52 protein-coding genes, 2 tRNA genes, 1 pseudogene and 1 riboswitch (2 of these 56 only partly in view) are annotated in these 55,734 nt (G+C 71.7%); of the genes and pseudogenes, 29 read left to right on the top strand and 26 right to left on the bottom strand.

From position 1 onward, the window contains the following. A protein-coding gene (locus ACFYMU_RS06085; protein WP_388368496.1) for a PDZ domain-containing protein crosses the window boundary here: on the top strand, positions 1–84 show its end. Its footprint begins 1,014 nt before the window's first position; 84 of the gene's 1,098 nt are visible here — the last part of the coding sequence; its start codon lies off the left edge, out of view; its stop codon occupies positions 82–84. A 113-nt stretch (positions 85–197) separates the two neighbouring features. On the opposite strand, the gene ACFYMU_RS06080 is transcribed toward ACFYMU_RS06085, so the two are convergent. Further along, positions 198–740, bottom strand: coding sequence for a PPA1309 family protein (locus ACFYMU_RS06080; RefSeq protein WP_388368493.1), 543 nt, complete (start codon positions 738–740; stop codon positions 198–200). A gap of 164 nt (positions 741–904) precedes the next feature. On the opposite strand from ACFYMU_RS06080, the gene ACFYMU_RS06075 reads away from it, so the two are divergent. From ACFYMU_RS06075 to ACFYMU_RS06060, 4 genes are all read left to right on the top strand, one after another. Continuing rightward, the gene (locus ACFYMU_RS06075) at positions 905–3,889 is read left to right on the top strand and encodes a UPF0182 family protein (RefSeq protein WP_388369153.1); all 2,985 of its coding nucleotides are present in this window, start codon (positions 905–907) and stop codon (positions 3,887–3,889) included. 42 nt (positions 3,890–3,931) lie between these two features. Next, positions 3,932–4,005: transfer RNA gene (locus ACFYMU_RS06070), tRNA-Met, on the top strand. A 227-nt stretch (positions 4,006–4,232) separates the two neighbouring features. Then, entirely contained in the window at positions 4,233–6,050 is a 1,818-nt protein-coding gene (locus ACFYMU_RS06065) for a tetratricopeptide repeat protein (protein WP_388368490.1), read from the top strand. Between the two features lie 90 nt (positions 6,051–6,140). Next, positions 6,141–6,214: transfer RNA gene (locus ACFYMU_RS06060), tRNA-Met, on the top strand. Between the two features lie 48 nt (positions 6,215–6,262). On the opposite strand, the gene ACFYMU_RS06055 is transcribed toward ACFYMU_RS06060, so the two are convergent. From ACFYMU_RS06055 to hisN, 6 genes are all read right to left on the bottom strand, one after another. Next, the gene (locus ACFYMU_RS06055; protein WP_388368487.1) at positions 6,263–7,393 is read right to left on the bottom strand and encodes an ABC transporter substrate-binding protein; all 1,131 of its coding nucleotides are present in this window, start codon (positions 7,391–7,393) and stop codon (positions 6,263–6,265) included. Then, positions 7,390–8,256 carry an ABC transporter permease gene (locus tag ACFYMU_RS06050; RefSeq protein WP_388368485.1) on the bottom strand — a complete coding sequence of 289 codons (867 nt, stop codon included), beginning with the start codon at positions 8,254–8,256 and terminating at the stop codon, positions 7,390–7,392. Before ACFYMU_RS06050 ends, ACFYMU_RS06055 begins: the two co-directional genes overlap by 4 nt. After that, positions 8,253–9,020, bottom strand: coding sequence for an ABC transporter ATP-binding protein (locus tag ACFYMU_RS06045; protein WP_388368482.1), 768 nt, complete (start codon positions 9,018–9,020; stop codon positions 8,253–8,255). Before ACFYMU_RS06045 ends, ACFYMU_RS06050 begins: the two co-directional genes overlap by 4 nt. A gap of 205 nt (positions 9,021–9,225) precedes the next feature. Then, positions 9,226–9,642: a Fur family transcriptional regulator gene (locus ACFYMU_RS06040; RefSeq protein ID WP_388368479.1), complete on the bottom strand. Its 417-nt coding sequence runs from the start codon at positions 9,640–9,642 to the stop codon at positions 9,226–9,228. Positions 9,643–9,864: 222 nt separating this feature from the next. After that, entirely contained in the window at positions 9,865–10,266 is a 402-nt protein-coding gene (locus ACFYMU_RS06035) for a cyclic nucleotide-binding/CBS domain-containing protein (protein ID WP_388368476.1), read from the bottom strand. Between the two features lie 293 nt (positions 10,267–10,559). Further along, a complete protein-coding gene (hisN, locus tag ACFYMU_RS06030; protein WP_388368473.1) occupies positions 10,560–11,360 on the bottom strand; it encodes a histidinol-phosphatase in 801 nt (266 codons plus the stop codon). 204 nt (positions 11,361–11,564) lie between these two features. Between hisN and ACFYMU_RS06025 the strand changes: the two genes are divergently transcribed. Further along, entirely contained in the window at positions 11,565–12,173 is a 609-nt protein-coding gene (locus tag ACFYMU_RS06025) for a TetR/AcrR family transcriptional regulator (RefSeq protein WP_388368470.1), read from the top strand. Positions 12,174–12,300: 127 nt separating this feature from the next. Here ACFYMU_RS06025 and ACFYMU_RS06020 read toward each other — a convergent pair whose 3' ends face one another. The 4 genes from ACFYMU_RS06020 to ACFYMU_RS06005 form a co-directional block, all read right to left on the bottom strand. Next, positions 12,301–12,624 carry a DMT family transporter gene (locus ACFYMU_RS06020; protein WP_388368467.1) on the bottom strand — a complete coding sequence of 108 codons (324 nt, stop codon included), beginning with the start codon at positions 12,622–12,624 and terminating at the stop codon, positions 12,301–12,303. Positions 12,625–12,727: 103 nt separating this feature from the next. Continuing rightward, positions 12,728–13,738 carry a ribosome small subunit-dependent GTPase A gene (rsgA, locus tag ACFYMU_RS06015; protein WP_388368464.1) on the bottom strand — a complete coding sequence of 337 codons (1,011 nt, stop codon included), beginning with the start codon at positions 13,736–13,738 and terminating at the stop codon, positions 12,728–12,730. 16 nt (positions 13,739–13,754) lie between these two features. After that, positions 13,755–15,071, bottom strand: a complete 1,317-nt coding sequence (gene aroA, locus ACFYMU_RS06010) for a 3-phosphoshikimate 1-carboxyvinyltransferase (protein ID WP_388368461.1) — start codon at positions 15,069–15,071, stop codon at positions 13,755–13,757. 208 nt (positions 15,072–15,279) lie between these two features. Then, entirely contained in the window at positions 15,280–16,011 is a 732-nt protein-coding gene (locus tag ACFYMU_RS06005; RefSeq protein ID WP_388368458.1) for a M50 family metallopeptidase, read from the bottom strand. Between the two features lie 46 nt (positions 16,012–16,057). Between ACFYMU_RS06005 and ACFYMU_RS06000 the strand changes: the two genes are divergently transcribed. From ACFYMU_RS06000 to ACFYMU_RS05955, 10 genes are all read left to right on the top strand, one after another. Further along, positions 16,058–16,873 carry an SOS response-associated peptidase gene (locus tag ACFYMU_RS06000; RefSeq protein ID WP_388368455.1) on the top strand — a complete coding sequence of 272 codons (816 nt, stop codon included), beginning with the start codon at positions 16,058–16,060 and terminating at the stop codon, positions 16,871–16,873. Between the two features lie 58 nt (positions 16,874–16,931). Continuing rightward, positions 16,932–17,528 (top strand): alpha/beta family hydrolase, encoded by a 597-nt coding sequence (locus ACFYMU_RS05995; RefSeq protein WP_388369150.1) that lies wholly within the window; start codon positions 16,932–16,934, stop codon positions 17,526–17,528. 255 nt (positions 17,529–17,783) lie between these two features. Further along, on the top strand, positions 17,784–18,467 hold the full coding sequence (gene sigR / locus ACFYMU_RS05990) for an RNA polymerase sigma factor SigR (protein ID WP_388369148.1): 684 nt from the start codon (positions 17,784–17,786) through the stop codon (positions 18,465–18,467). Next, complete coding sequence (rsrA, locus tag ACFYMU_RS05985; protein ID WP_388368452.1) at positions 18,464–18,766, top strand: mycothiol system anti-sigma-R factor; 303 nt, start codon at positions 18,464–18,466, stop codon at positions 18,764–18,766. Before sigR ends, rsrA begins: the two co-directional genes overlap by 4 nt. A gap of 196 nt (positions 18,767–18,962) precedes the next feature. Beyond that, positions 18,963–20,513: an HD-GYP domain-containing protein gene (locus ACFYMU_RS05980; RefSeq protein WP_388368449.1), complete on the top strand. Its 1,551-nt coding sequence runs from the start codon at positions 18,963–18,965 to the stop codon at positions 20,511–20,513. Beyond that, on the top strand, positions 20,510–21,790 hold the full coding sequence (locus ACFYMU_RS05975; RefSeq protein WP_388368446.1) for an HD-GYP domain-containing protein: 1,281 nt from the start codon (positions 20,510–20,512) through the stop codon (positions 21,788–21,790). Before ACFYMU_RS05980 ends, ACFYMU_RS05975 begins: the two co-directional genes overlap by 4 nt. 174 nt (positions 21,791–21,964) lie before the next feature. Further along, positions 21,965–22,945, top strand: a complete 981-nt coding sequence (locus ACFYMU_RS05970; protein ID WP_388369146.1) for a tetratricopeptide repeat protein — start codon at positions 21,965–21,967, stop codon at positions 22,943–22,945. A gap of 98 nt (positions 22,946–23,043) precedes the next feature. After that, complete coding sequence (def, locus tag ACFYMU_RS05965; RefSeq protein ID WP_388368443.1) at positions 23,044–23,694, top strand: peptide deformylase; 651 nt, start codon at positions 23,044–23,046, stop codon at positions 23,692–23,694. Between the two features lie 322 nt (positions 23,695–24,016). Further along, positions 24,017–25,072: an epi-isozizaene synthase gene (gene cyc1, locus ACFYMU_RS05960; RefSeq protein ID WP_388368440.1), complete on the top strand. Its 1,056-nt coding sequence runs from the start codon at positions 24,017–24,019 to the stop codon at positions 25,070–25,072. Further along, on the top strand, positions 25,069–26,472 hold the full coding sequence (locus ACFYMU_RS05955) for a cytochrome P450 (RefSeq protein ID WP_388368437.1): 1,404 nt from the start codon (positions 25,069–25,071) through the stop codon (positions 26,470–26,472). The genes cyc1 and ACFYMU_RS05955 overlap by 4 nt, the downstream gene beginning before the upstream one ends. 15 nt (positions 26,473–26,487) lie before the next feature. Here the strand turns inward: ACFYMU_RS05955 and ACFYMU_RS05950 are convergent, their stop codons facing one another. Further along, the gene (locus ACFYMU_RS05950; RefSeq protein ID WP_388368434.1) at positions 26,488–27,450 is read right to left on the bottom strand and encodes a GlxA family transcriptional regulator; all 963 of its coding nucleotides are present in this window, start codon (positions 27,448–27,450) and stop codon (positions 26,488–26,490) included. Between the two features lie 93 nt (positions 27,451–27,543). On the opposite strand from ACFYMU_RS05950, the gene ACFYMU_RS05945 reads away from it, so the two are divergent. Then, on the top strand, positions 27,544–27,786 hold the full coding sequence (locus ACFYMU_RS05945; protein WP_388368431.1) for a hypothetical protein: 243 nt from the start codon (positions 27,544–27,546) through the stop codon (positions 27,784–27,786). On the opposite strand, the gene ACFYMU_RS05940 is transcribed toward ACFYMU_RS05945, so the two are convergent. From ACFYMU_RS05940 to ACFYMU_RS05915, 6 genes are all read right to left on the bottom strand, one after another. After that, positions 27,699–28,724, bottom strand: a complete 1,026-nt coding sequence (locus tag ACFYMU_RS05940; RefSeq protein ID WP_388368428.1) for a ribonucleotide-diphosphate reductase subunit beta — start codon at positions 28,722–28,724, stop codon at positions 27,699–27,701. The two genes, ACFYMU_RS05945 and ACFYMU_RS05940, sit on opposite strands and share 88 nt — an antisense overlap. Next, positions 28,724–31,123, bottom strand: coding sequence for a ribonucleoside-diphosphate reductase subunit alpha (locus tag ACFYMU_RS05935; RefSeq protein WP_388368425.1), 2,400 nt, complete (start codon positions 31,121–31,123; stop codon positions 28,724–28,726). Before ACFYMU_RS05935 ends, ACFYMU_RS05940 begins: the two co-directional genes overlap by 1 nt. Before the next feature lie 117 nt (positions 31,124–31,240). Continuing rightward, positions 31,241–31,396: riboswitch (cobalamin riboswitch) on the bottom strand. A 47-nt stretch (positions 31,397–31,443) separates the two neighbouring features. Beyond that, a complete protein-coding gene (locus ACFYMU_RS05930) occupies positions 31,444–31,971 on the bottom strand; it encodes a GNAT family N-acetyltransferase (protein ID WP_388368422.1) in 528 nt (175 codons plus the stop codon). Positions 31,972–32,044: 73 nt separating this feature from the next. Further along, positions 32,045–33,673 (bottom strand): monocarboxylate uptake permease MctP, encoded by a 1,629-nt coding sequence (gene mctP, locus ACFYMU_RS05925; RefSeq protein WP_388368419.1) that lies wholly within the window; start codon positions 33,671–33,673, stop codon positions 32,045–32,047. Further along, positions 33,670–33,903 carry a DUF3311 domain-containing protein gene (locus ACFYMU_RS05920; protein WP_388368416.1) on the bottom strand — a complete coding sequence of 78 codons (234 nt, stop codon included), beginning with the start codon at positions 33,901–33,903 and terminating at the stop codon, positions 33,670–33,672. Before ACFYMU_RS05920 ends, mctP begins: the two co-directional genes overlap by 4 nt. A gap of 341 nt (positions 33,904–34,244) precedes the next feature. Continuing rightward, positions 34,245–35,009 carry a GntR family transcriptional regulator gene (locus ACFYMU_RS05915; RefSeq protein WP_388368413.1) on the bottom strand — a complete coding sequence of 255 codons (765 nt, stop codon included), beginning with the start codon at positions 35,007–35,009 and terminating at the stop codon, positions 34,245–34,247. Positions 35,010–35,711: 702 nt separating this feature from the next. Between ACFYMU_RS05915 and ACFYMU_RS05910 the strand changes: the two genes are divergently transcribed. The 4 genes from ACFYMU_RS05910 (at position 35,712) to ACFYMU_RS05895 (ending at position 40,542) form a co-directional block, all read left to right on the top strand. Then, positions 35,712–36,998, top strand: a complete 1,287-nt coding sequence (locus ACFYMU_RS05910) for an extracellular solute-binding protein (RefSeq protein WP_388368410.1) — start codon at positions 35,712–35,714, stop codon at positions 36,996–36,998. 167 nt (positions 36,999–37,165) lie between these two features. Then, complete coding sequence (locus ACFYMU_RS05905) at positions 37,166–38,152, top strand: carbohydrate ABC transporter permease (protein WP_388368407.1); 987 nt, start codon at positions 37,166–37,168, stop codon at positions 38,150–38,152. Next, positions 38,149–39,009, top strand: a complete 861-nt coding sequence (locus ACFYMU_RS05900) for a carbohydrate ABC transporter permease (RefSeq protein WP_388368404.1) — start codon at positions 38,149–38,151, stop codon at positions 39,007–39,009. The genes ACFYMU_RS05905 and ACFYMU_RS05900 overlap by 4 nt, the downstream gene beginning before the upstream one ends. Positions 39,010–39,018: 9 nt before the next feature. Next, positions 39,019–40,542: a glycoside hydrolase family 3 protein gene (locus ACFYMU_RS05895; RefSeq protein WP_388368401.1), complete on the top strand. Its 1,524-nt coding sequence runs from the start codon at positions 39,019–39,021 to the stop codon at positions 40,540–40,542. Between the two features lie 144 nt (positions 40,543–40,686). Here the strand turns inward: ACFYMU_RS05895 and nagB are convergent, their stop codons facing one another. Continuing rightward, the gene (nagB, locus tag ACFYMU_RS05890; RefSeq protein WP_388368398.1) at positions 40,687–41,472 is read right to left on the bottom strand and encodes a glucosamine-6-phosphate deaminase; all 786 of its coding nucleotides are present in this window, start codon (positions 41,470–41,472) and stop codon (positions 40,687–40,689) included. A 196-nt stretch (positions 41,473–41,668) separates the two neighbouring features. Here nagB and ACFYMU_RS05885 point away from each other — a divergent pair. Both ACFYMU_RS05885 and ACFYMU_RS05880 read left to right on the top strand, forming a co-directional pair. After that, positions 41,669–42,277, top strand: a pseudogene (locus ACFYMU_RS05885) (TetR/AcrR family transcriptional regulator); the annotation flags it as partial. 494 nt (positions 42,278–42,771) lie between these two features. After that, complete coding sequence (locus tag ACFYMU_RS05880) at positions 42,772–44,247, top strand: sensor histidine kinase (RefSeq protein WP_388368396.1); 1,476 nt, start codon at positions 42,772–42,774, stop codon at positions 44,245–44,247. A 201-nt stretch (positions 44,248–44,448) separates the two neighbouring features. Here the strand turns inward: ACFYMU_RS05880 and ACFYMU_RS05875 are convergent, their stop codons facing one another. Together ACFYMU_RS05875 and ACFYMU_RS05870 are read right to left on the bottom strand one after the other, a co-directional pair. After that, positions 44,449–44,706 (bottom strand): WhiB family transcriptional regulator, encoded by a 258-nt coding sequence (locus ACFYMU_RS05875; RefSeq protein ID WP_388368393.1) that lies wholly within the window; start codon positions 44,704–44,706, stop codon positions 44,449–44,451. Between the two features lie 319 nt (positions 44,707–45,025). Beyond that, a complete protein-coding gene (locus ACFYMU_RS05870; RefSeq protein WP_388368391.1) occupies positions 45,026–45,994 on the bottom strand; it encodes a diacylglycerol/lipid kinase family protein in 969 nt (322 codons plus the stop codon). Between the two features lie 135 nt (positions 45,995–46,129). On the opposite strand from ACFYMU_RS05870, the gene ACFYMU_RS05865 reads away from it, so the two are divergent. Further along, positions 46,130–46,579: a hypothetical protein gene (locus ACFYMU_RS05865; protein WP_388368388.1), complete on the top strand. Its 450-nt coding sequence runs from the start codon at positions 46,130–46,132 to the stop codon at positions 46,577–46,579. 63 nt (positions 46,580–46,642) lie between these two features. On the opposite strand, the gene ACFYMU_RS05860 is transcribed toward ACFYMU_RS05865, so the two are convergent. The 3 genes from ACFYMU_RS05860 to ACFYMU_RS05850 all read right to left on the bottom strand — a co-directional run bounded on the left by ACFYMU_RS05860 (position 46,643) and on the right by ACFYMU_RS05850 (position 48,727). Continuing rightward, positions 46,643–47,764 (bottom strand): RNA polymerase sigma factor SigF, encoded by a 1,122-nt coding sequence (locus tag ACFYMU_RS05860; RefSeq protein WP_388369144.1) that lies wholly within the window; start codon positions 47,762–47,764, stop codon positions 46,643–46,645. Positions 47,765–47,781: 17 nt separating this feature from the next. Continuing rightward, the gene (locus ACFYMU_RS05855; protein WP_055492491.1) at positions 47,782–48,195 is read right to left on the bottom strand and encodes an anti-sigma regulatory factor; all 414 of its coding nucleotides are present in this window, start codon (positions 48,193–48,195) and stop codon (positions 47,782–47,784) included. Between the two features lie 271 nt (positions 48,196–48,466). Beyond that, positions 48,467–48,727 (bottom strand): UBP-type zinc finger domain-containing protein, encoded by a 261-nt coding sequence (locus tag ACFYMU_RS05850; RefSeq protein ID WP_388368385.1) that lies wholly within the window; start codon positions 48,725–48,727, stop codon positions 48,467–48,469. Between the two features lie 62 nt (positions 48,728–48,789). Between ACFYMU_RS05850 and ACFYMU_RS05845 the strand changes: the two genes are divergently transcribed. Further along, positions 48,790–50,382, top strand: coding sequence for a Na+/H+ antiporter (locus ACFYMU_RS05845; RefSeq protein ID WP_388368382.1), 1,593 nt, complete (start codon positions 48,790–48,792; stop codon positions 50,380–50,382). 28 nt (positions 50,383–50,410) lie between these two features. Here the strand turns inward: ACFYMU_RS05845 and ACFYMU_RS05840 are convergent, their stop codons facing one another. Further along, entirely contained in the window at positions 50,411–51,334 is a 924-nt protein-coding gene (locus ACFYMU_RS05840; protein WP_388368379.1) for a 1-aminocyclopropane-1-carboxylate deaminase/D-cysteine desulfhydrase, read from the bottom strand. A 194-nt stretch (positions 51,335–51,528) separates the two neighbouring features. Here ACFYMU_RS05840 and ACFYMU_RS05835 point away from each other — a divergent pair, with 194 nt between their 5' ends. The 4 genes from ACFYMU_RS05835 (at position 51,529) to ACFYMU_RS05820 (ending at position 55,315) form a co-directional block, all read left to right on the top strand. Then, positions 51,529–52,935 (top strand): family 2B encapsulin nanocompartment shell protein, encoded by a 1,407-nt coding sequence (locus tag ACFYMU_RS05835; RefSeq protein WP_388368376.1) that lies wholly within the window; start codon positions 51,529–51,531, stop codon positions 52,933–52,935. A 129-nt stretch (positions 52,936–53,064) separates the two neighbouring features. Then, positions 53,065–54,189, top strand: a complete 1,125-nt coding sequence (locus ACFYMU_RS05830) for a family 2 encapsulin nanocompartment cargo protein polyprenyl transferase (protein ID WP_388368374.1) — start codon at positions 53,065–53,067, stop codon at positions 54,187–54,189. A gap of 200 nt (positions 54,190–54,389) precedes the next feature. Further along, positions 54,390–54,992, top strand: coding sequence for a GNAT family N-acetyltransferase (locus tag ACFYMU_RS05825; RefSeq protein ID WP_388368371.1), 603 nt, complete (start codon positions 54,390–54,392; stop codon positions 54,990–54,992). Between the two features lie 47 nt (positions 54,993–55,039). Then, positions 55,040–55,315, top strand: a complete 276-nt coding sequence (locus ACFYMU_RS05820) for a hypothetical protein (protein WP_388368368.1) — start codon at positions 55,040–55,042, stop codon at positions 55,313–55,315. Between the two features lie 94 nt (positions 55,316–55,409). Here ACFYMU_RS05820 and ACFYMU_RS05815 read toward each other — a convergent pair whose 3' ends face one another. Beyond that, on the bottom strand, positions 55,410–55,734 hold the final stretch of the coding sequence (locus tag ACFYMU_RS05815) for a VOC family protein (RefSeq protein ID WP_388368365.1). It continues 425 nt past the right edge of the window; the window shows 325 of its 750 coding nt (coding positions 426–750); the start codon falls outside the window, past its right edge; its stop codon occupies positions 55,410–55,412.

The following is a 55,734-nucleotide window of genomic DNA, read 5'->3' as shown; positions in this document are numbered from 1 at the left end:
ACCATCGACGACGCTCTGAACGCCCTCAAGGACATCCGCACCGGCAGGACCGCGGACCTGCCGAAGTGCACCACCAAGGGCTGAAGCCGAAGAACCGGAGGCCGGAAGGCGGGGCGGGTCTCAGTCCTCGAAGGCCGTCTCAGTCCTCGAAGAACGGTCTCAGTCCTCAAAGGCGGTCTCAGTCCTCGAAGGCGGTCTCAGTCCTCGAAGGTCGCCGACAGCGCCTCCGCGAGCCCCGGCACCAGGTCGGGACCCGTCAGCACCTCCGTCGGCGAGTCCTTCTCGCGCAGCCGCAGCGCCGACTCGCGCGCGCCGTCCCGCAGCACCCCGACGGTCATCCGCACCTCCTGGCGGTCGGGGTGGGCGGCGACCCACTGCGTCAGCTTCTCCTGGCTCAGCCCCTCGGGGACCTCGGCCTCCGCGGACGGCGGAAGCATCAGCCGCTCCACCGTGAGTGCGCAGCCGGTCACCGCGTCGGGCCAGGCGATGGTGCCGAGGAACTCGTCCAGCGGCCTTCCGGCGGGGACCTCGTCCTGCTCGATCGGGGTGAGCCCGGCGGTCGCGGACTCGTCGGTCAGGCCGAGCTGGGCGGCGAGCGCGGGCTCCTGGGCCCGCAGCCGGGCGGTGTCTACCAGCGCGAACAGACGAGCGGGCCGGTCCCAGCCGAGGCCGGAGGCGTACTCGTCGATCTCGAGCACGGCCCGGGTGAGGGGGCTCGCTGCCATGGGTGTGTTGGACATGGTCACAATCCTGCCTCGTTCTCACCCGGAAGCGGGAACCGAGTAAAGCGCCAGTAAGTTGCATAGGTGGGGCTCCCTGATCGCGGGGCCCCATCCACGGTCCGCGAACACGGGGGCCTGACGGATCAACAGCGAACTTCGAGGTGCGCACCTTGGCTTTCCAGATGCCGGACCGGGGCGGAGGCCCGACGGGACCGCGGATCAGAGTGGGCCGCCCGTCCCGGCGGGCCCGGACGTTGCTCATGACCCTGGGCATCCTCGCTGTCCTCGGTATGGCGTTCGTGATGTTCGCCGGCTTCTGGACGGACTGGCTCTGGTACCGGTCGGTGAAGTACTCGTCGGTCTTCACGATCACCCTGTGGACCAAGATCGGGCTCTTCTCCGTCTTCGGCCTGCTGATGGCGGCCGCCGTCGGCTTCAACATCTGGCTCGCGCACCGGCTGCGCCCGCCGCTGAGCGCGATGTCCATGGAGCAGCAGAGCCTGGACCGCTACCGGATGGGGATCGCGCCCTACAAGAAGTGGCTGCTCCTGGGAATCACGGCCCTGGTCGGCCTGATCGCGGGGGCGTCCGCGTCCAGTCAGTGGCGGACCTGGCTGATGTGGGTCAACGGCGTGCCCTTCCACCAGAAGGACCCCCAGTTCCACCTGGATGTCGCCTTCTACGCCTTCGACCTGCCCTGGTACCGGTTCCTGCTCGGCTTCGGCTTCGCCGCCACGGTGCTGTCGCTGATCGCCGCCGCGCTCACGCACTACTTGTACGGCGGCCTGCGGATCACCTCCCCCGGGGCGCGTGCCACGGCCGCCGCGACCGGACATCTGTCGGTGCTGCTCGGCGTCTTCGTGGCGCTGAAGGCCGTCGCCTACTGGCTGGACCGGTACGGACTCGCGGTCAAGTCCAGCGACTTCAAGGCCACCGACAACTGGACGGGCCTCAGGTACGTCGACGCGAACGCCTATCTCCCCGCCAAGACGATCTTGTTCTACATCGCCGTCATCTGCGCGCTGCTCTTCTTCGCCACCCTGTGGCGGCGCACCTGGCAGCTGCCCTTCATCGGCTTCGGCCTGATGGTCCTCTCGGCGATCCTCGTCGGCGGGCTGTACCCGGCGATCGTCCAGAAGTTCCAGGTCCAGCCGAACGAGCAGGCCAAGGAAGCGCCGTACGTCGCGAAGAACCTCAAGGCGACCCGCGAGGCGTACGGGATCGACGGCGCCCAGGTCACGGAGTACGCGGGCCGGAGCGACACCGAGGACAAGGGCAGGCTGCGGAACGCCGCCGACGCCACGGCGAGCATCCGCCTGCTGGACCCGAACATCGTCTCCCCGACGTTCCAGCAGCTCCAGCAGATGAAGAACTACTACGCGTTCCCGACCAACCTCGACGTCGACCGGTACACCAAGGCGGGCAAGGACCAGGACACGGTCATCGGCCTGCGCGAGCTGAACCTCCAGGGCATCCCGAAGCGGAACTGGATCAACGACCACTTCCGCTACACGCACGGCTTCGGCGTGGTCGCCGCCAAGGGCACCACGGCGGGCGTCAACGGCCAGCCCGTCTTCACCGAGTCCGACCTGCCGTCCGCCGGTGACCTGGGGACGTACCAGCAGCGGATCTACTACGGCGAGAAGACCACCGAGTACTCGATCGTCGGCGGTCCCCAGAAGGAGATCGACTACTCCGACGACAGCGGCGAGAAGACCACCAGCTACAAGGGTGAGAGCGGGGTCAGCCTCGCCGGCCCGGTCAACCGGGCCGCGTACGCGGTGACGTTCAGCGAGCCGCAGATCCTCTACTCCGGGGCCATCGGCAAGGGCTCGCGGATCCTGTACAACCGCACGCCGAAGGAGCGCGTCGAGGCGGTCGCGCCGTGGCTGACCATCGACGGCGACGCCTATCCCGCGATCGTCGGCCACCGCATCCAGTGGATCGTCGACGCGTACACGACGACGAACGGCTATCCGTACGCCTCCCGCACCACCCTCGGTGACACGACGGCCGACTCGCTGACCGCGGGCAACACGCAGCGCGCGGTCATGGCCCAGCAGAACCAGGTCAACTACATCCGCAACTCGGTGAAGGCGACCGTCGACGCGTACACGGGCGAGATCAGGCTCTACCAGTGGGACACCGAGGACCCGGTCCTGAAGACCTGGATGAAGGCGTTCCCGGGCACCGTGAAGCCCCGCGGTGACATCCCGCCCTCGCTGATGTCCCATCTGCGGTACCCGCAGGACCTGTTCAAGGTCCAGCGCGAACTGCTGACCCGCTACCACGTCAAGGACGCGCAGACGTTCCTCAGCGGCAGCGAGGTGTGGCAGGTGCCGGACGACCCGACGAACAAGTCGGGCAACGCGGTGCCGCCGTACTACCTGAGCATGAAGATGCCCGACCAGCAGGCGCAGGCGTTCTCGCTGACGACGACGCTCACGCCCAACGGACGTGACAACCTCAGCGCGTTCATGGCGGTCGACGCCGAGGCCGGCAGCAGCGACTACGGCAGGATCAGAATCCTCAAGCTGCCGACGAGCACCACCGTCGACGGCCCCAAGCAGGTCCAGAGCCAGTTCAACTCCGAACAGGACATCGCCGAGTCCATCAGGCTGCTCAAGGGCGGCGACTCGGACATCGAGTACGGCAACCTGCTGACCGTCCCGCTCGACGGCGGACTGCTGTACGTGGAACCCGTCTACGTCCGCGGCGGCGGCCTCAAGTACCCGCTGCTGCGCAAGGTCCTGGTGACCTACGGAGGCAACACCGCGTTCGAGGACACGCTCGACCTGGCGCTCAACAAGGTCTTCGGCGCGCAGGGTTCCACCCCGCCGCCGGACACCGGCACCACCAAGCCCCCGCCCACCGCCAACCCGACGGTGCAACAGGCGCTCGACGACGCCCAGAAGGCCTTCGCCGCGGGCCAGGAGGCCCTCAAGCGGGGCGACTGGGAAGCGTACGGACGGGCGCAGAAGGACCTCGAGGCCGCGCTGAAGCGGGCCGAGGAGGCCCAGCCCAAGGCCGGCGGGACCGCGGGCAGCGGCGGCAGCAAGGGCAACAGCAAGCCGTCCGCCGGTGCGAGCAACTCGCCCAGCGGTTCGCCGAGCAGCAGTCCGAGTGCCGGCCCGAGCGCTTCGCCGGGCGGTTCGGGCGGCGGCTGAACCGGAGCCCTCCCGCGCCGTGGTACGGTTGCCGCACAACGGCGCGGGGTGGAGCAGCTCGGTAGCTCGCTGGGCTCATAACCCAGAGGTCGCAGGTTCAAATCCTGTCCCCGCTACTGAAGTCGAGGGCCCGGATCCTGATCAGGATCCGGGCCCTCGACGTGCGTGCGACACGACGAGGCGTACGCCGTGACCTGGCGACATGCGCGAAGTGCGATTGCTTGCGGGGGCAGTTGGCCGTTCTGTGTTTGACTTATCTCTCTGTGGGCATGTCGACAAAACGCTGAAGTGACCTCACTGGCTGCGGTATACCAGGTGTACCCGGGTTGCAGGTGGTGCGACGATGGACGTTATGGGGGAGAAGGCGACTCTGTTCGAAACAGGGCGATTTGTACAGCCCGCCGACCAGCCCGCCGATCGGGACGAGGCCGGCGAGGCGGTGGAGGAGGCGCGGCAGCGGCTCGCCGCCGAGGCCGGAGACGTCGAGGCGATGAGCGTCCTCGGGGCCATGCTGCTGCGTCGCGGCGATCTCGACGGGGCCGAGCCCCAGCTGCGCGCCGCCACCGCCGCGGGCGACCGCGCCGCGGCCAACAACCTGGGTGTTCTGCTGCACCAGCGCGGATACGCGGAGGAGGCCGCCGGCTGGTGGCGGATCGCCGCCGTCGCCGGCTCCGCCGCGGCCGCCCACGCGCTCGGCCGGCACCACCGCGAGCGCGGCGACGAGCCCGCCGCCGAGTACTGGCTGCGCCAGGCCGCCGAACAGGGACACACCCTCGGCGCGTACGCGCTCGCCGATCTGCTGGAGCACCGCGGTGACACCGGGGCCGAGCGGTGGATGCGGGCCGCCGCCGAGCGCGGACACCGGGAGGCCGCCTACCGGCTGGCGCGGGCGTACGACCGCAAGGCCCTGCGCGCGCAGGAGGGCGGTGGCGACAACGGTGTCGCGCCGTCCCTCCTCAAGGCGGCCGAGCAGTGGTACCGGCAGGCCGCCGCGCGCGGGCACCGGCGTGCCGCGCTGCACCTCGGGGCGATCCTCGAGCGCCGTGGCGACCTCAAGGAGGCCGGGCGCTGGTACCTGACCAGCGCCAAGGACGGGGAGACCCGCGCCGCCTGCGCGCTCGGCTTCCTGCTGCGTGACGCGGGCGACACCGAGAGCGCCGCCGTCTGGTGGCTGCGGGCCGCCCAGGAGGGGGACGGCAACGCGGCGAACGCGCTGGGCGCGCTGCACGCCGAGCGCGGCGAGACCCAGACCGCCGAGCGGTGGTACCGGGCGGCGATGGACGCCGGTGACGTCAACGGCGCGTACAACCTCGGGCTCCTCTGCGCCGAACAGGGGCGGACCGCGCAGGCCGAGCAGTGGTACCGGCGGGCGGCGTACGCCGGGCACCGGGAGGCGGCGAACGCGCTCGCCATCCTGCTGCTGCAGGCCGGGGACCCGGCGGGTGCCGAACCCTGGTTCTCCAAGGCCGCGGAGGCGGGGAGCGTGGACGCCGCGTTCAATCTCGGCATCCTGCACGCCGGGAGGGGCGAGGACCGGCTGGCGCTGCGGTGGTACGAGCGGGCGGCGGCCGCCGGGCACACCGAGGCGGCGCTCCAGGTCGGGATCGCTCGGCTGCGCGAGGGCGACGAGCGGACGGCCGAGCGGCATCTGCGGTGCGCCGCCGGGGGCGGCAGCCCCGAGGCCGCCTACCGGCTGGCCACCCTCCTGGACGCGCGCCGGCCGCCGGCGCGCGTCCACGAGCTGGGCGAGCCGTCTCACGAGAAGAGCGAGTGCGAGGAGTGGTACGAGCGCGCGGCGTCGCAGGGTCACCGGCGGGCGCAGGTACGGGTCGGGATGCTGGCCGCCGCCCGGGGCGACGTCGTGCAGGCTGCCCGGTGGTACCGGAAGGCGGCGGAGGGCGGATCGCGCAACGGGGCATTCAATCTGGGCCTGCTGCTGGCGCGGGAGGGGAGCGAGCCGGAGGCCGCGCTGTGGTGGACGCGGGCGGCCGACGCCGGACACGGCCGGGCCGCGCTGCGTCTCGCCCTGGTCCACGCGCGTCAGGGACGGCTCGCGGAGGGTCAGCAGTGGGCCGACCGGGCGGTGTCGCTCGGGCCCGCGGAGGTGTCCGAACGGGCGGCGCGGTTGCGTGACGCGCTGCGGGAGGAGCTGTCGGCGTGACGGTGCGGGGCGGCCATGTGCCGCCGTCGCTGCCGTTTCGTAAGTGATTTGCCTCTGTCCGCGTCGTTGACGTACTGTTGCGTTCATCGACGCGGGGTGGAGCAGCTCGGTAGCTCGCTGGGCTCATAACCCAGAGGTCGCAGGTTCAAATCCTGTCCCCGCTACTGAAGGCCGAGGGCCGGAATCCGTAAAGGGTTCCGGCCCTCGGACGTTCATGACCGGTGGCCCACCGCCTCCTCGTACAGGGCGCGGTCCACCGTCCTCGACTCCGGGAGCGGGTCTCCCTCCGCCACCCCCTGCGCGCGGTACGCGGACTGCAGGCGCGCCGTCGTGTCGGCGCGGATCTCCCAGTCCATGCGCAGCGACGGCGTCGACCGCAGCACCTGCTCGTCCGTCTTCAGCAGACGGGCCAGGTAGGTGACGAAATTCGCATCCTTCTTGTAGTCGGCGGCGAAGTAGGTGTTCACGGTGCGGATGTACGCCCGCAGCAGCGCCACCCCCGCGTCCACGTCACCCCGCAGCAGGCTGCGGCCGTACAGCATGCCGCCCAGGGGCTCGCCGAGCGGCTGGCCGCCCAGGAACGCGTACCCCGGCTGTCCGTCGACCCTCCGCCACACCGGGTCCAGCAGCCACGCCGAGTCCACGCCGCCGTTGCGCAGCGCCGTGAGGACGTCGGCCGAGCCGAGCTGCCGGTACCGGATCCGGTCGAGGCCGCCGCCGTGCCCGGCCAGCGCCTTCTGCATCGGGTACGCGATCACCGAACCCTTGCCGATCATGGTGCCCATCGTCCGGCCGCCCATCCGGACCCGCGCGGCCGTCTCGTCGCTGCCGAGGCGCACCCACAGGCCGCTCTTCGACCTCGGGTCCGGGGAGAAGTTGCCCGCGACCCACCTGATCTCGAAGCCGCCCTCGATGCCGTTCATGACGGCCGCCTCCGGGGCCGCCCACAGTGCGTCGATGTCGCCCTTGGCCAGCAGGGGCAACGCGTCCGGCGTGGGCAGCACCTTCAGCGTCACATCCAGCCCCTCCTTCGTGAACTCGCCCTTGTCGAGCGCGACCTCCAGCGGTGCCACGTACTCCGCGCTCAGCGTTCCGGTGGCGATCGTCACCTTGCGCCTCTTCGGCAGGGGGCGTGGCTTCGGAGCGCCGGGCACGCAGCGGGCCGGTCCGCGGCCGGGCGAGAGGTCCGACGGGTCGGTCCACGAGGCCGCGTCGCAGCCGGCCACCGCCTCGATCGTGCGGGGCCCGGCAGGGCCCGTGTCCGGCTCGTGCCGTGCAGCGCAGCCCGCCGACGCCAGCAGCGCCGCCACGACCAGCGCCACACCGTGACCGCGCCACCTCACGACTGCCCCCGTCCCCGGTCCCTGGGCGCCCACGGGGTGAGCAACCGTCCGGCGATCCGCACCAGTTCGGAGAACAGCACGCCCAGCACGGCCACGCACACGATGCCCACGAACATCACGTCGTTCTGGAACAGCGCCCGCGCGTCGAAGATCAGATGGCCCAGGCCGTTCGTGGCGGCGATCTGCTCCGAGGCGACGATGACGAGGACCGCGACGCCCGCCGCGATCCGGGCGCCCACCAGCACGGAGGGCAGGGACGCCGGCAGCAGCACGTGCCGGAACATCTGCCAGGGCGAGGCCCCGAAGACGCGGCCCGCGTCGCGGTGGCCGGACGGGACGGCCACCACGGCCGACATGGTGGAGATCCAGACGAAGAAGAAGACCGTCGCCGCCACCAGCGCCACCTGCGGGCCCTCGCCGAGCCCGAACATGTTCAGGAAGACGGGCAGCAGGGCCAGCTTCGGGACCACGTAGAGGGCGTCGAGCAGCGGCTCCAGTGCCGCCCTCACCAGCGCCAGCGACCCCATCAGCAGGCCCAGGGCGTAGCCGGCCGCCGTGCCCACCGCGTAGCCCGCCAGGACGCGCCGCAGGGTGGCCCGGACGTCGGGCCACAGATCGCCGGCCGCCGCGCGGTCCCAGCCGTCGGCGAGGATCGTGGACGGGGCCGGGTAGACGCGGTCGTCGATCCAGCCCAGGGCCGCGGCCAGCTGCCACAGCAGGACCAGCAGCAGCGGCACGGCGGCCGCGAGGGACAGTTCCAGGGCGCGCCGACGGCGGTGGCTGCGCACGGGGTCGAGTTCCTGCGGGCCCGGGCGGCGGACCAGGACCGAGGCCGGGCCGGAGGTGTCCGTGACCGTGGTCATACCGGCACCGCCTCCTTCCGCAGCAGGTCCCACAGCTCGCTCTTGAGGGCCGTGAACTCGGGCGCCGAGCGGACCGCGCCGGTGCGTGGGCGCGGGAACGGCGGACGGTGCTCGGCGATGATCCGGCCGGGGCGGGCGGACATCACCAGGACGCGGTCGCCGAGGACGAGCGCCTCCTCCAGGCTGTGCGTGATGAAAAGGGTGGTGGTGCGGGTGGTCTGGGTGAGCTCCAGGAGCTCGTCCTGAAGGATGGTGCGGAGCTGGGCGTCGAGCGCCGCGAACGGTTCGTCCATCAGGAGGATCTCGGGCTCCACGGCCAGGGCGCGGGCGATCGCCACCCGCTGGCGCATGCCGCCGGAGAGGGTCGCCGGGTAGGCGTGCGCGAAGTCGGCGAGGCCCAGGCGTGCCAGCCACTCGGCGGCGCGCGCGTTCGCCTCCCGGCGCGGGACGCGCTGGACGTCCAGGCCGAAGCGGACGTTGGCCTGGACGGTCTTCCAGTCGTAGATGCCGTAGTCCTGGAAGATCATGGCGGCGGGGCGGGGGCTTGTGGTACGGATCTCCAGCGTGCCCGTGCTGGGGCGCAGAAGTCCTGCCGCGATGCGCAGCAGCGTGGACTTGCCGCAGCCCGAGGGGCCGACGACGCAGACGAACTCGCCTGCGGCGACGGTCAGGTCGAGGGGGCCGAGGGCATCGACCGCGTGGGGGGTTCGGCCGAAGACGCGGGTCAGGTCATGGGCGGTGAGTTTCGGATACGGCTCTCCCACGGGGGCTCCTCGCACGATGCGGAAACGGACTGGTGGGCGCCGACGACGATATGACGGGCCGTCAGATTCGGGAAGTCCGTGTGCACGAGTGAGCGCCGCCGGGTCGCCTGCGGAGCCGACGGGAGTCGACGGGAGCCGGCGTGCGCGGGCACGCCGAAAGGACCCGGTGCCGTCGAGGCGCCGGGGTCCGGTGAGGGGATGGCGTCTAAGCCGCCGCGCAGCGCGGACACAGTCCGCGGTACGTCACCTCGACGCCCGAGACCGTGAAGCCGAAGCGCTCCGAGTCGGGGAGGTCCGCCAGCGGGTTGCCTGTCGGGTGGACGTCCCGGATCGCGCCGCAGCGGGCGCACACCAGGTGGTGGTGCGGCCGGTGCGCGTTGGGGTCGTACCGCTTGGCGCGCCTGTCGGTGGCGACTTCCAGCACCTCTCCGAGGGAGACCAGCTCACCCAGCGTGTTGTAGACGGTCGCCCGGGAGATCTCGGGCAGCTTGGCGACGGCCCGGGCATGCACCTCGTCGGCCGTCAGGTGGACGTGTTCGCCGTCCAGGACCTCGGCGACGACGCGCCGCTGCGCGGTCATGCGCCATCCGCGTCCGCGCAGCCGTTCCAACAGGTCACTCATACAGACCAGCCTAACAGCAGGGGGGAACAGGTCCCGAACGGGTGTTACTTTAGATGACTGCTTGAATTGGACTTGGTCCATCATAGGATCGCGGCTGACTTCGGCCAAGTGCGCCAGAGGGCGGCCGGAACCCGTGGCCCGGGCTCCGGCCCCCCGGCCCGCCCGGAAGGGCGTCCGGGCCGGCGTCCGGGCCGCTGGTGCCGGGGCGCCAGCGGCCCGGCACTAGGCGGTCGCGGCGGGGACGGGCTGCCGGGTCGGCGCCCAGCAGCGGATGATGTCGCGGACCGAGACGATGCCGACCGGTTCGTCGCGGTCGAGGACGATCAGGTGGCGGAAGCCGCCGTGGCTCATGGCGCCCGCGGCCTCTTCGAGGGTCCAGGTCGGGGCGGCGAACACGACGTCGGTGGTGGTGTGGGCGTGGGCGTGCTCGGTGTCCGGGTTCTGGCCCAGACCGACCGAGTTGAGGATGTCGCGCTCGGTGAGGATGCCGAGGCCGCCGGCGTCCGGGTCGAGGACCACGGCCGCGCCGACGCGACGGGCGGACATGAGGGCTGCTGCCTGGCGGAGTGTGTGTGCGGGGCCGATGGTGAGGACCACCGTGCTCATGGCGTCGCGGACGAGCATGGGTGCGGAGCCACCTCCTTGGGGTGCACGGGCTCGGCCTTCCGTACGGCCCGGGTCGGCGCCGCCGGAAGACCTTGTGCCATGCTTCACAAATTCACAAGTGGGGGGACTCTCAGGGTGGCAGGCAAAGGGCGGGTCAACAAGGGGGCGCACGCTGCGAGTTCCGGGGCGCTCGAGGTGCGCGGACATGTCCGTGCGTCCAGGGGTGCGGGATTGCTCCCCCGCGCCCGGAAGGACGCGGGAGCACTCCCGGTGCGCAGGGTGGGCGCTTAGGGGGTGCTTGGGGGCGCTTCCTAGTAGCGGTCGTTCAGGTAGTCGAGGAGTGTGTCGTGCAGGAGGCCGTTCGACGCGGCCGCGTTGCCGCCGTGCGGGCCCGGGCGGCCGTCGAGACTCGTGAAGGAGCCTCCCGCCTCCGTCACGATGATCGCGTTCGCCGCCATGTCCCACAGGGACAGCTCCGGCTCGGCGCAGATGTCGACCGAGCCCTCGGCGACCATCATGTAGGGCCAGAAGTCACCGTAGGCCCGCGTGCGCCACACCGCGCGCGTCAGGTCCAGGAAGCCGCTCAGCCGGCCCTGCTCCTCCCAGCCCGACAGGGAGGAGTACGCGAAGGACGCGTCGGACAGCTTCGCGACGCGCGAGACCCGCAGCCGCGACGCCGAGGACAGACTGCGGCCCGTGAACGCGCCGTGGCCCTTGGCCGCCCACCAGCGACGGCCCAGCGCGGGGGCGGAGACGACGCCGACGACGGGCTGGAAGCCCCCCTCGCCCGCCTCCGTGAGGGAGATGAGCGTCGCCCACACCGGCACGCCGCGCACGTAGTTCTTGGTGCCGTCGATGGGGTCGAGGACCCAGCGGCGGGGGCCCGTGCCCTCGATGCCGTACTCCTCGCCGAGGATCGCGTCGCGCGGCCGGGCGCGCTGGAGCTGACCGCGGATCAGTTCCTCGGCGGCCTTGTCGGCCTCGCTCACCGGCGTCATGTCGGGTTTCGTCTCGACCTTGAGATCGAGGGCCTTGAACCGGCCCATGGTCGCGGCGTCCGCGGCATCCGCGAGCACATGGGCAAGACGCAGGTCATCGAGATAGTCGGGCATGACCGAACGGTATCTGCCCGGTTCGCACCAGGGCCACACGACCCGGGTGGATCTTTCGGCGGCCCCTCCGGCCGGACCGGTTGCGGTGGCGCCGTCACGGCGTGCGACGGACGGTGTGCGCCCCCGGGCCGCGCCGTGAACCCTTGACAGTGCTGTGAGCCGCGTCAAATCTGTCCGACAGAGCCGCCGGCCCCGAGGGAGGCGATGATGCCCGCAGCCCGGGAATCCCTACTGGACGCCGCCTGTACGGCGTTAGCGCGCCGCCCCTGGTCCACCGTGCGCATGGTGGACGTGGCCGCCGCGGCCGGCGTCTCCCGCCAGACGCTGTACAACGAGTTCGGCAGCAAGGAAGGGCTCGCCCGGGCCCTGGTGCGCCGGGAGGCCGACGGGTACCTCGCCGGGGTCGAGCGCGCGCTCGCAGCCCGTGCCGAGGTCCGTGAGCGGCTCGCCGCCGTGGCGGAGTGGACCGCGGCGGCGGCCCGCGGCAACCCCCTCGTCCGCGCCCTGCTCACCGGGTGCTGGAGCGAGCGCCTGCCCGCGCCGGCGCTATCGCCGGCGCCCTCGACCTCCGCGGTGCCCGCGCAGCGCAGGGCTGACGGAGCACTGCCGTCCCCGGCGGACCTCGTCGCCCAGGTGTGCGACCGTGCCGTCGCCGCGATGGCCGGGCCCGGGACGAGCAAGGCGCAAGCGGCGGAGCTGGCCCGTTCCTGTGAGCTGGTGGTCCGGCTCTCCCTGTCGTGCGTGGCGGCCCCGCCGGGGGAGGGCGGGCTCGTGGGACTGGTGCGCAGCGCCCTGCCGCCGCAGGTGCGATGAGGGGCGCACCCCCGCGCACCGCCGGGGGCCCTCGACATGGAGGCACCCTCATGGAGGCACCCTCATGGAGGCACCCCCGGCGCCCCTGACGACGTACCGCGGTCCTGCCCCGCACGCGTGACCGTCTCTAGCGAGCCGACCCCGACAGCTGCAGACCGATCACACCGATGATCACCAGCGTGATCGAGACGATCTTCAGCGTGGAGACCAGGTCACCGAGGAAGGCCATCCCGTAGATCGCCGTGCCCGCGGCGCCGATGCCCGTCCACACCGCGTACGCGGGGCCCACGTCGAGCCTCCGCAGGGAGAGCGTGAGCAGACCGAAGCTGCCGAGGGCGAAGGAGGCGAACGCGATGGTGGGCCACAGCCGGGTGAAGCCGTGCGAGAGCTTGAGACACACGGCGAAACCGGTCTCCAGGAGCCCGGCCACGATGACCAGCAGCCACGCCATGTCTCGTCCTCCCGCGTCCCCAACGCCGACTGCCCAGCTGGTCGATCCCGCCCGGTGCGAGTAAGCATTTACCGGCCCGGTGGGCGGGCAAACACCGGGGAGGTCAGTCCCCTTCCCGCCGGTCCCGGGTGGCCAGCAGCCTGCGCAGGGAGTACAGCCGCGACGGATCTGCGTGCCCGTCGGCCACCCACTCGTCCAGGGCGCAGTCCCGTTCGTCGTGGCTGCACGCCCGCGGACAGCCCTCGGTGCCGGGCTCCAGGTCGGGGAAGGCGTGGATCACCCGGGACGGATCGATGTGCGCGAGACCGAAGGACCGCACGCCCGGGGTGTCGACCACCCAGCCGTCCGCGTCCCGCAGCGGCAGCGCGAGCGCCGAGGTCGTGGTGTGCCGGCCGCGGCCGGTCACCACGTTCACCTCGCCCGTGGTGCGCCGCCGGTCCTCCGGGACGAGCGCGTTGACCAGCGTCGTCTTGCCCACTCCGGAGTGCCCCACGAACGCCGTGATCTTGCCGTCCAGATGCGCGCGCACCCGGTCCGCGGCGTTGCCGTCGTCCAGTTCCTCGCGGCTGGTGACCACGTACGGGATGTCCAGCGCCCCGTACAGCTCCAGCAGCTTGTCGGGCGGGGCGAGGTCGGACTTCGTCATCACCAGGAACGGGTCGAGGCCGCCGTCGTACGCCGCGACCAGGCAGCGGTCGATCAGGCGCGGGCGCGGCTCGGGATCGGCGAGGGCGGTCACGATGGCCAGCTGGTCGGCGTTGGCGACGACCACGCGCTCGAAGGGATCGTCGTCGTCGGCGGTGCGACGGAGGACGGACCTGCGCTCCTCGATGCGGACGATGCGGGCGAGGGTGTCCTTCGCGCCGGACAGGTCGCCCACCAGGGCGACACGGTCGCCGACCACCGCGGCCTTGCGGCCCAGCTCCCGGGCCTTCATCGCCATGACCGCACGGCCGTCGACGAGGCAGGTGAGCCGGCCGCGGTCGACGGTGAGGACCATGCCCTCGGACGCGTCCTCGTGCTTGGGCCGGATACTGGTGCGCGGCCGGTTCCCCTTGCGGTTGGGGCGCGTGCGGATGTCGTCCTCGTCGGTGTGCTTGCCGTAGCGGCGCATGGTCCCAGTCCGCCCGTCAGTTCCCCAGCATCCCGGTCCACAGGTCGGGGAAGTCCGGCAGCGTCTTGGCCGTCGTCGCCACGTTCTCGATCTGCACGCCCTCGACCGCGAGGCCGATGACCGCGCCCGCGGTCGCCATGCGGTGGTCGTCGTACGTGTGGAACACCCCGCCGTGCAGGCGGCGCGGGCGGATCTGCAGGCCGTCGGCGGTCTCGGCGACGTCGCCGCCCAGCTCGTTGATCTCCTTGGTGAGCGCGGCCAGACGGTCCGTCTCGTGCAGCCGCAGATGGGCCACGCCCCGCAGGGTGGACGGCGAGTCGGCGAGGGCGGCGACCGCCGCGACGCCGGGCGTCAGCTCGCCCACCTCGCCCAGGTCCACGTCGATGCCGTGGATGGCGCCCGAACCGGTGAATTCGAGGCCGCGCTCGGTCAGCTCGCAGGAACCGCCCATTTCGGTGAAGATCTCACGCAGCCGGTCGCCGGGCTGCGTCGTGCGCGCCGGCCAGTCGGGGATGACGACCGTGCCGCCGGTCACCAGGGCGGCCGCGAGGAACGGCTGTGCGTTGGACAGGTCCGGCTCGACGGTCAGGTCGCGGCCGAGCAGGGCGCCCGGCGTGACCCGCCAGACATTGGGCTCGCCACCGGACTCGGGGGTGTCCACCTGGGCGCCGACCGCGCGCAGCATGTCGACGGTCATCCGGATGTGCGGCATCGAGGGCAGCGTCGAGCCGGTGTGGCGGACCTCGACGCCCTGGTTGTAGCGGGGCGCGGACAGCAGCAGGGCGCTGACGAACTGCGAGGACGAGGACGCGTCGATCGCCACCGGGCCGCCGTCCAGCGCGCCGCTGCCCAGCACGGTCAGCGGCAGCGCGCCGCGTCCGTCGTCGTCGATGCGGGCGCCGAGGGCGCGCAGGGCGTCGATCACGCCGTGCAGGGGGCGCTCGTACGAACGCGGGTCGCCGTCGAAGCGGACCGGGCCGTCGGCGAGGGAGGCCACGGGGGGCAGGAAGCGCATCACGGTGCCGGCGTTGCCGACGTCGACCGTGGCCGGGCCTTGCAGCGCGGCGGGGATGACGCGCCAGGTCTCGCCGGAGCCGTCGGGGCCGACCCCTTCTTCGATGCCGACGCCCATCGCGCGCAGCCCCGCGGCCATCAGCAGCGTGTCGCGGGAGCGCAGCGGGCGGCGCAGCCACCCTGGCTCGGAGGCGAGGGCCGCGAGCACGAGGGCGCGGTTGGTGACCGATTTCGACCCGGGCACGTGGACCGTCGCGTCGACGGCTCCGCTCGCGTGCGGGGCGGGCCAGAGGGCGGTGTGTGCGGGGTTAACGGTCATGCGCCCCACTTTAGTGGCTGGCCCGGGCCGGAGATCTTGATCAAAAGTGGCGAAATACGAGCGAAACCGGGGTCTGATATGCGAGGCGGGGTGTGCCGTGCAGCTGTGCGCGGTCAGAAGCAGTCGCAGAAGGACAATCGGCCGCGGTCCACGGACAACCGGCCGCCGTCACGGGCGGCCTGGGTCCCTCGCCGGCTCGGCCGGCCGGTCACAGCCGCAGCAGCCACCGCCCGCCCCCGGTGAGCGAGCACAGCGACACCGCGTGGAACAGGAACAGCCACAGCCCCGCGGGCACATGGGTGAGCCGCGACAACTGGTCCGCGTCCGAGTCCCCGGCACCGCCGCGGGACCGCTTGGCCTGGAGCTCGAAGGCCGGGCGCACGCCGCCGACCAGCAGGAACCACACCACCGCGTACGCGAACGCCGCCTGTACCTGCGGACCGGCCAGCCAGGACACCAGCAGGAAGGCGCCCCCGGCGAGGACCACGGTCAGCGCGCCGTAGGCGTTGCGGATCATCACCAGCATCACCAGGAGCAGTGCGGTGGCCAGCCACAGCAGCAGGGTGATGTGCCCGGCGGCGAGCAGCGCCGCGCCGCCGAGACCGAGGAGCGGGGGAGCGGGGTAGCCGGCGGCGGCCGTCAGGATCATGCCGAGGCCGCGCGGCTTGCCACGGCTGACCGTGAGGCCGCTGGTGTCGGAGTGGAGCCGGATGCCGGTGAGGGTGCGGCCGGTGAGCAGCGCGACCAGACCGTGGCCGCCCTCGTGCGCGATGGTGATGGCGTTGCGCGATATCCGCCACACCCCCGGCGGCACGACCACGGCGAGCGCGACGGCCAGGGTGGCGATCACCACCCACAGGTCGGGATCCGGCTGGCTGCCGAAGACCCGGTCCCAGAGGTCCGGCAGCGACAGCGGCGAGGTCGAGGCGAGGCTTTCCATACCGGGAGTGGCTCCTGAGCTCGTCGGATCTGGCAGGGTGGCACGCATGTGCGGACGGTACGCGGCGAGTCGCAGCCCCGAGGATCTCGCAGGAATCTTCGAGATCGAGAAGACGCAGCCCGAGGAGACCCTGGCACCCGACTACAACGTGGCCCCGACCAAGGAGGTGTACGCGGTCCTCGACCGCCCTGTGAAGGACGCCGGTGACGACCGGCCGGTTCGTCAGCTGCGCCGACTCCGGTGGGGTCTCGTCCCGTCCTGGGCCAAGTCGCCCGAGGGCGGCGCCCGGATGATCAACGCGCGCGCCGAGACGGTGCACGAGAAGCCGGCGTACCGCCGCGCCTTTGCCGCCCGGCGGTGCATCGTGCCCGCCGACGGCTACTACGAGTGGGTCACCGGCAGCCAGGAGCGCGACCTGGAGGTCGAGGGCCGCAGGAAGCGGCCGCGCAAGCAGCCGTACTTCGTGCTGCCCGCCGACGGCTCGGTCTTCGCGATGGCCGGGCTGTACGAGTTCTGGCGGGACAGGACCCTGCCGGACGACCATCCGCGGGCCTGGTGGGTCACCTGCTCGGTGATCACGACGGAGGCCGAGACCACCCCGCTGGCCCTCGCCCCGGCCGAGGGCCCGCGTTCACTGGCGGAGATCCACCCCCGTATGCCGCTGATGCTCACGCCCGACCGCTGGGACGCCTGGCTCGACCCGTCCCGCACGGACCCCGACGGCCTGCGGTCCCTGCTCGAGCCGCCGTCCCCCGGCCTGATGCGCGCCTACCCGGTCCCCACCGCGGTCAGCAACGTCCGCAACAACGGTCCGGAACTGCTGAAGGAACTGGCGGCACCCGAAGAGGGCACACTGTTCTGACGTGACCGACGGGACGGACGTGACGGATGTGACGGTAAGCGTCGAGACCGAGGCGGGCATGGCCCGTGTCACCTGGCACCGGGCGCGGACGGCGCGGCTCGTGCTCGCGCTCGGCCACGGCGCGGGCGGGGGCGTCGAGGCGGGCGACCTGCAGGCGCTGGCCCGGGTGCTGCCCGCGCACGGCGTGAGCGTCGCGCTCGTGGAGCAGCCCTGGCGCGTCGCCGGGAAGAAGGTGGCGCCCGCGCCGAAGACGCTCGACCTGGGCTGGCGCGGGGTGTGGCCCGTCCTGGAGCGGCCCGGGCGGCCCGTGATCGCCGGCGGGCGCAGCGCCGGTGCCCGGGTCGCCTGCCGCACCGCCGCCGGGCTCGGTGCCGCCGCCGTCCTCGCGCTGAGCTTTCCCCTGCACCCGCCCGGCAGGCCCGAGAAGTCCCGTGCGGACGAACTGCTCGGCGCGGGCGTGCCCACGCTGGTCGTCCAGGGCGGCAACGATCCGTTCGGGCGGCCGGAGGAGTTCCCGCCGGGGCCGTACGGCATGGTCGAGGTGCCGCACGGTGACCACGGCTTCGCGGTGCCGAAGCGCGCGGACATCACCCGGGAGCGGGCCCTGGAGGTCATCACCGACGCCGTGGCGGAGTGGGCCGTGTCACTGGGGTGAGGCCCGGGAATGCCCCGGCGGGTACCGCTGTTGTGCGGTGCAGACGGCACCGGCCGTGCTGCACAGACCGTACGAGAGGGAGTCCGCCGCATGGGTTCGACCATCTGCCCGAACCGTCGCAGCAGCGCTGACCTGGACTGGACGGTGCTGCACGCGGCCAGGACCGCCCCGTTTCGGGCGGCGGCGGGCAAGGATGTTCGTCTATCCTCCGATTCCAGTGGGACCGGTTTCGGTCCTGCCACGTCGCTGGAGGAGGTGGGTCCGGTCACCGGTACCGACGCAGGGACCGAACACGGCCAGGCGGAGCAGCCCGAGGGCCGGGGCACAGGCGCGGAATCGTCCACCGAGCGCAGCGCGCGCTTCGAACGGGACGCGCTCGAGTTCCTCGACCAGATGTACTCGGCCGCGCTGCGCATGACGCGTAACCCGGCCGATGCCGAGGACCTGGTGCAGGAGACGTACGCGAAGGCGTACGCGTCCTTCCACCAGTTCCGCGAGGGCACCAACCTCAAGGCGTGGCTGTACCGGATCCTCACCAACACGTTCATCAACTCGTACCGCAAGAAGCAGCGCGAACCGCAGCGCAGTGCGGCCGAGGAGATCGAGGACTGGCAGCTCGCGCGCGCCGAGTCGCACATGTCGACGGGTCTGCGCTCCGCAGAGTCCCAGGCGCTCGACCACCTGCCCGACTCGGACGTCAAGGAAGCGCTGCAGGCCATCCCCGAGGAATTCCGCATCGCCGTCTATCTCGCGGACGTCGAGGGGTTTGCGTACAAGGAGATCGCGGACATCATGGGGACACCCATCGGTACGGTGATGTCCCGGCTGCACCGGGGCCGTCGTCAGCTGCGCGGCATGCTCGAGGACTACGCCCGTGAGCGCGGGCTGGTCCCGGCCGGCGCCGGAGAGTCGAACGAAGCGAAAGGCTCGGGCTCATGAGCTGCGGAGAGCCGCACGAGACGGACTGCAGTGAGGTGCTCGACCACCTCTACGAGTTCCTCGACCGTGAGATGCCGGACGTCGACCGCACCAAGTTCGAGCACCACTTTGAGGAGTGCTCGCCGTGCCTGGAGAAGTACGGCCTGGAGCAGGCCGTGAAGAAGCTGGTCAAGCGGTGCTGCGGCCATGACGACGTGCCGACCGACCTGCGGGCGAAGGTCATGGGCCGTATCGAGCTGATCCGCTCGGGCCAGACGCTGCCCGAGCACGACGTGGCCACGGCGCCGCAGGAGTCCTGAACTCCCGTTCGAGGAACCCGCGGCCCGGCCGCGGCGCCCATCACCCGAATGTGCTAATCCCGGGGTCGTGGGCCCACGGATTCCCCCCAATGCCTCCCTGGTGCCCCGCCCTCCCCCTTAGGCTCCGGAGCCTCAATGGGCGTGTCCGGGCCCGGCCCCGGTTCGGGGCCGGGCGCGGGCCCGGGGGAGGTACGTCATGGGGCCGGACCGGCCAGCGGTGCACGTGTACGTCGGCTGCGCCGCGCTCGGCGCCCTCGTGTGCGTGGCTCCCCTCGCGGATCTCGGGGTCCCCTGGCAGGTGCTCCTCCCGCTCGCCGCGCTCTACGCCGCCTGCGAGCAGATCCCGCGCTGCCGTCCGGGCGGCCGCCCGGCCCCCGAGGGCCTGGGCCCCTTCTTTCCCGTGCTGCTCGCCGGGGCCTTCCTGCTGCCGCCGCCGGCCGCCGCCCTCGTGCCGCTGCCCGGCGCGCTGCTCGCGCCCGTCGCCCGGCGGCCGCAGTGGCTGCGCCGCGGCTGGCGGGCCGCCCAACTGGCGCTCGCCGTGGCGGCCGCGTCACGCGTGCACACGGCGCTGGGCGGCGTGGACGCGGTCGCCGCTCCCCGCTTCCCGTACGCGCTGCTGCCGGCCGGGGCCGCCGTGGTGGCGTTCTGCCTGGTGCTGACCGCGCTCGACGCCGGGATCCTGGCGCTGGGCGTGGGCGTACCGCCCCGGTCCGCCGGACAGCCGCGGAGGGGCCGAGAGCTCGGGGGCGCCTGGCGCGGGCTGTTCCTGGGCTCCCTCGCACCCGTTGCCGTGCAGGGCCTAGCCGGGCTGATGATGGCCGTGCTGTGGCGCAGCCCCTACGGGCCGGTCGCGGCGCTGCTCGTGCTTCTGCCCATGTACCTGTCGTGCTGGGTGTTCGCCCAGTACCACCGGGAGCGCGCCGCCCATCAGGCCACGATCCGCGCCCTCGTCCAGGCCGTCGACATCAAGGACGGCTACACGCGCGGGCACAGCGAGCGGGTCGGGCAGGCGTCGATGATGATCGCGCGTGAACTCGGCATGGACGACGAGCGCGTCGAGGTGCTGCGGTTCGCCGGCATCCTGCACGACATCGGCAAACTCGGCGTGCCGACCCGGCTGTTGAGGAAGGACGGGCCGCTCACGCCGGAGGAGCGGCGCATCATCGAGCTGCACCCCGAGTACGGCCACGAGATGGTCCGTGGGATCGGGTTCCTCGGCGAGGCGCGGTCGGCGATCCTCCACCACCACGAGCGCCTGGACGGCAGCGGCTACCCCTACGGCCTGATGGGCCATCAGATCCCTGAGTGCGCACGGGTGGTGGCGGTGGCCGACGCCTTCGACGCCATGACCTCGACCCGCTCCTACCGGCGCGCCCGGCCCGTCGCGGCCGCGCTGCGGGAGCTGGAGCGGTGCGCGGGCACGCAGTTCGACCCGGCGATGGTGCGGGCGCTGGTCCGCGCGCTGGAGCGGTGGGGGTCTCCCCGCTCGTCGGGGTCCCCGCGCTCGAGCGCGATCGAGAGTGGGGGAGTGATCGAGAGCGGGGGAAGGATCGAGAGCGGGGGAGGGACCGACCGTGGGGGAGAGGTCGGGAGCGGTGGAAAGACCGAGAGCGGCGGAGCGGCCCGGGCCGGGGCAGGCTGGTACCCGGCGGTGACCTCGGACGAAGAGCGCCCCACCGCGCCGTCGCCGGCCCTGCCGGCGCACGGTCCGCTGGAGGGGCAGCGGCGCGGCGGGGGCGGCGCATGACCGTGAGGAGGCTGCCCCTGGTGCTCGCTCACGCGGCGGCGGCGCTCCTCGCCGCCGGCTGCCTCGCCGGCACCCTCTGGCACGGCCTGGAAGAACCCTCCGTCGCCCTCGCCTTCGGCGTGCTCGTCACCGTGGGCGAACTGTCCCGGTGGAGCGACGGCGGGGAGCGGGAGCCCGCGCCCCTCGGGGCGGCCGGGGCGCTGTCCTACGCCCTGCTCGGGCAGAACGCCGGGCAGCCCACCCACCACGGGGTGCCCCAGGTCGTCACCGTGGTCCTCGCGGCCGCCCTCGCCGGCTGCGTCCCGCACGTGGCCCGCGGCCGCGGATCCACCGCCGACCACCTCACCCGTCGCCTCCTCACCGCCGGCTTCGCCGCCGTCTGCTTCCAGCCGGTCTACGATCACGGCAGGTTGCACGGCTGGGGCGGACCCGTCTACGCGTTGCTCGTCGTCGCGCTGCTCGTGCTCACCACCCTGTGCGACGCCGTGCTCGCCGCCGCGCTCGCCCACTCCCGCACCGGCTGGCCGTTCGGGCCGCTGCTGCGCGACGAACTGCGGGCGAGGCTCGGCATCGACTCGGCGGTCTGCGCGACCGGTGCGGTGATGTCGCTGGCCGTCGGGGTCGTGGGCCTGTGGGCACTGCCCGTCTTCTCCCTGCCGCTGCTGCTCACCCAGCTGTCCTACCGGCGGTACGCGGCCGTGCGGACCACCTACCGGCAGACCATCGCCTCCCTGGCGCGTGCCACCGAGATCGCCGGGTACACGCCCCCCGGGCACGCCCGCCGCGTGGCCGCGCTCAGCCGGGCCGTCGGCCGGGAGCTGGGCCTGCCCGAACCCGAGCTGACCGTGCTGGAGTACGCGGCCCTCATGCACGACATCGGGCAGCTCAGCCTCGTCGACCCCGTGCCCGCCGGCGCCACCGCCGCGCTGCCCGCCGAGGAACAGCGGCGCATCGCGCTCCTCGGCGGGGCCGTGGTCCGCCAGACGGGGGTGGACGCCGCGGTCGCGGTCGTCGTGGAGCGGCAGGCGGACCCCTACCGGGAGCAGCCCGTCAGCGCCAGAATCGTCCGGGCCGTCAATGCGTACGAGGAGATGGCGAGGGAAGAGGACGGACCGGGAGGGCCGCTCAGCGCACTGGAGCGCCTTCGGCTCGGCTGCGCCCGCGACTACCAGCCGGAGGTCGTGGAGTCGCTGGCCAGAGTGCTGCGGCACAGGGGCGGTGCCGGGGTCCACCCAGGCGGTGTGCTGCGGGGGAGCTCCGGGCAGGGGCCGTGGTGAGGGCCGGGGCGGTCTGACCGTGCCGTCGGCGGGGTAACCCATGGGTAATGAGCGCCCGTCCGGCGGTACGTGGTTGGATGCGAGGAGAGGGGCCGGGGGCACGGCTCGGCCGTGGCCCCGCGGATGTCGAGCGACCGGCGGACGGGAAGCGCAAGGGACTGGCAGGCGGGAATGGTGAGGATCTTCGGCAAGGGACGGCACCGGCCCTCCGCCTCTTGGCGGCAGGCCACCGACCGCGCGTTCACGTTGATCGGCGACGGCCGGTACGAGGACGCGGGGGCGCTGCTGACCCGTGCCGCGGACCTGGAGCCGTGGCTGTCGGAGTCCTGGTTCAACCTCGCGCTGCTGCACAAGTTCCGCCACGACTGGGAGCAGGCCCGCACCGCCGGGCTGCGCGCCGTGGCCCTGCTCGACCGCGAGACCGGGGCCCCCGACTGGTGGAACGTGGGCATCGCCGCCACCGCCCTGCAGGACTGGCCGCTGGCCCGCCGCGCCTGGCAGGCGTACGGCCTGCGGGTGCCCGGCGGTGCGGCGGTCCCCGGAGAGCCCTTCGGCATGGAGCTGGGCAGCGCGGCCGTGCGGCTGTCGCCTGAGGGTGAGGCGGAGGTCGTCTGGGGGCGACGGCTGGACCCGGCCCGCATCGAGGTGCTCTCCATCCCGCTGCCGTCCTCCGGGCGCCGCTGGGGCGAGGTGGTGCTGCACGACGGCGTCCCGCACGGCGAGCGCACGACGGCCGCCGGGCACGCCTACCCCGTCTTCGACGAGATCGAGTTGTGGGCGCCCTCGCCGGTGCCCACCTGGGTCGTCCTGCTGGAGGCCGAGACCGAGGACGACCGGGACGCGCTGGAGCAGTTGGCCGCCGACGCGGGCTTCGCCGCCGAGGACTGGTCCTCGTCCGTGCGGCTGCTGTGCCGCATGTGCTCCGAGTCGCGGATGCCGTCCGACGAGGGCGACGGCGAGCACCTGGACCCGCACGACCACAGCGAGCCCGGGCATCCGGGACCGCTGGGGCACCGCACGGACGGACAGCTGTGGGTGCCCGAGCGCGAGTGCGGCATCGCGGCACCCGCCTCCCTGGTGCGCGGGCTGCTCGACGGCTGGGTCGCGGACAGCCCGGACTCCCGGGACTGGCGGGACCTCGAAGAGGTCTGCTGAGGCCCTCCTCGTCCCGGAACGCGGGGAAGACACCCGACCCCGGCCCGTAGGCTGTACGGGCAGGTTTTCCCCAGGTTTGCAGGAAGGCGTACGTCGTCATGGCGCAGCAGGACACCGATCAGCAGCACGCGGGCGTGCTCCCCGTGGACGACGAGGGCTTCGTCATCGACACCGAGGACTGCGCGGAGCGTGAGGCCGCGTGGCGCGAGCGCGGCACCTCGCGGCCGATCACGGTGGTCGGGAACCCGGTGCTGCACAAGGAGTGCAAGGACGTCACGGAGTTCGGCGAGGAGCTGGAGCGGCTGGTGGCGGACATGTTCGCCAGCCAGCGCACCGCCGAGGGCGTGGGCCTCGCCGCCAACCAGATCGGCGTCGACCTGAAGGTCTTCGTCTACGACTGCCAGGACGACGGGGGCGCCCGGCACGTCGGAGTCGTCTGCAACCCGCGGCTGGTGGAGCTGCCCGCCGACCGGCGCCGCCTGGACGACAGCAACGAGGGCTGCCTGTCCGTGCCCACCGCGTACGCGCCGCTCGCCCGGCCCGACTACGCCGAGGTGACCGGGCAGGACGAGAAGGGCAACCCCGTCAAGGTGCGCGGCACCGGGTACTTTGCCCGGTGTTTGCAGCACGAGACGGATCACCTGTACGGCTACCTCTACATCGACCGGCTGTCCAAGCGGGAGCGCAAGGACGCCCTGCGGCAAATGGCCGAGAACGAGCCGCGCTACCCCGTGGTGGCCAACGACTGATCCGGCCAAGAGCCCCCGAGCCCCGATGCCGCTGCCGACGACGCCTGGCCGGGTTCCCCCGGCCAGGCGTCGTTCATATGTGCGACGCACATTCGAGCCCTTGCACAGGCCAACTGATCCATAATCAGTCACCTAAGGGGCATTCTCGGCACAGTGGGGTAGTGCGTGGAGCAAATCCGTTCCCACAGCGGACAGTTGTGGTGCTGAATGGAAAGCGCTGAGTTACGCAACGGGCGCACGCCCGGCACGGCAGGGGGCGGAGCGCCGACTGGCGGCTGAGAGGGGTTTGTCCGTGCCAGCTATCCCGCAGTGCACTTCATCCATGACAAGAGTGGTCGCGGTTCCACCGGCGCTCTCCCTGCCGGTGATCGAGGCCGCGTTTCCCCGGCGACTGCACCCGTATTGGCCCCGTCTGCAGGAGAAGACGCGTTCCTGGCTGCTGGAAAAACGGCTCATGCCGGCGGACACGGTCGAGGAACACGCCGACGGCCTGCGCTACACCGACCTCATGGCGGGGTACTACCTCGACGCGCCCGACGACGTCCTGCAGGCGATCGCGGACTACAGCGCGTGGTTCTTCGTCTGGGACGACCGGCACGACCGCGACGTCGTCCACCGGCGGCCCGCCGCCTGGCGGAGGCTGAGGGGCCGGCTGCACGCCGCACTCGACTCCCCGCAGACCCACCTGTACCACGCGGATCCCCTGGTCGCAGGGCTCGCGGACAGCGTGATGCGGCTGTACTCGTTCCTCAGCGAGAAGTGGAACGACCGATTCGCCCGGCACTTCCACGCGGTGATCGAGGCATACGACCGCGAGTTCCGCAACCGCACCTCGGGCGTCGTCCCGACCGTCGACGCCTATCTCGAACTCCGGCGGCTCACCTTCGCGCACTGGATATGGACCGACCTGCTCGAACCGAGCGCGGGACACGAACTGCCCGATGCCGTACGGAAACATCCCGCATACCGGCGGGCGGCGCTGCTGAGCCAGGAATTCGCCGCCTGGTACAACGACCTGTGTTCGCTTCCCAAGGAAATCGCGGGCAAGGAGGTCCACAATCTCGGGATAAGTCTCATCCACCATCGGGGACTGACACCCGAACAGGCCGCCGAGGAAGTGCGGCGAAGGATCGAGGAATGCATATCCGATTTCCTTGTGGCGGAGAAGGAGGCGCTGCGGTTCGCGAGCACGCTCGCCGACGGCACCGTGCAGGGAAGCGAATTGAGCGCCGCCGTGAAGAGGATCGTCGGGAATATGCGCAACTGGTTCAGCACCGTGTACTGGTTCCACCACGAGTCAGGCCGGTACATGGTCGACCACTGGGACGACCGCTCGACACCCCCGTACGTCGACAACCAAGCGGCAGGTGAGAAATGACCCGGAACTCCTCCCCCGGCCTCCCGGCTCCCTCCGGCGAGAAGACGTCCCCGCGACCCGGCACGTCGGTGCAGGGGCGGGTCCCGCCCCTCGCGGCCGGCGGCGTCCCCGGGCTCGGACACGGCTGGAAACTGGCCCGCGACCCGCTTGGCTTCCTGTCCCGGCTGCGCGACGACGGCGACGTCGTACGGCTGAGGTTCGGCCCGAAGACGGTGTACGCGGTCACCACCCCGGCCCTCACCGGGGCCCTCGCACTGAACCCCGACTTCCACATCGGCGGCCCGCTGTGGGAGTCCCTGGAGGGCCTGCTCGGCAGGCAGGGGGTGGCCACCAGCAACGGCCCGCTGCACCAGCGCCAGCGGCGGGCCATCCAACCCGCCTTCCGGCAGGACGCCATTCCCGGCTACGGGCCGGTCATGGCGGAGGAGGCGCACGCCCTGGTGGAGCGCTGGCGCTCCGGCCGGCCCTTCGACGTCACGGCGGAGGCGTTCCGGGTGGCCGTGCGTGTCGTCGCGCGGTGCCTGATGGGCGGCACGTACATGGACGCGCGGGCGGACCGGATCTGCGCCGCCCTCGCCACCCTCTTCAGCGGCATGTACCAGCGGATGGTCGTGCCGCTCGGGCCGCTGTACCGACTGCCGATCCCGGCCAATCGCGAATTCAACAGGGCTCTGGCCGATTTGCATCTCCTGGTCGACGAGATCGTCGCCGCGCGCCGGGCATCCGGTCAAAAGCCGAACGATTTGCTGATGGCTTTGCTGGAGGCGAAGGACGGGAATGGCGAGCCCATTGGGGAGCAGGAGATCCACGACCAGGTCGTCGCCATAGTCACGGCCGGCAGCGAAACAGTCGGCTCCACGGTCATGTCGCTCCTCCAGGTCCTCACCGAGCACCCCGAACAGGCGGACAAGATCCACGACGAGGTGAAAACCGTCGTGGGCGACCGGCCGGTCGCATTCGAGGACATCCCGAAGCTGACGCACACGGCGAATGTCATCGTCGAGACAATGCGTTTGCGTCCGGCCGTATGGATACTGACGCGGCGGTCGGTCGCCGACACGGAACTCGGCGAGTACCGCATTCCGGCCGGGTCGGACGTCGTGTACAGCCCCTATGCGATCCAGCGGGATCCGCGGTCGTACGCGCGCCACGCGCAGTTCGACCCCGACCGCTGGCTCCCGGAGCGGGCCAAGGACGTGCCCAAGTACGCGATGACCCCCTTCGGGGTGGGCAACCGGAAGTGCCCGGGGGACCACTTCTCGATGGCCGAACTCACGCTCGTCACGGCGGCGATGGCGTCGGCGTACCGCTTCGAGCAGGCGCCCGGCTCCGACGACAGGCTGCGCATCGGGATCACGCTCCGCCCCCGCCGACTGCTGCTGAAGGCCCTGCCCCGGTGACCGCGGGCCGCACGTTCAGGCGGCCCGCGGGCCCCTGAACGTGCGCCGGTAGGCGTTCGGCGTCGTGCCCAGGGCGCGGACGAACTGATGGCGCAGCGCCGCCGCCGTGCCGAAGCCGGCACGGTCGGCGATCGCGTCCATCGTCTCGTCCGTGCGTTCCAGCAACTCCTGGGCCAGCAGCACCCGTTGGCGCAGGATCCAGCGGTACGGGGTGGTGCCGGTCTCCTGCTGGAAGCGGCGGGCGAAGGTGCGCGGCGACATATGGGCGCGGGCGGCGAGCCGCTCGACCGTCACCTCCTCGTCGAGGTGCCGCTCCATCCACACCAGCACCTCCGCGACCGTGTCGCCCTGCGACCGCGGCAGCGGCCTCTCGATGTACTGGGCCTGGCCGCCGTCGCGGTGCGGCGGCACCACCATGCGCCGGGCGATCCTGTTGGCGACGTCCGGCCCCTGCTCCTTGCGCACGATGTGCAGGCAGGCGTCGATGCCGGCCGCGGTGCCCGCGGAGGTGATCACCGGATCCTCGTCGACGTACAGCACGTCCGGCTCGACGACGGCCCGCGGGAAGCGCCGCGCCAGCGTGTCCGCGTGGCGCCAGTGCACCGCGCAGCGCCGCCCGTCCAGCAGCCCGGCGGCTCCCAGCACGAACACGCCGGAACAGACGCTGAGCACCCGGGCCCCGCGCCCGGCGGCCCGGCGCAGCGCGTCCAGCAGCTCCGGTGGATAAGCCCGCGCCACATAGCCCTCCCCGGCCGGCACGGCGATCAGGTCGGCCTCCTCCAGCCGTTCGAGGCCGTGCGCCGTGGACAGGGTGAACCCGCAGTTGGCGGCGAGCGAGGGCCCCTCGGCCGAGGCTACCGCGAAGTCGTACACGGGCAGTCCCTCGTCGCTGCGGTCGATGCCGAACACCTCGCAGACGACGCCGAGTTCGAAGGGGTGCACGCCGTCGAGCAGGACGGCCGCCACGTTCTTCAGCATGGGACCAGTGTGCCGTGGAAGTGGCAGTAATTCGAGGGTGTACGACAGTCCTGCCACTCACGGTAAGGAGTCTACGGCGGGACAGTGGTGTCCATGGATGCGACACACGTGGAAGCGCTCACCGGAATGCTCACCGTCCTCGGGATCCTCGTCCTCCTCGTCCTCCCCTCACTGATCGGCATCGCGCACGAGCGCCGCGTGGACCGCCGGATCAGGCAGGCCGAGGAGGCACGCGAGAAGGCAGGGGATCAGAAGTCCTCGTCGAGGTCGACGGTGCCCTCCACCGCGACCTGGTACGCCGACGGGCGCCGCTCGAAGAAGTTGGTCAGTTCCTGAACACCCTGGAGCTCCATGAAGGAGAAGGGGTTCTCGGAGCCGTACACCGGGGCGAAGCCGAGGCGCGTGAGGCGCTGATCGGCGACGCACTCCAGATACTGCCGCATCGAGTCGGTGTTCATGCCCGGGAGGCCGTCACCGCACAGGTCGTGCGCGAACTGCAGCTCGGCCTCGACGGCCTCGCTCAGCATGTCGGTGACCTGCCGGCCCAGCGCGTCGTCGAAGAGGTCCGGCTCCTCCTTGCGCACGGTGTCGACCACGTCGAAGGCGAAGCTCATGTGCATCGTCTCGTCGCGGAACACCCAGTTGGTGCCCGTGGCCAGACCGTGCAGCAGGCCCCGGCTGCGGAACCAGTAGACGTACGCGAAGGCCCCGTAGAAGAACAGGCCCTCGATGCAGGCGGCGAAGCAGATGAGGTTGAGGAGGAAGCGACGGCGGTCGGCCGCCGTCTCCAGCCGGCCCATCGTCTCCACCGAGTCCATCCAGCGGAAGCAGAACCGTGCCTTCTCGCGGATCGACGGGATGTGCTCGATCGCCGAGAAGGCGGCGGCCCGCTCCCGCGGATCGGGGAGATAGGTGTCCAGCAGCGTCAGATAGAACTGGACGTGCACGGCCTCCTCGAACAGCTGGCGGGACAGGTACAGCCGCGCCTCGGGGGAGTTGATGTGCTTGTACAGGGTCAGCACGAGGTTGTTGGCCACGATCGAGTCGCCCGTCGCGAAGAACGCGACGAGCCGGCCGATCAGGTGCTGCTCCCCCGGGGTGAGCCTGGCGAGGTCGGCGACGTCCGAGTGGAGGTCGACCTCCTCCACGGTCCAGGTGTTCTTGACGGCGTCCCGGTAGCGCTCGTAGAAGTCGGGATAGCGCATGGGGCGCAGGGTCAGTTCGAAGCCCGGGTCGAGCAGGTGCGCACTCTTCTTCGGCGGGTGGACGGACATCACTGGCAGGCCTCGCAGGACTCGGGGTTCTCAAGGGAGCAGGCGACCGCTTCGAGGTCCGGGGCGGCCTGCTGCACGGGGACGGCCGCCCGGGCGGCGCGGGCGATGCGGGTCGCCGGGCGTGAGCGCAGGTAGTAGGTCGTCTTCAGCCCCCGCTTCCAGGCGTACGCGTACATCGAGGAGAGCTTGCCGATGGTCGGCGTCTCCAGGAACAGGTTCAGGGACTGGGCCTGGTCCAGGAACGGGGTGCGGGCGGCGGCCATGTCGATCAGGGCGCGCTGCGGGATCTCCCACGCCGTGCGGTACAGCGTCCGCACGTCCTCGGGGATCCGGGCGACGTCCTGCACCGAGCCGTTCGCCTCGCGCAGCGCCTCCCGGGTGCGGGCGTCCCAGAGGCCCAGCCCCTTCAGGTCGTCGACCAGGTAGGAGTTGACCTGGAGGAACTCCCCGGACAGCGTCTCGCGCTTGAACAGGTTGGAGACCTGCGGCTCGATGCACTCGTACACGCCCGCGATGGACGCGATGGTGGCGGTCGGCGCGACGGCGAGCAGCAGCGCGTTGCGCAGGCCGATGGCCGCGATCCGTGCCCGCAGCGCCGCCCAGCGCTCCGGCCAGGCCGCTTCGACGTCGTAGTGGTCGGGGTGCAGTACGCCCTGGGCGGTACGGGTCTTCTCCCAGGCGGGCAGGGGGCCGTTCCGCTCGGCGAGGTCGGCGGAGGTCTCGTACGCGGTGAGCATGATGCGCTCGGCGATACGGGTGGACAGCGCCTTCGCCCCGGGTGAGTCGAAGGGCAGGCGCAGCCGGAAGAACACGTCCTGCAGCCCCATGACGCCCAGGCCCACCGGGCGCCAGGCGGCGTTGGAACGGGCCGCCTGCGCGGTCGGGTAGTAGTTGATGTCGATGACGCGGTCGAGGAAGGTGACGGCGGTACGGACGGTGGCGTCCAGCCGCTCCCAGTCGAGGTCGCCGCTCGCCGTGTCGACGAACGCGCCGAGATTGACCGACCCCAGGTTGCAGACCGCCGTCTCCCCGTCGTGCGTGACCTCCAGGATCTCGGTGCACAGGTTGGAGGAGTGGATGACGTGGCCCGGCCGTGCCGTCTGGTTGCCGGTGCGGTTGGCGGCGTCCTTGAAGGTCATCCAGCCGTTGCCGGTCTGGGCGAGGGCGCGCATCATGCGGCCGTACAGGTCGCGGGCCGGGAGGGTCCTGCGGGCCAGCCCGGCGGCCTCCGCCGCGCGGTACGCGGCGTCGAACTCCCCGCCCCACAGGTCGACCAGCTCCGGCACGTCGGACGGCGAGAACAGCGACCACCGCTCGTCGGCCTCGACCCGGCGCATGAACTCGTCCGGGACCCAGTGCGCGAGGTTGAGGTTGTGGGTGCGGCGGGCGTCCTCGCCTGTGTTGTCGCGCAGTTCGAGGAACTCCTCGATGTCGGCGTGCCAGGTCTCCAGGTAGACGGCGGCGGCGCCCTTGCGCCGGCCGCCCTGGTTCACCGCGGCGACCGAGGCGTCGAGGGTCTTCAGGAACGGGACGATGCCGCCCGAGTGCCCGTTGGTGCCACGGATGAGGGATCCGCGGGAGCGGATGCGGGAGTACGACAGCCCGATGCCGCCGGCGTGCTTGGAGAGGCGGGCGACCTGGTGGTAGCGCTCGTAGAGGGAGTCCAGTTGGTCCCTCGGGGAGTCGAGGAGGTAGCAGGACGACATCTGGGGGTGCCGGGTGCCGGAGTTGAAGAGCGTGGGGGAGGAGGGGAGGTAGTCGAGGCGGCTCATGAGCCGGTAGAGCGCGGCCACCTCGTCCATGGACCGGGAGCCGGTCTCCGGACCGGGCACGGTGTCCTCGGCGAGGCCGCAGGCGACGCGCAGCATGAAGAACTGCGGTGTCTCGACGGCCTTGCGGGTGATCGGGTGCCGCAGGAGGTAGCGGCTGTGCAGGGTGCGCAGGCCGAAGTAGCCGAACCGGTCGTCGGCCGAGGGGTCCACGAGCGCGTCGAGCCGGTCGGCGTGCCGACGCACGAACGCGGCGGTGCGGTCGGCGATGAGCCCTTCGCGGTGTCCGACGGCGATGGACCCGGTGAACGAGGTGACGCCCTGTGAGGCGGCCTCGGCGCGGATGCCGGTCGTCAGCAGCCGGGCGGCCAGCCTCGAGTAGGCGGGGTCCTCGGAGATGAGGCCGGCGGCCGCCTCCGTGGCCAGTTCGCGCAGCTCCGCCTCGTCCGCGTGCGCCGACCGGCCGCGCAGCGCGGCGGCGGCGACCCGGCCGGGGTCGGCGTCCGGGAGGTCGGCGGTCAGCTCGGTCAGGGTCCGCAGCAGCGCGGCACCGGGACCGTCGGTCCCCTCGGCCACCGCCGGTGTCGTGGGCGAAGTCGCTGAAGCCGGGTCGGCTGGCGCGATCGTCACGTAGGGCACTCCCTCGCTCGGCACGGGGCCCGGGGAGGGCGGGGCGGCTCACGAGCGCACGCGGCGTCGCGTCCACCGGCCCATTCCACGAGGCCCGGACGTCGGGCGCCGGGCCGGACGGCCGGGCGCGCTGTCGGCAGGTCCTCGGACTGACGCTCGTGACGCGCACGCGGGAGCGAACACGCACAAGTGCACCGTTGCGGGACAGTTCCGGATTCGCACCGGATTCCCCTGCGGCGACAGCGAGCACGAGCATACATCTTGTGTCGGCTTTCGCTGCCACCCCAAGATGTTGTGTGTCTTGGTGGCTTCGGGGTGTGTCAGAGGCGCAACTCATAGGTGAGGAGGGTGATGTCGTCGAGCTGCGGGAGCGGGTTCCAGTCGCGCTCGGGAGTGCGGACGAACCCCAGGCGCTCGTAGATGCGGTGCGCGGTGAGCATGGTGCGCTGGGTGGACAGCACCATCCGTGCGCAGCCGTCCGTGGCGCGGGCCCGGTCGAGGCAGGCGCGCACGAGGGCCTCGCCGATCCCCCGGCCGCGGGCCGTGCGGGCGACGGCGAGCATCCGTATCTCGGCCTCGTCGGGCCGGGCGATGTCGGCCATGGGGCCGCCGTGCGGCACGAACGTCACCCCGCCGAGCACGCTCCCCGGAGCGGAGGGGGCGTCCGCGCGCTCGACCGCCACCAGCACCTCGGCCGCCGCGGCCCGCCCGGCCACGTCCCTCAGCTCGTCGAGGTACGCGTCGCTCTCCCCGAAGTCCAGGAGGCCGTCCTGGAGGTAGGCCTGTGCGGTGATCTGCCCGAGCGCCTCGTAGTCGCCGGGTTCCGCCCGTCGGATCACGATGTCCATGGGGTCGAGTGTGCGGCACGGGTATGACAACGGGCCGCCGGATCACCTCCGGCGGCCCGTCCTCGACTGCGGCTCAGTGCGCGGTCTCCGCCGTGGCCGGCGGCAGTTCCACCTCCACCCCGGGGTCGCCCGCGTCCGCCGTGTAGTCGCCCGGCTGGGTCTCGTCGACGCCCTCCGGAGCCTTGACCGCCTTCAGGACCAGAGTCAGCCCCACGGTGACGGCGACGTTCAGGACGAACGCCGTCAGGCCGATGTAGCCCATCTCGCCGATGCCGGGGATCTCCTTCGCCGATCCGCCGAAGTGCTTCTGGGTCGGTGAGGCGACGCCGTACGCCGCCATCGTGCCGTACACCATGCCGACCGCCCAGCCCGCCAGCAGCGCCCAGCGGTGGAACCAGCGGGTGAACAGGCCGCCGACCAGGGCCGGGAAGGTCTGCAGGATCCAGATCCCGCCGAGGAGCTGGAAGTTGATGGCCACCGTCTTGTCCATCGTCAGGACGAAGACCAGGGCGCCCACCTTCACCAGCAGCGACACCGTCTTGGAGACCCTGGTCTCCTGATGGGGCGTGGCGTCCGGCTTGATGAAGTCCCTGTAGATGTTGCGGGTGAACAGGTTCGCCGCCGCGATCGACATGATCGCCGCCGGGACGAGCGCCCCGATGCCGATCGCCGCGAACGCCACGCCCGCGAACCAGTCCGGGAACATGTCCTCGAACAGCTGCGGGATCGCCAGCTGGCCGTTCTTCACCTTGACACCGGCCGCGATCGCCATGAAGCCGAGCAGCGCGAGCAGACCCAGCATCAGTGAGTACAGCGGCAGGATCGTGGTGTTGCGGCGGATCACCTCACGGCTGCGCGAGGACAGCGTCGCGGTGATCGAGTGGGGGTACATGAACAGCGCGAGCGCCGAGCCCAGTGCGAGGGTCACGTACGTCCACTGGCCCGCCTCCGGCGTCACCAGCGCCCCGCGTGGCTTGCCCGTCGCCGGGTTCGTCTGCGCGAACGCCTGGCCGGCCTTGGCGAAGACGTCGTCGAAGCCGCCCAGCTTGATCGGGATGTAGATGATCGCCACCGCGATGACGATGTAGATCAGCGCGTCCTTGACGAACGCGATCAGGGCGGGCGCCCGCAGGCCCGAGGAGTACGTGTACGCCGCCAGCACGCCGAAGGCGATCAGCAGCGGCAGGTCCTTCACGAACCAGTTGGTGCTCTCGCCGCCGCCCACGCCCATCACGTCCAGCACGGCCTGGATGCCGACCAGTTGGAGCGCGATGTACGGCATCGTCGCCAGGATGCCGGTGACCGCCACCGCCAGCGACAGACCCTTCGAGCCGAAGCGTCCGCGTACGAAGTCCGACGTCGTCACGTAGCCGTGCCGGTGCGACACCGACCACAGGCGGGGCAGGAACATGAAGATCAGCGGGTAGACCAGGATCGTGTACGGCACCGCGAAGAAGCCCATCGCGCCCGCCGCGTAGATCGCCGCCGGCACGGCCACGAAGGTGTACGCCGTGTAGAGGTCGCCGCCGAGCAGGAACCACGTGATCCAGGTGCCGAACGACCGTCCGCCCAGGCCCCATTCGTCGAGGCTGTGCTCGTTGTCGGCCTTGCGCCAGCGTGCCGCCAGGAAGCCCACGACGGTCACGGCCAGGAAGAAGAAGATGAAGACGCCGAGCGCCACGCCGTTCACTCCGTCCTTCATTCCGCCGCACCCCCCTTCTCGGAGGCGTGGGCGCGCTGGTCACGCTGCCACAGCTTGTACGCGGTCATCGTCAGCGCCGTGGAGATCACGACCCACAGCATCTGGTACCAGTAGAAGAAGGGGATGCCGATGAAGGCCGGGTCCGTCTTGGCGTAGGAACCGACCCACAGCATCGCGACGAATGGTGCTAGGAGGCAGAGGGCGATGACGACGCGCACAGGCGTCACCATCGCCGCTCTTCCTGCGTTGGGCTCATTTGACATATGGCGGCTCCGTCCCCTCACTGATCACCGGTGGTAACGCGCAGGCAATGTAGGTGACGGTGTCTGGTATGCGGAAGACCTCTCCGCATATCGGTTTCCAACAGCAACAGGAACCCCCCCAGGGTATAGACCTCTTGGTGGTCCGTACGCACCCGCCCGAGTGCGCTGCGTGACGAAAAAGGGGGTCCGGGGAACGTTCTCGGCGGACGCCGTTCTCGGCGGACGCCGGGCCGTCCTCCCGTCCGTGCGGCGACGGAAGGACCGTAGAGCAGCTTCGGGGGCGGCGCCATACCGCCCGCAGCGTCGATCTACTCGGTGGGCCGCTTCAGCCTCGCCACGAACTTGTAGCGGTCCCCGCGGTAGACGGACCGCACCCACTCCACCGGCTGCCCCGTCCTGTCCAGTGAGTGCCGGGAGAGCATCAGCATCGGCAGACCCACGTCCGTGCCTAGGAGGCCGGCCTCGCGCGGGGTGGCCAGCGACGTCTCGATGGTCTCCTCGGCCTCGGCGAGATGGACGTCGTAGACCTCGGCGAGCGCCGTGTAGAGCGAGGTGTACTTGGCCAACGACCGCCGCAGTGCCGGGAAGCGCTTCGCGGACAGGTGCGTCGTCTCGATGGCCATCGGCTCACCGCTCGCCAGACGCAGCCGCTCGATGCGCAGCACCCGGCCGCCGGCCGAGATGTCGAGCAGCCCGGCGAGCGTGTCGTCGGCGGTGATGTAGCCGATGTCCAGCAGTTGCGAGGTCGGCTCCAGGCCCTGCGCCCGCATGTCCTCGGTGTACGAGGTGAGTTGCAGTGCCTGTGAGACCTTCGGCTTCGCGACGAACGTGCCCTTGCCCTGGATGCGCTCCAGGCGGCCCTCGACGACCAGTTCCTGGAGAGCCTGGCGCACCGTGGTCCGTGAGGTGTCGAACTCGGCGGCCAGCGTGCGCTCGGGGGGCACCGGCGTACCGGGCGGCAGCGTCTCCGTCATCTCGAGCAGATGCTTCTTCAGACGGTAGTACTTAGGCACGCGCGCGGTGCGGACGGTCGCCCCGCCCTCGCTCTCCGCACTGCTGACGTCGGTGCTCATGCTCTGCCTTCCCGGCTCCGGATGCCGAAGCGACCGACAGGCCCGTCGGTCACGGCTCACATCGTGGCACGGCTTCGCGGGGGCGGACGCCCCCGCATGCCTCGTGATCCCCGTTACACGGCCGGGGATCCCCCTCTGTATACCGTCGGCACCTCGAATGGTCTAGTCCATCGCTGTCGTGTGGTCCGGTCGAGCTCGCTTCGGCGTGCCGCTTTCGGATCAATGGGCGAGTTGGGGCATTTGACCGTGTCATGCTGTGGCCTCGCTTGATCACGGTCGTGTCAGCAGCTGCCCGACGGCACGGGACCCGCCGGGCCGTCGCGGCGGCGGTCCTGGGTGCGGTGCTCTTGCGCGGGCGGTGCCACTTCGGCCCGCCCTGGCCTGTGACCGCTGCCTCCACGGGTCCGGGCGATCGACGAGAGCGTCCGCCGTGTGAGCCGCGGTTGCCGTGGGGCCGAGCTGCGCGACACCGCGCGGCCGGCCCGAGGGGGTGGCTCTCGCGGGCTCGCCGTCTCCGTCGCGACCGCCGACGCCGCAACGGACGCCTGGAGCGCTTCGCACACCCTTGACACGCCCATTGGTCTGGGCCAAGCTCCCCGTACTGGTCTACACCACTGGACCAGGTCCCGGCCCCACGTGCCGTACTCGTCGTCAGGCGCCGCGGGGACAAGGGGGGTTTGTGGCATCCCTGAGGAGGGTGGCGTGAAGGGCAAGCTGACAGCCGCGATCGGTATCGCGGGCATGATGGTCTCCATCGCGGCGTGCGGGGGCGGTGACGGCAAGTCCGGGGGCGCGGACAAGGGAGCCGACGCCAAGGAGCTCACCGTCTGGCTGACGGTCGACGCGCAGAACAACTGGCCGGCCCTGGTGAAGGCCGCCGACGACGCCGTGGTGAAGAAGCACCCCGGCCTCGAGATCAAGCACGAGTACTACGGCTGGCCGGACAAGAACACCAAGCTCGACGCGGTGCTCGCCACCGACAAGGCCCCCGACGTGGTCGAGATGGGCAACACCGAGATGCTCGGGTACATGGTCAAGGGCGCCTTCGCCCCCGTCGACCCGGCCGTGTTCGACAACTCCGCCCAGTGGCTGGACGGCCTCAAGGCCTCGGTGACCTACGACGGCAAGACCTACGGCGTCCCGTACTACGCCGGCGGCCGCGTCGCCAACTGGCGCAAGGACATCGCCGCCTCGGCCGGCGTGAAGGCGCCCCCGAAGACGTACAAGGAGCTGACGGCCGCACTGGACAGGATCCAGAAGCGCGAGGGCCGCACGTTCAACGCCTGGTACCAGCCGACGCGCGACTGGTACGCGGCCATGTCCTTCGTCTACGACGCGGGCGGCTCCATCGCCGAGGAGGAGGGCGGCCGGTGGAGGGCCGACCTCTCCTCGCCCGAGTCCCTCAAGGGCCTCACCGAGTTCAAGACGATCGTCGACACGTACATGCACGGCGACAAGACCAAGGACGAGTCCGACCGCTACATCGTCTACGGCCAGGGCAAGTCCGCCATGATCTTCGGTGCCGCCTGGGAGGGTGCGACGGCAGCCGACCCGAAGAACGACAAGACCGGCAAGCTGAAGAACAACCTCGAGAACTTCGTGATGCCCGGCCCGTCCGGCAAGAACATCCCGGTCTTCCTGGGCGGCTCCGACCTCGCGATCCCCGTGAAGTCGAAGGCGCAGGCCCTGGCCGCCGAGTGGATCAACGCCTTCACCGGCTCCGAGGGGCAGAAGGGCCTGATGGCCAAGGGCAACCTGCCCAACAACAAGGCCGGCCTCGCCACGCTGAAGAACGACCCGGCGACGGCGGTCCCGGCCACCGCGGCCGAGTCCAACTGGTTCGTCCCGATGGCGCCGGGCTGGGGCCAGGTCGAGAAGGCGCAGATCCTGCAGACCATGCTGCAGGCCATCGGCACCGGCAAGAAGTCGGTCGAGGCCGCCGCGAAGGACGCGGACGCCGCCATCGACAAGGTCATCAACACCAAGTGACGGCAGTGCGGGGCCCGTCGACCCGGGGGGTGTTCGGGCCGGGCCCTGCGCCCCGTACGACCGTGCGGCGGTTGCCCACCGGCGCCGGGGCGCGCGGGGTCTCGCCTGCGTACGACCGTGCGGGGTTTCACCCTCGTACGGCCCGAGGGACCGCTGAGGAGCGCGCGATGAGTGCCGCAGACACGACCACCCCTGCCAAGCTGCCGCCGCCGCGGCCGGCGCCGCCCCCGGACGTCGTCGTCGGGCCGCGCGGACAGCGGACATCGGGCGGGACCGCCCTCCCCTGGGCGCTGCTCGCGCCCTGTCTGCTGGTCCTCGCCCTGGTGATGGGCTATCCGCTGATACGCCTGGTCACGCTGGCCTTCCAGAAGTTCGGCCAGTCGCAGCTGTGGGGCTTCCAGCCCCCCGAGTCCGTCGGCCTCGCCAACTTCACCGGCGTCCTCGGCGACGGCGAGTTCTGGGCGGTCGTCGTGCGCACGATCGTCTTCGCGGCCGGCTCGGTGATCTTCACCATGGTCGCCGGCATGCTGATCGCGCTGCTGCTCCAGCGGGTCTCCGGCTGGGTGAAGACGCTCGTCAACATCGTGCTCGTGGCCAGCTGGGGCATGCCGGTCATCGTCGCGACCACGGTCTTCAAGTGGCTCTTCGACTCCGACTACGGCGTCTTCAACGCGCTGCTCAGCAAGCTGCCCGGGGTCGACATGGTCGGCCACAACTGGTTCGCCGACGGCCCCCAGGGGCTTGCCGTGATCATGCTGCTCGTGGTGTGGGGCGCCGTCCCCTTCGTGGCGATCACGCTCGGCGCGGGCCTGACCCAGGTCCCGAGGGAACTGGAGGAGGCGGCACGGCTCGACGGCGCCGGCTCCTGGGGCGTCTTCCGCCATGTCACCCTCCCGGTCCTCAAGCCGATCGTCGTGATGCTCACGACCCTCTCCGTCATCTGGGACATGGGCGTCTTCCCGCAGGTCTTCGTGATGCGCGGCGGCCACCCCGAGGCCGAGTTCCAGTTGCTCACCACCTACTCGTACGACAGGGCGTTCGTCGTCAACGACTACGGGCAGGGTTCCGCGATCGCGCTGCTCACCGTGCTGCTGCTGCTCGGCGTCGTCGCCGTCTACATGCGTCAGATGCTGAAGATCGGAGAGGTGGAATGAGCGCGACGGCGCTTTCCGGGCGCACCGCGGCCCGCCGCCGGGGGATGTCCCGGCTCGGCTGGAACCTCCTCGGCCTGCTGGTCTTCGTCACCGCCGGCTTCCCCGTCTACTGGATGGCCGACACCGCCTTCAAGCCGGCGAAGGACGCCATCGACCCGGACCCGAGCCTGCTGCCGACCGGGGTCACGCTCGCCAACTTCCGCCGGGCGCTGACGATCGCGGACTTCTGGGGACCGGTCGGCCGCAGCCTGATCGTGTCGCTGTCGGTCGTCGTGATCGGCATCGTGGTCGGCATGCTGGCCGCGCTCGCCATCTCCCGCTTCGCCTTCCGCGGCCGGAAGATCGTGATCGTGGGCATCCTGGCGGTCCAGATGATCCCGCTCGTCGCGATGATCATCCCGGTCTTCCTGCTCCTCAACGACCTCGGTCAGTACGACAGGCTGTCCGGTCTGATCATCACCTACCTGACCTTCATCCTCCCGTTCACGGTGTGGACCCTGCGCGGCTTCATCGTCAACATCCCGCGCGAACTGGAGGAGGCGGCGATGGTGGACGGCTGCTCGCGCACCGGCGCCTTCCTGCGCGTGGTCCTCCCGCTGCTCGCCCCCGGCCTGGTCGCCACGTCGGTCTACGGCTTCATCCAGGCGTGGAACGAGTACCTGTACGCCCTGATGCTGATGAGCCAGCAGAACCAGACCGCGACCGTCTGGCTGGGCAACTTCACCACCAAGCACGGCACCGAGTACGCCCCGATGATGGCCGGTGCCACGATGATGGCGGTGCCGATCGTCGTCCTCTTCCTCCTCGTCCAGCGCAAGATGGCCGCGGGCCTCACCGCGGGCGCCGTGAAGGGATAACGCCACCCGATGACGACATTCGCCAGCGGTACCGAGACCCTCACGCGAGACGCGCTGACGGTCCTCCAGCCCGGCTTCACCGGCACCACCGCCCCCGACTGGCTGCTGCGCCGCCTCGGCGAGGGGCTGGCGTCCGTGGGCCTGTTCGGCCGGAACATCGCCTCGCGCGAACAACTCGCCGCCCTGACGGCGCAGCTGCGTGCCGAGCGCGACGACGTGCTCGTCGCGATCGACGAGGAGGGAGGCGACGTCACCCGCCTGGAGGTCAGGACGGGCTCCTCCTTCCCCGGCAACCACGCGCTGGGCGCGGTGGACGACGTGGAGCTGACCCGTCGGGTGGCGCACGAACTCGGCCGCCGCCTCGCGGAGTGCGGGGTGAACCTGAACTGGGCTCCCTCGGCCGACGTGAACTCCAATCCCGCTAACCCGGTGATCGGCGTACGGTCCTTCGGCGCCGACACCGCGCTGGTGGCCCGGCACACCGCCGCGTACGTCACCGGTTTGCAGTCCGCCGGCGTCGCCGCCTGCACCAAGCACTTCCCGGGGCACGGCGACACCGCCGTGGACTCGCACCACGCGCTGCCGCGGATCGACGCGGAGACGCCGGTGCTCAAGGAGCGCGAACTGGCGCCGTTCCGCGCGGCGATCGCCGCCGGCACGCGCGCGGTGATGAGCGCGCACATCCTGGTGCCGGCCCTGGACCCGGACCGCCCCGCGACGCTGTCCCGGCGGATCCTGACCGAGCTGCTGCGCGGCGAACTCGGCTATGACGGCCTGATCGTCACCGACGGCATGGAGATGCGGGCGATCGCCGGGACCTACGGCATCGAACGCGGCAGCGTGCTCGCCGTCGCGGCCGGCGCGGACGCCATCTGCGTGGGCGGCGGCCTCGCGGACGACGAGACGGTACGGCGGCTGCGGGACGCCCTGGTCTCGGCCGTGCGTTCCGGAGAACTGGCCGAGGAGCGGCTCGCCGACGCGGCGGAACGCGTGCGGGCGCTGGCGCGGTGGACGGCGGCCCAGCCGGGGGAGGCCGCACCGCCACCGGCCGCCGGAGGCGACGTCGGCCTGCTCGCGGCCCGGCGCGCACTGACGGTCACGGGCGCGGAGGGCTTCGTCCCGCTCACCGAGCCGCCGTACGTCGCCGCCCTCACCCCCGTCGCGAACATCGCGGTGGGCGACGAGACCCCCTGGGGCGTCGCCGCGGAGCTGCTCCGCCTGCTGCCCGGCACGCAGACCGGCGGCTTCGCGGGCCGGGATGCGGGGCGGGCCGCGCTGTCCGCCGCGGGCGGGCGGCGGATCGTGGCGGTGGTCCGGGACGAGCACCGCCATGCCTGGATGGCCGCGGCCCTCGACACGCTCCTCGCGGAACGCCCCGACACGATCGTGGTCGAGATGGGCGTCCCCCAGGCCGCCCCTCGCGGCGCCCTGCACATCGCCACGCACGGCGCGGCGCGGGTGTGCGGCCGTGCGGCGGCCGAGGTCCTCACGGGCGCGCAGCCGCGCCGCGAGGACCCCGCGACGCCGGGGTGATCCGGACGACGGGGCCTGGACGGGGCCTGGACGTGGCCCGGACGGGCCTGGACGGGGCCTGGACGTGGCCCGGACGGGCCTGGACGGGGCCTGGACGTGGCCCGGACGGGCCTGGATGTGGCCTGGACGGGGCCTGGATGTGGCCTAGATGCCCTGCCAGTCGGGCTTGTGGGCGTAGGTGTGCCGGAAGTAGTCGGCGAGCTTCAGCTTGGCCGCGGCGGCCTCGTCCACCACGACCGTGGCGTGCGGGTGCAGTTGCAGCGCGGAGGCCGGGCACACCGCGGCGACGGGGCCCTCGACGGTCGCGGCGACCGCGTCCGCCTTGCCCTCGCCCGTCGTGAGGAGCACGAGGTGCCGGGCCTCCAGGATGGTTCCGATGCCCTGCGTGATCACGTGGTGGGGCACCTGGCCGATGTCGCCGCCGAAGAAGCGCGCGTTGTCGATCCGGGTCTGCTCGGTCAGCGTCTTGATCCGCGTCCGCGAGGCGAGCGAGGAGCACGGCTCGTTGAACCCGATGTGGCCGTCGGTCCCGATCCCGAGCAGCTGGAGGTCCACTCCGCCGGCCGCGGCCAGCGCCTTGTCGTACGCCTCGCAGGCACCCTGCACGTCCCGCGCCGTGCCGTCGGGGCCCAGGAACGCGTCCATGCCGATGCCGAGCGGCTCCAGCACTTGGCGCCTGAGCACCGAACGGTACGACTCCGGATGGTCGGCCGGCAGCCCCACGTACTCGTCGAGCTGCGCGATCCGCGCCCGGGAGGTGTCCACGGCACCGGAGCGCACCCTGGCCGCCAGCGCCTGGTACACGGGCAGCGGGGTCGAGCCGGTGGCCACCCCGAGCAGGGCGTCGGGCCTGCGCCGGAGCAGGAGCGCCATGGCCTCGGCTATGAGCTCGCCACCCGCCGTGGCGTCCGGAACGATGACAACTTCCACGCTGGGCCTGCCGATCTGATGAGGGGCTCGCCGGGAAACCACACGGGACATGTGGTATAGACCAATCTAGCAGAGGTGGCCCCCGCCGCAGTACCCCGGCCGGGCGACTCGCCCCCGTCCTCCGGCGATCGATGCAGGAAAAGCGCGCAGTGCGGGAAGGGGTGCTTTCTCTAGCAGCCGCTATAAAATCCACCCCATGGTGAACCGCCAGGCGAAGGAGGCGCGGCCGCGGGGCCGGCCCCGCTCCTTCGACCGTGCGACCGCGCTGGAAAAGGCCGTTCTCGCGTTCTGGGAGCACGGTTACGAAGCCACGTCCGTCTCCGACCTCACCCGGGCGATGGGCATCGGCGCTCCCAGCCTCTACGCGGCCTTCGGCGACAAGCGGTCGCTGTTCGAGGAGGCCGTCGGCGTCTACGGCGACCGGTACGGCTCCTTCGGCGACCGCGCCCTCGCCGAGGAGCCCACGGCGCGTGCCGCGGTCGAGCGCATGCTCCGCGAGGCCGCCGACCTCTACACGGCCCCCGGTCACCCGCACGGCTGCCTGGTCGCCCACGCCGCGATCAACTGCACGACGCCCGAGGTCGGGGAGTCCCTGCGCGCCCGGCGCAACGCCACGATCGCGGCCGTCGAGAGCCGTGTCAGAGCCGGGATCGCCGCGGGCGAACTGCCGGGGGGCACCGACGCCGGCGCACTCGCCCGGTGCGTCGGCGCGCTCCTCCAGGGGATGTCCCAGCAGGCGCGCGACGGCGCGAGCCGGGAGGAACTGGAGGCACTCGCCGCCACCGCGATGGCATTCTGGCCACGCGCCGGAGCCGAAGCGGGCTACGCTTCTTCGGGCGGGCCGTCCGTGGCATCCGGTAAAGAGCGGACAACGAACCCCCGTCCACACGTGGACACACGCGGCCGGAGGCAGGAACATGGTCCACGAGATGTGGTCTAGTCCATCACGCTGGAGGGGACGAGTCGCATCGAGCTGACCGTCCGCCCCGCGCCGTCGAGGAGGACACGACATAGGAGCCTCCGCCTTCCCCGCACAGGAGGGCGGACCGAGGAACCGGTGCTCTCTGCCCTGACTGCCCCGGCTCCTCGACCTTCGGCCGATCGGGACCGCACACCCCACGGCCGTTGCTGCTCCGGGCTGCGGTGCCGGGAGGGTTGAGGGTCCCTCCCAGGCGCCGCGGCCCGCGGGTGTTCTCGGGCCCGGTGCGAGGCGCCGGGCGAAGCCCCCGAGGTCCCGCGCGACGGCCCCGCTCCGGCTGATTTCGAGCGTTGTCCGAACGCCCAGGTACCCTCGCACACGTGCCCTCCATGAACGAACTGGTCCACCAGCACACCGCCCTCAGCGACTCCGACCTGGAGTGGCTGCACCTGCTGGTGTCGGAGTGGCAGCTGCTCTCCGACCTCTCCTTCGCCGACCTGGTCCTGTGGGTGCCCACCCGCGACGGCGCGCGGTATGTCTCGGTGGCCCAGATGCGGCCCAACACCGGCCCCACCTCGTACCAGGACGACATGGTCGGCCACCTCGTCCCGCGCGGCCGGCGCCCGATGCTGGACGCGGCCCTGGACGAGGGCCGGATCGTGCGGGAGGGAGACCCGGAGTGGCGCGAGGAGGTCCCCGTCCGGGTCGAGTCCATCCCCGTGCGGCGCGAGGGTCGCGTCCTCGGCGTCATCGCGCGCAACACCAACCTGCTGACCGTGCGGACCCCCAGCCGGCTGGAGCTGACCTATCTCCAGAGCGCCTCCGACCTCGCCCAGATGATCGCGGCCGGCGCCTTCCCGTTCCCCGACCAGCAGGTCGACATGGACGCCTCGCCGCGCGTCGGCGACGGACTGATCCGGCTGGACGCGGACGGCATCGTCCAGTACGCCTCGCCGAACGCGCTGTCGGCGTACCACCGCCTGGGTCTCGCCACCGACCTGGTCGGTCAGCACCTCGGCAGGACCACCGCGGAACTGGCCCCGTCCCGGGGGCCGGTCGACGAGGCGCTCGCCAAGGTCGCCAGCGGCTGGGCCCCGCGTGAGTTCGAGATCGAGGCCCATGACGGGGTGATCCAGTTCCGCGCGATCCCCCTCAAGCCCAAGGGCACGCGCATCGGTTCGCTGGTCCTGCTCCGGGACGTCACCGAACTGCGGCGACGCGAGCGCGAGTTGATCACCAAGGACGCGACCATCCGGGAGATCCACCACCGGGTGAAGAACAACCTCCAGACGGTCGCCGCCCTGCTCAGGCTGCAGGCCCGGCGCATCGAGTCCGAGCGGGGGCGGGAGGCGCTCGAAGAGGCCGTGCGGCGGGTCGGCTCCATCGCCATCGTCCATGAGACGCTGTCCCAGAACCTGGACGAGCGGGTGGAGTTCGACGAGATCGCCGACCGGGTTCTGGCGATGGTCGCCGAGATCTCGCCCGGCAAGGTCATCGGCCGGCGCAGCGGCCGCTTCGGGATCCTCGACGCCGAGGTCGCGACCCCGCTCTCCATGGTTCTGACCGAGGTCCTGCAGAACGCCCTGGAACACGGCTTCCGTCCCGGGGACACCGGAACGGTCGAGGTCTCGGCGGTCCGCGGCGGAGCCACCAAGGAGAGCCGCCTCCTGGTCACCGTCCAGGACGACGGAGTGGGCCTGCCCGAAGCCTTCGACCCGCGCACCTCGGGCAACCTCGGGCTGCAGATCGTGCGGACCCTCGTGGAGGGCGAGTTGGGCGGCACGTTCGACATGGTGCCGGCCCCGGAGGGCGGAACACGGGTGATCCTGGACATTCCTGTGCAGTCCCACAAGTGAGGCCCGGGGCCCGGGGGAGCCCGCGCGGGCGCCCCGCGCAGCCCGCACAGCAATGAGCCCCGGACCACAAGTGGTCCGGGGCCAAAGCTCGTTGCCAGCTGTTGCCAGCGCGGCGGGGGTACTGCGCGCTGCGGCTCGGGGGCGGGAGATGCGTACTCGCTGTACGCGCCGCCAAGCTCAGGCTCGTACGGGGTGGGTGAGTCAGGCGGATGCCTGACGGGCCCGGTTGCGGGCGGCGCGGCGCTTCATGGCGCGGCGCTCGTCCTCGCTGAGACCACCCCAGACGCCGGAGTCCTGGCCGGACTCGAGCGCCCACTGCAGGCACTGCTCGGCAACCGGGCAGCGACGGCAGACGGCCTTGGCTTCCTCGATCTGCAGCAGCGCAGGACCGGTGTTGCCGATGGGGAAGAAGAGCTCAGGGTCTTCCTCGCGGCAAACGGCGTTGTGACGCCAGTCCATGGCTGCTACCTCTCCTTGGTATTACATGCAGATTGCTTGTGAATGTGAACGCTTTCACGAATCCCCCGACAAGTGAAGGGCCGATCGCCAGGCTCGCTGACGTGGTCCTGTGAATTGAGGAGGGGTTCGGGCTCTCTGCGGGGGCCAGTGGTGCGGGCTGTCCCGAGCGCCACGTAGAGACTCGCAAACCTCAGCGGCGGATACAACCCCTTCAGGAAAGTTTTTTTTGATTCCTTGGTGTCGGCTAGGTCACAGCCGTACTTCCAAGGGGTGGACCCTGGCCTAAACGTTCGACTGAAAGGACTTTGGTGCCTTCCACTCACACAATCACACGCAGTGCACGGCGTACGCCTGTGAACGTCACGCTGGTGCGCAGTCCGAGGTGGTCGCCGTCCATCTGCAGGGGCAGCCGCACCTTCGAATGCAAGGTGAAGCGGGTCAGGTCATGGAGGGATACCACGTGCTTGCCGCGGGGTCCGCGCTGGGGGGACGAAGTGAGCAACTGCGTGGCATACCGGGCAATCGAGGCCGTCGACATCCGGCTCAGCGCCATGACGTCGAGTCCGGTGTCGAACGAGGCCTCGGGCGAGGCGTACACCGGACGGTTCCCGAGGAACGTCCATGGCGCCGTGTTGCAGATTATGGACAGCACGAGACCCGTGATCGGCTCCTCGCCGGGCCGGTCCAGAGTGATCGTGCCGTGCCTGCGGTGGGGTTCGTCCAGAAACTGGCGTACCACCTGGCGCAGATACAGCGCATGAGTCGAACGTTTGCCCTGCTCCCGCTGCTGCTCGACCCGGCCGACGACCCCCGCGTCGAAGCCGAGCCCGGCGGTGAAGGTGAACCAGCGGGAGGGCACCCCCTCGTCCGCCGTCCCCGGGGTGCCGGCCGCGAGACCGAGGCCGATCGTGCGCTCACGGTTCTCGCGGAGGGCGTCGAGGATCACACCGGTGGCCTCCACGGCGTCGTTGGGCAGGCCGAGGGCGCGGGCGAAGACGTTGGTGGAGCCGCCTGGGACGACGGCGAGCCGGGGCAGCCGGTCGGGGTCGGGGCCGTCGTGCAGCAGGCCGTTCACGACCTCGTTGACCGTGCCGTCGCCGCCGAGGGCCACGACCAGGTCGATGTCCTCGCTGTCCGCGGCCTGCCGGCCCAGGTCCCGGGCGTGCCCGCGGTACTCCGTGGTCACCGCCTCGAGCTTCATCTCGCTGGCCAGCGCGTGGGCCAAGACGTCACGGGTACGTGCGCTTGTGGTGGTTGCCGCCGGATTGACCACGAGAAGTCCACGCATGGGGTGCAGCGTACCTACTGGGGGGTACCGGACCCAGACCGAGGTAGGGATCCGGTAAGAGGGCGGGCGGCGTGCCGGCCGCGCGGCGGTGCCCGCCTCGGCGGCGGCCGCCGAGGCGGGGGCTACTCTTCAGGGGTGAGCGCTGAGCATGATCCCACCCCTGAGACCTCCGACGCCGAGCCCCGTCCCGCGCGGCTGACCGCCGCCGCGGCACTCGCCGGCCTTGAGGGGCTGGCCCTGGTCGTGGGCGGCGTCTGGATGTGCGTCCTGGGCCTCACGGGCTCGCCGGACGACCGGGGCCAGGCCGTCACCGGCGGCATCACCCTGGTCGTGCTCGCGCTGCTGCCCCTGCTGGCCGCGCGCGGCCTGCTGCGGCGCCGCGGCTGGAGCCGGGGGCCGGCCGTGATCACCCAGATCCTGGCTCTGCCGGTGGCCTACAACCTGCTGCAGGCCGACAGCCTCGCGATCCCCGGCGGCATCGCGCTGGCGGTCGTCGCGGTGGCGGCCCTGGTGCTTCTGGTGAACCCGGCGACGACGCAGGCGCTCGGCATCCGGGGACCGGGGAACGTCCAGGACCAGAAGTAGGCTCGCCGCCCGCCCGCGGGGTGCCTCCCCGGGGCGGCCGTCGTCCCGGTCGCCCGTCGTCCCCTACTCCTCCACGAGCAGCTTCTCCCGCAGCTGCGCCAGCGTCCGGGCCAGCAGACGGGAGACGTGCATCTGCGAGATGCCGACCTCCTGCGCGATCTGCGACTGGGTCATGTTCCCGAAGAAGCGCAGCAGCAGGATCCGCTTCTCCCGCGGGGGAAGGTCCTCCAGCAGCGGCTTGAGCGACTCCCGGTACTCGACGCCCTCCAGCGCCTCGTCCTCGGCGCCGAGCGTGTCGGCGACGGCCGGGGACTCGTCGTCCGTGTCGGGTACGTCCAGGGACAGCGTCGAGTACGCGTTGGCGGACTCCAGGCCCTCCAGGACCTCTTCCTCCGAGATGGCCAGCTTCTGGGCCAGCTCGTGGACCGTCGGGGAGCGGCCGTGCTGCTGGGACAGCTCGGCCGTGGCCGTCGTCAGGGCCAGGCGCAGCTCCTGCAGCCGCCGCGGCACCCGTACGGCCCAGCCCTTGTCGCGGAAGTGGCGCTTGATCTCGCCGACGACCGTCGGCGTCGCATACGTGGAGAACTCGACGCCGCGGTCGGGGTCGAAGCGGTCGACCGACTTGATCAACCCGATGGTGGCGACCTGCGTCAGGTCGTCCAGCGGCTCGCCCCGGTTGCGGAAGCGGCGCGCGAGGTGCTCGACGAGCGGCAGGTGCATACGGACCAGCTGGTTGCGCAGCTCCGCGTACTCCGGACTGCCCTCCCTCAGCTTGCGCAGCTCGACGAACATGGACCGCGCCCCGCTGCGGTCATGCGGGTCGTGCTGTGCGCCGGCCGGCACACCCTGCTCAGCGTTTCGCTCGTGCTCGCTCATCGTCCCGCCCGTCACCCTTCCCCGCTCGCTCGGCTCCGCCCGAGCGGGAAAGGCCCCATTTCCTCCGGAGGACGTGCTCCGCGAGGCACCGTCCGCATCCCGTCGTCCCCCGTCCCGGACCGGGACCGCCGCGTCCGTGCCGGGCGGCCCCGCCTGCGCGGACGCCACGATCGCGGAAGCGTCGTCCTCCGGATGCGGACGGGCCTGCTCGGGGATGCCGTCCATGCCGTCGACCGTGCGCCGCGACCCGCCCGGCCCGACGGCGTTCCCGGCGGAAGGCTCCCGTGTGCCGCGTTCTTCGTCCCGCACCGGCCCGTCCCCGTTCGTCACGCCGGCCCGGGTCCCGCGCCGCGCTGCTTGTAGAGGCTGATGGACACGGTCTTGTCGTCGGCGACCGCGGAGGAGACCTTGCCGGCCAGGGCCGACAGGACGGTCCAGGCGAAGGTGTCCCGCGAGGGGGCGTGACCGTCCGTGGTCGGGGCCGCGACCGTCACCTCCAGCGAGTCGTCGATGAGCCGGAAGACACAGCTGAGCACCGAGCCGGGCACGGCCTGCTGCAGCAGGATCGCGCACGCCTCGTCGACCGCGATGCGGAGGTCCTCGATCTCGTCGAGGGTGAAGTCCAAACGGGCCGCGAGGCCGGCTGTGGCCGTGCGCAGCACCGACAGGTAGGCACCCGCTGCCGGCAGCCGGACTTCCACGAAGTCCTGGGTCGCGGGCTCGCCTGCGATCTGGGACACCCTCACCTCCAAGGTGGTACAAGCTCGTTCGGGGCCGGGGGTCGTCCCCCGGGGTAACGCCCTACGTGGTTCAGCGGTGACGCTATCGCGCTCCCTCGTGTCCTGTCCCCGGGACCCCGCCCCTTGCTGTCACTCATAGTAAACCTATGAATACGCACAGTGGCTAGGGGTCTGCGGGCCCAATTGGGAAGAGCGCGCGCCGCTTTGACGTACCCAGGCGCCGGACCGTCGAACCGTACGGGTCCAGGGTCACACGCGGACGGGTCCAGGGTCACACGAGTACATGGTCGACGAAGCACCAGCGCCAGTTCTCCCCCGGCTCGAAGGTGCGCATCACCGGGTGGCCGCTCTCCTTGTGGTGCGCCGTCGCGTGCCGCAGGGCCGAGGAGTCGCAGCAGCCCACGTGCCCGCACTCCAGGCACAGACGCAGTTGCACCGGGTGCGTGCCGGCGGCGAGGCACTCCAGGCATGTGTCGCTCCGGGGCTCGGGCTCCGGGTGCGGGAGCGCCTCGACGTGCGTGCACTGTTTCATGATTGCCAGGTTACGACGGGTCCGCGGGAAGCCGCGCGAGGACGAGGGGCGGGCGGAAGAGGATGACCATACTGCCACTGTTGTTGCTGGTCGCGGGCAGTGCCGCGGTCGCCGGTGCCGCGCGCCGCACGCCCGTGCCCGCGCCGCTGCTGCTCGTCGCGGCGGGGCTGGCGGTCTCGTACCTGCCCGGCGTGCCCGAGTACACCCTGGATCCCGAGGTCGTCCTGCCGCTCGTGCTGCCCCCGCTGCTGTACACGGCGGCCGGCGACAGCTCGTACCTCGACCTGAGGGCGCAGCTGCGCCCGGTGGCCCTGCTGTCCGTCGGGTACGTGCTGTTCGCGACGCTGGCGGTGGGGTGGGCGGCCTATCTGATCGTGCCGGGTCTGCCGCTGACCGCGGCGCTGGTGCTGGGCGCGGTGGTGGCGCCGCCGGACGCCGTGGCGGCGACGGCGGTCGCCCGGCGGGTGGGGCTGCCGTCACGGATCACCACGATCCTCCAGGGGGAGTCGCTGGTGAACGACGCGACCGCGATCACCGCGTACAAGGTGGCTCTGGCGGCGGCGGTCGGTGAGGGCGCCACCTGGGCGGGCGGGGTGCGGGAGTTCCTGCTCGCGGCGGTCGGCGGGGTGGTCGTGGGTCTGCTGCTGATGATGCCGATCCACTGGTTGCGCACCCGTATGAGGGAGGCGCTGCTGCAGAACACGCTCTCCCTGCTCATCCCGTTCGCCGCGTACGGGGTCGCGGAGTGGGTGCACGCCTCCGGGGTGCTCGCCGTGGTCGTGGTCGCCCTCTGCCTCGGCCACCGCAACTGGCAGGTGGACTTCGCGACGCGGCTCCAGGAGGAGGCGGTGTGGCGGATGGTGGCGTTCCTGCTGGAGTCCGCGGTGTTCGCGCTCATCGGACTGCAACTGCCGGTCGTCCTGAAGGGGCTGGGGGAGTACGAGGGCACGGAGGCGGCCTCGTACGCGGTGGCCGTGTTCCTGGTGGTCGTCGTCTCGCGGTTCGTCTGGGTGTACCCGGCGGCCTTCCTGCCGCGCCTGCTGTCGGCGCGCATCCGGGAGCGCGAGGAGGCCACGTGGAAGGGACCGTTCGTCATCGGCTGGGCGGGGATGCGGGGCGTGGTCTCGCTCGCGATCGCCTTCTCCGTCCCGCGGGCCGTGCACGGCGGCGGCGCCTTCCCCCACCGCAACCTGATCCTGTTCCTGACCTTCACCACGGTGATCGGCACGCTGGTGGTGCAGGGACTGAGCCTGCCCCCGCTGATCCGGCTGCTGCGCCTGCCGGGGCGCGACGCCCAGGCCGAGACCCTCGCGGAGGCGAACGCCCAGGCGCAGGCGTCCAGGGCGGCGGAGCGCCGTCTCGACGAGCTCCTCGGCGACGAGCGCAACGCCCTGCCGCCCCCGCTGGCGGACCGTCTGCGCGCGGTCCTGGAACGCCGCCGCAACGCGGTCTGGGAACGCCTGGGCTCGGTGAACCCGGTGACCGGCGAGACGGTCGACGACACCTACCGCCGGCTGTCCCGCGAGATGATCGGCGCCGAGCGGGAGGTGTTCGTGACACTGCGCGACCACCGCTACATCGACGACGAGATGCTCCGCACGCTGCTGAGACGGCTGGACCTGGAGGAGGCGGCGGCCTACCGGGAGGCGGCGTGAGGCCGACCGGGGCCGACCGGGACGGGGCTCAGGGGAACGGCCTTCCGGTGACCACGGCGGCCAGCGCGGTGCCCGGCGGGAACGCGCCCTCCTCGGTCAGGGCGAGAAGTCCGTACAGCAGCTTGGCGACATAGACACGTTCCACCGGCAGACCGTGGCGGGACCCGAAGTCGGCCGCGAACGCGTCGAGTTCGGGCGTCGTGCGGGCGAAGCCGCCGAAGTGGAAGCGGGTGTCCAGGCCCCATTCGCCGCGTCGCCCGCCGAAGGCCCGGGCTTGCAGGGCGGCCGTGTCGCGGGCCAGGAAGTCGCCCTTGAGGACCGGGACGCCCAGGGCCCGCTGGTCCGGGGCCAGGCCCGCGGCCAGGCCCGCCAGCGTGCCCCCGGTGCCGCAGGCCACGGCGACCACGTCCGCGCGCCCGCGCAGTTCCTCACCGAGCGCGCGGCAGCCGCGTACGGCGTCGGCGTTGCTGCCGCCCTCCGGTACCACGTACGCCTCCTCGGCGTCCGCCGCGCGCAGGACGGCGGCCACCGTCGCCGGGTCCGGCACGCGGCGATAGGTCGACCTGTCGACGAAGTGCAGCCGCATTCCGTCGGCGGCACACCGGGCCAGGGACGGGTTGAGCGGGCGGCCGGCCAGTTCCTGGCCGCGGACCACACCGATCGTGGCCAGGCCCAGCAGCCGGCCCGCCGCGGCCGTCGCTCGCAGATGGTTGGAGTACGCGCCGCCGAAGGTGAGCAGCGGGCGGCCGGCCGCGGCGCGCAGGTTCGGGACGAGCTTGCGCCACTTGTTGCCGACCAGGTCCGGATGGATCAGGTCGTCCCGCTTGAGCAGCAGCCGCACACCGTGCCGCGCGAAGCGCTCGTCCGCGACCTCCCGCAACGGCGACGGCAGGCGCGGCGCGAGCGCGGCCGGGTCGAACGCCTCGGGGCGCGGCACGTCGGGTCGGTTCACACCGTCATTGTCGGACACCGGGGCGGCGACGGGGGGGAGGGCGGTGGTACCGCCCGGTCCGGCCGCTCGGCAAGCGCCTCCTCTGCCCGGACCAGGCTTGATCCATTCCCGCTCTTTCGGGTAATGGCACCGGCACACTGCGTGATGGAAGGCTTTTCCCGGCAGGTCAACGCGTGATCGGGAGGGCAATGCCGATGTCGGTAGGCGAAGAGGTCCGTGCGGAGGACGACAGGCCGCAGCAGAGTCTGGGCACGGGGGCCGCGCGGAATCTGGCCACCACCACCAAGTCCGCGCCCCAGATGCAGGAGATCAGCTCACGCTGGCTGCTGCGCATGCTGCCGTGGGTGGACGTGCAGGGCGGTACGTACCGCGTGAACCGTCGTCTGACCTACGCGGTGGGCGACGGCCGGGTCACCTTCGTGAAGACCGGGGACCGGGTCGCGGTCGTCCCCGCGGAGCTGGCCGAGCTGTCCGCCCTGCGCGGCTACGACGACCAGGACGTGCTGGACGACCTCGCCCGGCGGTGCCAGCAGCGCAGGTTCGCGCCCGGGGACGTGCTCGCCGAGTTCGGCAGCCGGGCCGACGAGGTGTTCCTGCTCGCGCACGGCAAGGTGGAGAGGATCGGCACGGGCCCCTACGGGGACGACGCGGTGCTCGGCGTCCTGGCCGACGGTGCCTGCTTCGGAGACCAGGCACTCCTCGACCCGGACGCCATCTGGGAGTACACGGCCCGCGCGGTCACCGCCTGCACGGTGCTCGCCCTTCCCCGCCGGGACGTCGACGAGGTGGCGGCGCGGGCAGCGTCCCTGAGCGAGCACCTGCGGAACCGGCGCTCCCTCCCGGCGCAGCCGGCCAACAGGTACGGCGAGAAGGCGATCGATCTCGCCGCGGGCCACACCGGCGAGCCGGACGTCCCGCACACGTTCGTGGACTACGAGGCCGCACCCCGCGAGTACGAACTGAGCATCGCCCAGACCGTCCTGCGCATCCACACCCGCGTGGCCGACCTCTACAACCAGCCGATGAACCAGACCGAGCACCAGCTCAGGCTCACGGTGGAGGCGCTGAAGGAACGTCAGGAGGACGAACTCGTCAACCACCCGGAGTTCGGACTGCTCCACAACTGCGAGTACGACCAGCGGCTCCAGCCGCACGACGGCGTACCGGGTCCGGACGACATGGACGAGCTGCTCAGCAGGCGGCGCGGCACCAAGCTGTTCCTCGCGCATCCCCGCGCGATCGCCGCCTTCGGCCGTGAACTCAACAGGCGCGGACTGGTCCCGGAGACCGTCGACATCGGGGGCAACCGCATCCCCACCTGGCGCGGAGTGCCCCTCTTCCCCTGCAACAAGATCCCGGTCAGCGAGGCCCGCACCAGCTCGATCATCGCCATGCGGACCGGAGAGCAGGACCAGGGTGTCGTCGGGCTCAGGCAGTCCGGCATCCCCGACGAGATCGAGCCGAGCCTGTCCGTGCGCTTCATGGGCATCAACGAACAGGCCGTCGTCAACTACCTGGTGACGGCCTACTACTCGGCCGCCGTCCTGGTGCCGGACGCACTGGGGGTGCTGGAGAACGTCGAGATCGGCCGTTGGAGGTGACCCCGCGCACAAACGGCAGGCCGTGTTCCCGCCCGGCGGGGCGGGTACACCCTTGGGGGTACGCGCCCGACGGCAGCGGAAGCGTCACCGTCCGCAGACTCTTGTCCGCAGACTCTTCGAGGCGGTCTCATGGGTGAGTTCATGACAGAGCCGAAGCAGGGTCCGATCCTGGAGGGGCCGAGACCGGCGGCACCGGGGAGACCTCGGGGCCGGGTCCCCGGGCCGGCGGCACCGCCCGACGGGCAGGAAGCCCGGGCGATCCTGGAGCGCACCCGCGCCGCGGTCGACCCGGAGTTGCGCCGGGCCGTCGACTCGCTGCCGGGCCCGATGCGCCGGATCGCGCGGTACCACTTCGGCTGGGAGCACGCGGACGGCACCCCGGCCGACGGCAACGCCGGCAAGGCGATACGCCCCGCACTCGTACTGGCCGCGACCCGCGCGCTCGGCGGCCGGCGGGCCACCGCCGTGCGGGCCGCCGTGGCCGTCGAGCTCGTCCACAACTTCACCCTGCTGCACGACGACGTGATGGACCGGGACACCACCCGCAGACACCGCCCCACCGCCTGGACCGTGTTCGGGGACACCGACGCGATCCTCGCCGGGGACGCGCTGCAGGCACTGGCCCAGCGGCTGCTCGCCGAGGACCCCGGCCCGTCCTCGGGGCCGGCCGCCGCCCGGCTCGCGGCCTGTGTGGTCGAACTGTGCGCCGGGCAGCACGCGGACACGGCCATGGAGCGGCGCGGCCCGCACGAGGTCACCCTCGACGAGGTGCTCGCCATGGCGGAGGCGAAGACGGGCGCACTGCTCGGCTGCGCCTGCGCCCTCGGCGCGCTGTACGCGGGAGCGGCCGAGGCGGAGGTGGAGGCACTGGACGCGTTCGGCCGCGAGTTGGGGCTCGCCTTCCAGCTCGTCGACGACGTGATGGGGATCTGGGGCGATCCGAACCGCACCGGTAAGCCGGTTGGGGCGGATCTCACGGCCCGCAAGAAGTCGCTCCCCGTGGTCGCCGCGCTCGCCGCGGGCACCCCGGCGGCCGCCGACCTGGCCGAGCTGTACCGGCGTCCGCACGAGGAAGGGGACCTGGAGCGCACGATCCTCGCCGTGGAGCGGGCGGGCGGCCGCACCTGGGCGCAGTCGCAGGCCGACGCCCGGATGGGCCGGGCGATGCGGGAGCTGTTCCGCGCGGTTCCCGACCCCGAGGCGTCGGGCGGTCTGCTGACCCTGGCCCAGTTCGTGACCCGGCGCAGCACCTGACCCCACGACAGACTCCGGAGCCCTGGGCCCGCGCGGCTCCTGACCCCGCACGGGCCGGCGGCTCCGGCCGGGCGGGCCCCGCACATCCCCACCATGTGCGGGTCCCGCCCCTTCCGTCCGTACCGCCCCCGGGTGCGCGTGTTCCGGCTAGGCTGCCACGGGCGTACCCGGCACATCAGTCGACGCGAAGGGGCAGGCGGATGGGCGTGGCGATCCGGGCAGCGGACGAAGGCGACCGGGAGCTGGTCGTCCGGCTGCTGGACGAGGCGTTCCAGGACGACCCGGTCAGCAGCTGGGTCTTTCCGGGCGAGGAGCATCGCCGTGCGACCCATCACCGGCTGATGGCCGCGTTCACCGACATCGTGCTCGCCGAAGGACGCATCGACGTGACGGAGGACGGCACGGCCTGCGCGCTGTGGCTGTCCGTGCCCGCCGCCGGGCACGCCCAGGGGGCGGACGGGGCCGGGGAGGACGCGGTACGGCTGCGTGAGGCGGTCGACCCGGCGAACGACCGCGTGGAGCGGATCGCCCGGCTGCTGGCCGAGTCGCACCCCGTGGACCACGCCCACGAATACCTCTGGATGATCGGCGTGGCACCGGGCCACCAGGGCGGTGGTCTGGGCACCACGCTCATCCGGCACGTCCTCGACCGCTGCGACCGCGAGCGCCTCCCCGCCTACCTGGAGGCGAGCAGCACCCGCAGCACCAGGCTCTACGAGCGCCTCGGCTTCGCCTTCACGGACCGCACCCTCGACCTCCCGGACGGTCCCCCGATGTGGCCGATGTGGCGCGAGCCCCGCTGACCCGCCGCCCGGGAGCGCGGGGCCCCCGGCAGCTCTAGCCTGGTGACATGACCGGCAGAGAGCGTGTCTGTCCGTCGTGCGGGCAGCCCGTCGGCACGGTCGTGCGGCGCCACAAGACGCTGGGGGCCTTCGTCCCCGTGTGGCGTCCGGGGCCCTGCCGGAACCCCCTGTGCCCGAGGCATCGGGAGCAGGCGCGTGAGGAGGGCCTCCGGGACGCTCCTGAGCAGGGACGCGCCACGACGTCCGGCGCCGCTCCCCCCGATGCGTCCGGTGCCGCGGCCGACGCCGAGAACGGGCCTGAAGACCCGGGACGTCGTGTGTGACGCGAAACCCCGCCACTGTCCGACGGTCGTGTGCTGCGCGGAACCGTCGCGGCCGGATGTCGCGGGAAACCGGCACTGATCCGAACGACAGGGCCTAGCCGGGCAGACCGCCCGTCCGCGGGTCGCGGCCCGTCAGGCAGTACGTGCCGCCCGCCGGGTCGCGCATCACCGTCCAGTGGGCGCCCCGGGCGACGAAGGCTGCGCCCAGCCGCTCGTGCCGGGCCCGGGTCGCCCCGACGTCCGCGCACGCGATGTCGAGGTGCGCGGAGGAGGGGTGGTCGGCGCCGAGGCGCTGCAGCAGGATGCGCACGGGAAGGGCGGCGGGCGGCCGGACCACGTGGAACTCGGGGAGGGAGCCCGGCCGGGACTCCCAGCCGGTGAGGCCGCTCCAGAAGGCGACCTCGGCGTCGAACACGGAC

It is taken from the genome of Streptomyces sp. NPDC007264 (assembly GCF_042869095.1).
GTDB lineage: Bacteria > Actinomycetota > Actinomycetes > Streptomycetales > Streptomycetaceae > Streptomyces.
The sequence above is the reverse complement of the archived record's forward strand: the minus strand, read 5'-3'. Positions and strand labels throughout refer to the sequence as shown.

Bases quoted from the DNA above. Each gene is read 5' to 3' on its own strand.
- ACFYMU_RS05820 (WP_388368368.1), top strand. From the start codon at position 55,040: ATGACCGGCAGAGAGCGTGTCTGTCCGTCGTGCGGGCAGCCCGTCGGC.
- ACFYMU_RS05870 (WP_388368391.1), bottom strand. From the start codon at position 45,994: ATGCGTGGACTTCTCGTGGTCAATCCGGCGGCAACCACCACAAGCGCA.
- hisN (WP_388368473.1), bottom strand. From the start codon at position 11,360: ATGCCCGACTATCTCGATGACCTGCGTCTTGCCCATGTGCTCGCGGAT.
- ACFYMU_RS05830 (WP_388368374.1), top strand. From the start codon at position 53,065: ATGGGTGAGTTCATGACAGAGCCGAAGCAGGGTCCGATCCTGGAGGGG.
- aroA (WP_388368461.1), bottom strand. From the start codon at position 15,071: ATGACCGTTAACCCCGCACACACCGCCCTCTGGCCCGCCCCGCACGCG.
- ACFYMU_RS05845 (WP_388368382.1), top strand. From the start codon at position 48,790: ATGACCATACTGCCACTGTTGTTGCTGGTCGCGGGCAGTGCCGCGGTC.
- ACFYMU_RS06035 (WP_388368476.1), bottom strand. From the start codon at position 10,266: ATGCTCGTCCGCGACGCCATGAGCACGGTGGTCCTCACCATCGGCCCC.
- ACFYMU_RS05915 (WP_388368413.1), bottom strand. From the start codon at position 35,009: ATGAGCACCGACGTCAGCAGTGCGGAGAGCGAGGGCGGGGCGACCGTC.
- ACFYMU_RS05850 (WP_388368385.1), bottom strand. From the start codon at position 48,727: ATGAAACAGTGCACGCACGTCGAGGCGCTCCCGCACCCGGAGCCCGAG.
- rsgA (WP_388368464.1), bottom strand. From the start codon at position 13,738: ATGCGCCGCTACGGCAAGCACACCGACGAGGACGACATCCGCACGCGC.
- ACFYMU_RS06000 (WP_388368455.1), top strand. From the start codon at position 16,058: ATGTGCGGACGGTACGCGGCGAGTCGCAGCCCCGAGGATCTCGCAGGA.
- ACFYMU_RS05940 (WP_388368428.1), bottom strand. From the start codon at position 28,724: ATGTCCGTCCACCCGCCGAAGAAGAGTGCGCACCTGCTCGACCCGGGC.
- ACFYMU_RS05895 (WP_388368401.1), top strand. From the start codon at position 39,019: ATGACGACATTCGCCAGCGGTACCGAGACCCTCACGCGAGACGCGCTG.
- ACFYMU_RS06005 (WP_388368458.1), bottom strand. From the start codon at position 16,011: ATGGAAAGCCTCGCCTCGACCTCGCCGCTGTCGCTGCCGGACCTCTGG.
- ACFYMU_RS06025 (WP_388368470.1), top strand. From the start codon at position 11,565: ATGATGCCCGCAGCCCGGGAATCCCTACTGGACGCCGCCTGTACGGCG.
- ACFYMU_RS05835 (WP_388368376.1), top strand. From the start codon at position 51,529: ATGTCGGTAGGCGAAGAGGTCCGTGCGGAGGACGACAGGCCGCAGCAG.
- ACFYMU_RS05920 (WP_388368416.1), bottom strand. From the start codon at position 33,903: ATGGTGACGCCTGTGCGCGTCGTCATCGCCCTCTGCCTCCTAGCACCA.
- cyc1 (WP_388368440.1), top strand. From the start codon at position 24,017: ATGACAAGAGTGGTCGCGGTTCCACCGGCGCTCTCCCTGCCGGTGATC.
- ACFYMU_RS05875 (WP_388368393.1), bottom strand. From the start codon at position 44,706: ATGGACTGGCGTCACAACGCCGTTTGCCGCGAGGAAGACCCTGAGCTC.
- ACFYMU_RS06050 (WP_388368485.1), bottom strand. From the start codon at position 8,256: ATGACCACGGTCACGGACACCTCCGGCCCGGCCTCGGTCCTGGTCCGC.
- def (WP_388368443.1), top strand. From the start codon at position 23,044: ATGGCGCAGCAGGACACCGATCAGCAGCACGCGGGCGTGCTCCCCGTG.
- ACFYMU_RS05975 (WP_388368446.1), top strand. From the start codon at position 20,510: ATGACCGTGAGGAGGCTGCCCCTGGTGCTCGCTCACGCGGCGGCGGCG.
- ACFYMU_RS05955 (WP_388368437.1), top strand. From the start codon at position 25,069: ATGACCCGGAACTCCTCCCCCGGCCTCCCGGCTCCCTCCGGCGAGAAG.
- ACFYMU_RS05930 (WP_388368422.1), bottom strand. From the start codon at position 31,971: ATGGACATCGTGATCCGACGGGCGGAACCCGGCGACTACGAGGCGCTC.
- ACFYMU_RS05945 (WP_388368431.1), top strand. From the start codon at position 27,544: ATGGATGCGACACACGTGGAAGCGCTCACCGGAATGCTCACCGTCCTC.
- ACFYMU_RS05980 (WP_388368449.1), top strand. From the start codon at position 18,963: ATGGGGCCGGACCGGCCAGCGGTGCACGTGTACGTCGGCTGCGCCGCG.
- rsrA (WP_388368452.1), top strand. From the start codon at position 18,464: ATGAGCTGCGGAGAGCCGCACGAGACGGACTGCAGTGAGGTGCTCGAC.
- mctP (WP_388368419.1), bottom strand. From the start codon at position 33,673: ATGAAGGACGGAGTGAACGGCGTGGCGCTCGGCGTCTTCATCTTCTTC.
- ACFYMU_RS05950 (WP_388368434.1), bottom strand. From the start codon at position 27,450: ATGCTGAAGAACGTGGCGGCCGTCCTGCTCGACGGCGTGCACCCCTTC.
- ACFYMU_RS06080 (WP_388368493.1), bottom strand. From the start codon at position 740: ATGTCCAACACACCCATGGCAGCGAGCCCCCTCACCCGGGCCGTGCTC.
- ACFYMU_RS05900 (WP_388368404.1), top strand. From the start codon at position 38,149: ATGAGCGCGACGGCGCTTTCCGGGCGCACCGCGGCCCGCCGCCGGGGG.
- ACFYMU_RS05825 (WP_388368371.1), top strand. From the start codon at position 54,390: ATGGGCGTGGCGATCCGGGCAGCGGACGAAGGCGACCGGGAGCTGGTC.
- ACFYMU_RS06020 (WP_388368467.1), bottom strand. From the start codon at position 12,624: ATGGCGTGGCTGCTGGTCATCGTGGCCGGGCTCCTGGAGACCGGTTTC.
- ACFYMU_RS06065 (WP_388368490.1), top strand. From the start codon at position 4,233: ATGGACGTTATGGGGGAGAAGGCGACTCTGTTCGAAACAGGGCGATTT.
- ACFYMU_RS06040 (WP_388368479.1), bottom strand. From the start codon at position 9,642: ATGAGTGACCTGTTGGAACGGCTGCGCGGACGCGGATGGCGCATGACC.
- ACFYMU_RS06075 (WP_388369153.1), top strand. From the start codon at position 905: ATGCCGGACCGGGGCGGAGGCCCGACGGGACCGCGGATCAGAGTGGGC.
- ACFYMU_RS05995 (WP_388369150.1), top strand. From the start codon at position 16,932: ATGGCCCGTGTCACCTGGCACCGGGCGCGGACGGCGCGGCTCGTGCTC.
- ACFYMU_RS05905 (WP_388368407.1), top strand. From the start codon at position 37,166: ATGAGTGCCGCAGACACGACCACCCCTGCCAAGCTGCCGCCGCCGCGG.